Source organism: Paraburkholderia sp. FT54 (assembly GCF_031585635.1).
In the GTDB taxonomy this organism is placed as follows: domain Bacteria; phylum Pseudomonadota; class Gammaproteobacteria; order Burkholderiales; family Burkholderiaceae; genus Paraburkholderia.
The window spans coordinates 342498-398692 of record NZ_CP134195.1 but is presented as its reverse complement, the minus strand read 5'-3'; the positions used below and the strand labels follow the sequence as shown (position 1 = coordinate 398692).

Here is a 56195-nt window from a genome sequence, read left to right as displayed (position 1 = left end):
AGGCAAGGAATACGTCGTGCATGATGGCGACGTGATGAACTTCCTGTTCAACGTCTGAGTTTCAGCTTCTGCTTCGGCGTGAGGTGGCCACGGGTGAAAACCTGAGCGTTGCCACCCGCAGCAAGTGACTTCAAAAGAGCCTGCTCCTCAAAGCGGGCTCTTTTGCTTTACTGGCCGCCAGTTGTTCCGGAGCGCGTGCAACGCAGCGGCAACGCGATTCCGTTACGGATAGCAGCCATCTTGGCCGGCGAATCCGCGAGTACCGCATCGATACCGAGGCACGCAGCCGTGCGGTAATCATCCGCATCGTTCACGGCAATCGCGACGATTTGCACGTCCGGCTTCTGCCGGAAGCACGCGACGGCTGCGGGCGTCCACAGCGTAGCCTGCACATCCGACCGCCCTTCTCCCAGCGTGAACTTCTCGACCACCGTCAGCGCACGATGCAACTCGAACGCGGCCATGGCATGTTCAGCCGGCGCGTCCACGCAGCCCTGATTCAACAAGACCCGCACTAACCGCCCGCGCGTCGCATCGCGCGATTCGAACAGCCTGGCTTGCGGATAGGCGGCAAAGCTCCGCTGATAATCCGCTTCGGTCGAATAGATCGACACGCGCTGCCACGCGTTTTCGTCATCGAGCACGCGCGCGACGGCATGCGTCTGTGGCCCGGCAGGCAACGCCTTCATGTCGAGGATGACCGGCATCCCCGCAGGCATGGCGCGCAGCGCTTCGCGCAGTGTCGGAATGGCCGCCGGGTGCTCTCGATACGGATACGTCTCTGCGCGGCGGAAATTCCACCCGGCATTCACGCGTGCGAGTTCCGCCGCGGTAAAAGCGGACACCGGCCCTTTCGCGTCGGTCAATGCCGACAGATCCGCCGGCCGATACAAGACCGGCACGCCGTCCTGGCTCAACTGCACGGTGAGCCAGATCGCGTCGGCGTGATGTTCGATCGACAGGCGGATCGCTTCGAGCGTGTTTTCGGGCGCATCGCCAGTACCGCCGCGATGCGCGATGATCGCTGGCAACGAGCTCACCTGTGTGACGGCATCGTCCGTCTTTACGGTTGCGAGCGAACACCCTGCCAACGCAAGCGCCGCGATCAAACTGCTCGCCGCCAATCGTACTGAACCCAGCATCTGCAATCCTGATTAATGTGCACCGTGACGTAACGTACAGGAGTCGACCAGCACAACTCAAACCGGCATTCATCATGCCCTTCTACAAACAGCCGCGTCTAGCCGGCGAGCTTCGGCTTTGCCTTCGCGCAAACGTTTGCCCTCCGACCCCGACTGTTTCCGTTTTATAACGCCAGTGTTAAATTGCGGCATTCGGCGCCCGTCAAAAATAATGCACGCCGGGCGGCCACCGTCGCCGGACTGTCATCGAACACAAATAGAATCGCGCGATTCGCTTCCACGCCCATTCCAATCAGGAGAAAAATCGATGAGTTTGAAGCCGCTAGTCCGTTCGCTTTCCGTTGCCGCCGTATTGAGCGTCGGCCTCAGCCAGGCGGCCCACGCCGCGACTGAAATCCAGTTCTGGCATGGCATGGAAGCCGCGCTGGGCGAACGGCTGAACGACATCGCCAACGCGTTCAACGCGTCGCAAAGCGACTACAAGATCGTGCCGGTCTTCAAAGGCACCTACGACCAGACTCTCGCTGCCGGCATCGCCGCGTATCGCAGCGGCAACGCGCCGGCCATCCTGCAAGTCTACGAAGTCGGCACCGCCACGATGATGCAGGCGAAGAAGGCCGTCATCCCGGTCTCGGAAGTGTTCAAGCAAGCCGGCGTGCCGCTCGATGAAAAGGCATTCGTGCCGACCATCGCCAGCTATTACAGCGACGCCAAGACCGGCGAGCTGATTTCGATGCCGTTCAATAGCTCGACGCCGGTGCTCTACTACAACAAGGACGCCTTCAAGAAAGCCGGCCTCGACCCGAACCAGCCGCCGAAAACCTGGGCTGAACTGCAGACCGACGCGCAGAAGCTGAAGGCGTCGGGCATGGCGTGCGGCTATTCGTCGGGCTGGCAAAGCTGGATTCAACTCGAGAACTACAGCGCCTGGCACGGCGCGCCGTTCGCGTCGAAGAACAATGGCTTCGACGGCCCGGATGCGCAACTGGAATTCAGCAAGCCGCTGCAGGTCGCGCATATCCAGTTCCTGCAGAACATGCAGAAGGATGGCACCTTCACGTACGTCGGCCGCAAGGACGAACCGGTGTCGAAGTTTTATAGCGGCGACTGCGGGATCATCACCAACTCGTCGGGCTCGCTTGCCACGATCAAGAAGTACGCGAAGTTCAACTTCGGCACCGGCATGATGCCGTACGACGCGAGCGTAAAGGGCGCGCCGCAGAACGCGATCATCGGCGGCGCGAGCCTGTGGGTGCTGTCGGGCAAGGATCCGGCGGTCTACAAGGGTGTGGCGAAATTCCTCTCGTATCTGTCGTCGGCGCCGGTCGCCGCCAAGTGGCATCAGGACACCGGCTATCTGCCGGTCACTACCGCCGCGTATCAACTGACGCAGCAGCAAGGCTTCTACGAAAAGAATCCGGGCAGCGACACCGCCATCAAGCAGATGCTCAACAAGCCGCCGCTGCCTTACACCAAGGGCTTGCGTCTGGGCAACATGCCGCAGATCCGCACCGTCATCGACGAAGAACTCGAACAGGTCTGGGCACAGAAGAAAACGCCGCAACAGGCGCTCGACGCCTCCGTGTCGCGTGGCGATGAACTGCTGCGCCGCTTCGAGAAAGCCGGCAACTAAGCGGGCAACTGCGCTGGCAGGGTTTCGGTGCGCCCGCACCGAAACCCGTGCTTGCAGCAGAACCTTGGGAATCGTCAATGGAAAAGCGCTCCAGCTTCGGCACCAGCCTGCTGCCCTACCTGCTCGTCGCGCCGCAACTCGCGATCACGCTGCTGTTCTTTCTGTGGCCGGCCGGTGAGGCGCTCTGGCAATCCACGCAAAGTCAGGATGCGTTCGGCACCTCGAGCGAGTTCGTCGGGCTCGCCAACTTCAAGCAGCTTTTCATCGACCCGCTGTACCTGTCGTCGTTCTATACGACGCTGATCTTCTGCGCGCTGGTCACGGTGTCGGGGCTCGTGATCTCGCTGCTGCTCGCGGTCTGCGCGGATCGCGTGACGCGCGGCGCCAAGACTTATCAAACGTTGCTGATCTGGCCGTACGCGGTCGCGCCCGCGATCGCCGCCGTGTTGTGGTCGTTCCTGTTCAACCCGAGCATCGGCCTCGTCACCTATGCCCTGGCCAAGTACGGCATTGTGTGGAATCACGCGCTGAACGCGGGCCAGGCAATGTTCCTCGTGGTGCTCGCGTCCGTCTGGAAGCAGGTCAGCTATAACTTCCTGTTCTTCTATGCGGGTCTGCAGGCGATTCCGCGCTCGCTCATCGAAGCGGCGGCTATCGACGGCGCCGGTCCGGTGCGGCGCTTTTTCGGCATCGCCCTGCCGCTGCTGTCGCCGACCAGTTTCTTCCTGCTGGTAATCAACATCACCTACGCATTCTTCGACACCTTCCCGGTGATCGACGCTGCCACCGGCGGCGGTCCCGCGCAAGCCACCCGCACGCTGATCTACAAAATCTTCGCCGAAGGGTTCCAGGGGCTCGACATCGGCAGCTCGGGTGCGCAGTCGGTGATCCTGATGGTGATCGTCGTCGCGTTGACGGTCGTGCAATTCCGCTTCATCGAACGCAGGGTTCAATACTCATGATCGAGAACCGCCGCGGTTTCGACCTCTTCTGCCATGCGGTGCTGATTCTCGGCGTCGTGCTGGTGGTGTTTCCGGTGTACGTCGCGTTCTGCGCGGCGACCATGAGCGAGCACGAAGTGTTCAGCGTGCCGCTCTCGCTGGTGCCGAGCACGCATCTATTCGAGAACATCGCGACCGTCTGGTCGCAAGGCAGCGGCAACGCGGCGGCGCCGTTCGGCCGCATGCTGTTCAACAGCCTCGTGATGGCGCTGGTGATTTCGATCGGCAAGATCGCGGTCTCGATGATCTCCGCGTACGCGATCGTGTTCTTCCGTTTTCCGTTTCGCAACCTCGCGTTCTGGCTGATCTTCATCACGTTGATGCTGCCGGTCGAAGTGCGGATCTTTCCGACTGTGCAGGTCGTGTCGTCGATGCATTTGAGCAATACGTACAGCGGTTTGACGTTGCCGCTGATCGCCTCGGCCACCGCGACGTTCCTGTTCCGCCAGTTCTTCATGACGCTGCCGGACGAATTGATGGAAGCGGCGCGCATCGACGGCGCCGGCGCTATGCGCTTCTTCTGGGACGTGGTCCTGCCGCTGTCGAAGACGAACATGGCCGCGCTCTTCGTGATCACTTTCATCTACGGCTGGAATCAGTACCTGTGGCCGATTCTGATCACGAGCCAGCAGTCGCTGACCACCGCCGTGGTCGGCATCAAAAGCATGATCGCGTCGGGCGATACCGCGACCGAATGGCATCTGGTGATGACCGCGACACTGCTCGCGATGCTCCCGCCGCTCGCGGTCGTGCTGACGATGCAGCGCTGGTTCGTGCGCGGACTGGTGGATGCGGAGAAGTAAGCTGCACCGCTTGAGCGAGCTCTTTCCCGGTATCGAAAAATAGACAACACCGCGCGATCCGCGGCACGCAACGAAAGGCTAAAACGGCATGGCTGCACTGACTCTGCAAGGCGTTAAAAAAACCTACGACGGCAAACAGTTCGTGTTGCATGGCATCGACGTGGACGTCGCGGACGGCGAGTTCGTCGTGATGGTCGGCCCGTCCGGATGCGGCAAATCGACCTTGCTGCGGATGGTGGCGGGGCTCGAGCGCATCTCCGAAGGCAACATTTCGATTGCCGGCAAAGTGGTCAATCAACTGGAGCCGAAGGATCGCAACATCGCGATGGTGTTCCAGAACTACGCGCTCTATCCGCACATGAGCGTGGCTGAGAACATGGGCTACGCGCTGAAGATCGCGGGCGTCGAGCGCGCGCAGATCGCGAAGCGCGTGCAGGGCGCCGCGCAGATTCTCGAACTCGAAGCGCTGCTGCAACGCAAGCCGCGCGAGTTGTCCGGCGGCCAACGGCAACGTGTCGCGATGGGCCGCGCGATCGTGCGCGAGCCGGCCGTGTTTCTGTTCGACGAACCGCTGTCGAATCTCGACGCGCGCCTGCGCGTGCAGATGCGGCTGGAAATCCAGCGCCTGCATGCGCGGCTCGCTACGACGAGTCTGTACGTGACGCACGATCAGATCGAAGCGATGACGTTGGCCCAGCGCGTGATCGTGATGAACAAGGGCCACGCCGAACAGATCGGCGCGCCGACCGAGGTTTATGAACGGCCCGCCACGGTGTTCGTCGCGAGCTTCATCGGCTCCCCGGGGATGAATCTGCTGGAAGGCCGCGTGTCGGACGACGGCTCCGCTTTCGAAGTAGCCGGCAACGGTCCGAAACTGCCGCTGACGGGCGTGGCGTCGATCGGCCAGGAAGTCGCCAAAGGACGCGAGTGGACGCTCGGCATTCGTCCGGAACACATGAGTCCCGGCCAAGCGGATGCACCTCACGCAACCCTCACCGTCGATTCCTGCGAACTGCTCGGCGCGGACAATCTCGCGCACGGCCGCTGGGGCAAGCACGACGTGACGGTGCGTTTGCCGCACGCGCATCGGCCCGCAGCAGGCGAAGCGCTGCAAGTGGCGCTGCCCGCGCGGCATCTGCATTTCTTCGATCCGGCGAGCGGACGGCGCGCGAATTAACGCCTGGCAAAACGCCGGCACGGGTTCGCGGCACGGCGGTGTGGCCGATTGGCGCTGAGCATCCAAGCGCTTGCTGGCCGAACGGACACCCACTGCCGTCCCGCGCCTGCGCCGAAGTACAATGCCACCTGAACCACCCGCCCGCGCGCGGGGCGTCGCGCAGTTCGACGCCGCGCTCGAAGCCGCGCCGGCCGGCGCCAGGCGCTCCGCCCGGCCCTAACACCGATTACCCATCCACCCACGACCGCCCGCCCCCACGCGGCCGGCGTCGTCAACGTCTATTGCAAGCAAATGGCCCAATACGTCTTCACCATGAACCGGGTCGGCAAGATCGTGCCGCCCAAGCGTCAAATCCTGAAAGACATCTCGCTGTCGTTTTTCCCCGGCGCGAAGATCGGCCTGCTCGGCCTGAACGGCTCGGGCAAGTCGACGCTGATCCGCATCATGGCCGGTGTGGACAAGGACATCGAGGGCGAAGCCACGCCGATGCCGAACCTGAACATTGGCTATCTGCCGCAGGAACCGCAGCTCGATCCGAACAAGACGGTGCGTGAAGCGGTCGAGGAAGGTCTCGGCGACGTGTTCAACGCGCAAAAGAAGCTCGACGAAATCTACGCGGCCTACGCCGAGCCGGACGCCGACTTCGACGCGCTCGCCGCCGAACAGGCAAAGTACGAAGCGATCCTCGCCACGTCCGATGGCGGCAACGCGGAACAGCAGATCGAAATCGCCGCCGACGCGCTGCGCCTGCCGGCCTGGGACGCGAAGATCGAACATCTGTCGGGCGGCGAAAAGCGCCGCGTCGCGCTGTGCAAGCTGTTGCTCGAAAAGCCGGACATGCTGCTGCTCGACGAGCCGACCAACCACCTGGACGCGGAATCGGTCGACTGGCTCGAACAGTTCCTGACGCGTTTCCCGGGCACCGTCGTCGCCGTGACCCACGATCGCTACTTCCTCGATAACGCCGCCGAATGGATTCTCGAACTCGACCGCGGCCACGGCATTCCGTGGAAGGGCAACTACAGCAGCTGGCTCGATCAGAAGGAAGAGCGCCTGAAGCAGGAAGAATCGTCGGAGTCGGCGCGTCAGAAGGCCATCAAGAAGGAACTGGAGTGGGTGCGCCAGAATCCGAAGGGCCGCCAGGCGAAGTCGAAGGCGCGTATCGCGCGCTTCGAGGAACTAAACAGCCAGGACTACCAGAAGCGCAACGAAACGCAGGAAATCTTCATTCCGGTCGGCGACCGCCTCGGCAATGAAGTGATCGAGTTCAAGAACGTCAGCAAGTCGTATGGCGACCGTCTGCTGCTCGACAACGTCAGCTTCAAGATTCCGGCGGGCGCGATCGTCGGCATCATCGGGCCGAACGGCGCGGGTAAGTCGACGCTGTTCCGTATGCTGACCGGCCGCGAACAACCGGATTCGGGTGAAATCGTGCAAGGCCCGACCGTCAAGCTCGCTTATGTGGACCAGAGCCGCGACGCGCTGGACGGCTCGAAGAGCGTGTTCGAGGAGATCTCCGGCGGCGCCGACGTGCTGACGGTCGGCAAGTACGAAACGCCGTCGCGCGCGTATATCGGCCGCTTCAACTTCAAAGGCGGCGACCAGCAAAAGGTGGTCGGCAACCTGTCGGGCGGTGAACGCGGCCGGCTGCATCTGGCCAAGACGCTGATCGCGGGCGGCAACGTGCTGCTGCTGGACGAACCGTCGAACGACCTCGACGTCGAAACGCTGCGCGCGCTCGAAGACGCCTTGCTCGAGTTCGCCGGCTCGGTGCTGGTGATCTCGCACGATCGCTGGTTCCTCGACCGCATCGCCACGCACATCCTCGCGTTCGAAGGCGATTCGCAAATCACGTTCTTCGACGGCAACTACCAGGAATACGAAGCGGACAAGCGCGCGCGTCTGGGTGAAGAAGGTGCACGTCCGAAGCGTCTGCGTTACAAGCCGATCACGCGATAAGCCTGGGCCGGGCGGCCTGCGCATCGGCTGGGATGACGCGCGGGCTGGCTCGACAGGGCGCTTTTCGGAGGGGGCGAGCGAGGTGTGTGCCGCGAACGGCTCGCGTCGGCGCTATGAGCGGTAGGGCACACGCATTGCGTGCCACGGCGTGATACACGTCATCGCGGCGAGACGCGTACGCTCCGCGTTCCGCCCGGACGAACACCTCTAAGCGCGCCCACCCGGTGAGCGCACTAGTCGATCACTGCCACACCGCGCGCCACGCGGTGGCGAGGAGGCAAGCATGGCGATGTCGAAGGGCAAGCACTGGGCCCTCGCCGTGGGCGGCGTGCTGCTGGTGCTGATCGTCGTCGTGGTCGGCGCCTTGCAGTACGTGCAACGCGAGGTCAAGGAGCGCGTAATCGCGGCACTTGGTCCCTTGGGGAGCGCCCAAACCATCGACGTCGGCCTCACCTCGGTTCATCTCACCAACGTTCTTCTCAAAGCGCCGCCCGGCTGGCCGGCCGGCGATCCGCTCCGAGCGGACGAAATCACACTCACACCCGACATTCGCGATCTGATCGCACGGCGCATGCATATCCGCAACGTGGTGGTGCGCGGCTTCGACATCGCCGTGCTGCGCACGAAGGACGGCGCGATTCGTTTGATGCCGAATCTGCGCGAAGCGGTGAACCGGTCCGACAACGAAGGCAGCGGCGCGGCGCTGTCCATTCCCCGCGAAAAACAGGTCGATCACATCAGCTTCCAGCAGGGCAACTTTCACTTCTACGACATGACGGTCGGGCCGCCGCCGTTCAAAGTGACAGTCACCGATGCCAACGCGACCGTCGACAATCTGCACCTGCCCGCCCTCACTGACCCGACCAACGTCAATGTGACGGGCTCGATCAAAGGCCCGGCGCACACGGGCACGGTGTCGTTCGCCGGCTGGATCAAGGTCGCCAGCAAGGATTCGCAGACCACCAGCAAACTGCGCGGCGTCGACATCGTGACGCTCGACCCGTACCTGATCAAGAAGGCTGGCGCCAAGGCGCAAGTGACGGGCGGCACGATCGACCTGACGATCGACTCGACGGTAAGCAACTATCAGCTGCACGCCCCCGGCACGCTGACGGTCCACAATCTGCAACTCGCCGACACCGGCAACCCGCTCGACACCTTCATGTCGATTCCGACCAAGGCAGCCGTCGCCGCGCTCAAGTCGCATAACGGCGACATCACGTTGCATTTCGTGCTGGATGGGAATTTGCGCGACCCGAAATTCTCCGTGCAGGAAGGTCTGATGAAGCGCATCGGCACCGGCTTTGCAAAGGCGCTCGGCGTGAGCGTCGAGGACGTCGCAAAGGGCGCGGGGGAAACAGTGAAAGGCTTGGGTAACGCGTTGAAAAATCTGCTTGGTCAGTAGGTCGGGGCAAACTCGCTATGTCTTTAAAACCGCATCAGCCTTAAACCGGCAGCCCCAACTCGCGCAGTTTCGCTGCGGTTTGCGCGGCGCTGGTGTGGTGCACGCCGTGCCAGCCGAGCGCCGTCGCGGCCTCGGCGTTCTTCACGTTGTCGTCGATGAAGACGAGCTCGCTGGGCTCGATGCCCGGCAATTGAGCCTCGATCCGTTCGCGCATGGCCGCGAAAATGGCCGGATCGGGTTTCACCAGCTTCACCCGCCCCGAGACGACGATGTCGCGAAACCGCCGCAGCACCGGGTAATGCTCCCACGCATACGGAAAGGTTTCCGCCGACCAATTCGTCAACCCGAAGAGCGGCACCTCGGCCGCTTCGAGCTTTTCCATGATTGCCACGCCTTCTTCCAGCACGCCAGCTACCATGTCGTGCCAGCGCTCATAGAACGCGCGGATCAGCGCTTCGTGATCGGGAAACTTCGCAACCAGTTCCTCGGTCGCCTCGACGATTGGCTGGCCGCCGTCTTGACGGATCACCCAGTCCATCGAGCAGACGTGAGTCAGAAACCAGCGGCGCTCGGTCTCGTCAGGAATCAGTTCCCGATACAGATACTCGGGGCTCCAGTCGATCAGCACGCCGCCGAAATCGAACACCACTGCCTTAATGGCCATGCACGCTCCGTAAGCAGATTCCTGATGGCGATCAGATGGGTTGCGTGCGCAACGCCAGCCACGCTTTGGCGTCGCCGGACAGATGCGGCGACAAGCGCGTGCGCACGGTCTCGTGATACGCGTTCAGCCACGCCCGTTCGTCCTCGCGCAGCAGCGACAGATCGAGGCAGCGCGTGTCGATCGGGCACAGCGTCAAGGTCTCGAACTTGAGGAAGTCGCCGAATTCGGTTTGACCAGCGGGCACGTTCAGCACGAGATTCTCGATCCGCACGCCCCATTTGCCCGGACGGTAAATGCCCGGTTCGACCGAGGTAATCATGCCTTCTTCCATCGCGGTCCACGGTTCGGCCGGCGCGTAGTGGGAGATCACCTGCGGACCTTCGTGCACGTTCAGGAAGTAGCCCACGCCGTGACCGGTGCCGTGACCGTAATCGGCGCCGGCTTCCCAGATCGGCGCGCGGGCGATCGCGTCGAGCATGGGCGAACGGATGCCGCGCGGGAACTGCGCGCGCGACAACGCCATGGTGCCCTTCAGCACGATCGTGAAATCGCGCCGCTGCGCTTCGCTGACCGTGCCGATCGGCACCACGCGCGTGATGTCGGTCGTGCCGCTCAGGTACTGCGCGCCCGAATCGATCAGCAGCAGGCCGTTGCCCTCGATCACCGAATGCGAATCTCCGGTGGCGCGGTAGTGCGGCATCGCGCCGTTCGCGTTGAAGCCGGCGATCGTCGCGAAGCTCAGCGACACGAAGCCCGGACGGCGCGCGCGAGCCGCCGTCAGACGTTCGTCGACGGTGAGCTCGGTGATCGTCTCGCGGCCCAGCGCGCCTTCGAACCAGGCGAAAAATTCCGCCAGCGCCGCGCCGTCCTGTTCCATCGTCTCGCGCACGTGTTCGGCTTCCGCCTCGGTCTTGCGCGACTTGAAGAAGGTGGACGGATTGACCGCCTCGACCACATTCACTGTCGACGGCACCGACTGCAGCGAGCCGAACGTGATGCGGCGCGGGTCGATCAGCAGCGTGCTGCCAGCGGGCAGCGCGGCCAGCGCGGCCGCCGCCTTCGCATACGGCTCGACGCTGATGTTGTCCTTGGCCAGCGCATCGGCCAACGCCTGCGGCACCTTGCCGTCGGCGACGAACAGCGACGCGTGGTCGACACCGATCAGCGCGTGCGCCACGAACACGGGGTTGTAGCTGACGTCAGCGCCGCGCAGATTCAGCAGCCACGCGAGGTCGTCGAGTGTGGAGATGAAGTGCCATTGCGCGCCCTTGTCCGCCATCGCGCGGCGAATCTGCGCGAGCTTGTCCGAACGCGCGACGCTCGCATGCGGCGCGGCGTGCTCGAACACGGCGGCCGCCGGCAGTGACGGACGCTGCGGCCAGATCGCGTCGAACAGATCGACGTCGGTGCGCAGCTGCACGCCGCGCGCGGTCAGCGCCTGGCTCAAGGCCCGCGCCGCCGCCACGCCGAGTACCGCGCCGTCCACGCCGACCGTGGCGCCGGCCGGCACGTTCTGAGCGAGCCATTCGAAATGCGGCGCGGTCTGCTGGCCGCCGGTCATCTTCATCAACTGAACGCCGGTGCCGGCCAGTTGCGCGTTGGCCTGTTCCCAATAGCGGCTGTCGGTCCAGACGCCGGCGAAGTCCGCGGTCACGACCAGCGTGCCGGCCGAGCCGGTGAAGCCGGACAGCCACTGCCGGCCTTGCCAGCGCCCCGGCAGATATTCGGACAGATGCGGGTCGGCGGACGGCACCAGGTAGGCGGCGACGCCTTCGCGCGCCATTGCGTCGCGCAAGGTGGCAAGCCGTTCGGGAATGGAGGAAGTTTCGGGGAGTCGGGCATTCATCGGAGTCACCTGCAAATATTCATCGACGGGAAAGCAAGCCGACCGTCACGGCGACGGCAATCAAAGCGACGGCGGTGCAAACCGGCCATTCGAGCGTATCACCGTCATGGAAGAGACCAATCACGTTGCCGGCCATGTGCGCGACGGCCGCGCCCAGCACGCCGGCCAGCAGCGCCACCCACCACCGTGCGCGGCTCGCGCGTCGCAGCGGATGTAACCACCAGCCCGCGAAGCCAATCGCCGCCCCCAACACTACAAGGCCGGGCCACCCCATTAACGGCTGGCCTCGCGCAGTTTCGGATTCGTCTCATAGGCGCAAGGGGCCAACACAGCTAGCATTTTTGTCTCATTAACTATAGAAGTTCAGCACGGCTTTCCGCATAGCGGTTGAGTTTAGGGGTCGGGGTGCTGTTAGGCAAGCTGTGAGCCTTACGGAAAAGCCTGGTCCCCGGTCATTGCCACGCTGAAAGCGCGTCATGCGAATCGCCCTAATCGAGCCGGATTTGCGGCATGCTGAACTGGTCGGCCGGCTGGTCTTCGCCGGCGGTCATCTGTGTCAGCACTTCACCGCGAGCGTGCCGTTTCTGTCGCGCGCCAACGAAGAATTCTTCGACCTTCTCATCACCGAAAGCTGGGCCGGCGACCACTCCGCCGAAGACGTCATCCCGCGCGCCCGCGCCATCCTGCCGGGCTTGCCGGTGATCGTGCTGATGTCGGCGCCGCGCGAAAGCCAGATTGTCGCCGCGCTGCACGCGGGCGCCGACGACTGCCTGACCAAACCGGTCCGCGGCCCGGAGATGCTGGCTCGCGTGGACGCGCTGCTGCGCCGCGCCGGCTTGCGGCGGCCGCCCAACCGGCGGCGCGACATCATCGGCGAATATGCCTTCGATGCGGCGCAATTTGCCGTCACATTCCGTAAGCAAACGGTCACGCTGACGCCGAAGGAGTTCCGCCTCGCGCTACTGCTGTTCAGCAATCTCTCGCGGCCGGTGTCTCGAGCGCATATTCTGGAAAACGTCTGGACGCGCCGCCGCGACGTGCGATCGCGCACGGTCGACACGCACGCATCGCGCGTGCGAAGCAAATTGCAGCTTCATCCTGAACATGGCTATTGCCTGACGCCGCTTTACGGCTACGGCTACCAACTCGACGCAATCCCGCCGGAAGCCGTTGTAAACGCGGAATAAGCTGCGCACAATGTGAAAATCTTGAAAACGCTATAATATTGGGCTGAACCATAGCTCCCCTCAAATGCAACTTCTAACGATCGGAATCAATCATCACACTGCGCCTGTCGCCCTGCGCGAACGCGTGGCGTTTCCGCTCGAACAGATCAAACCTGCATTGGATACCTTCAAGAGCATCTGGCTCGGCCCGTCGGCCCGCACAGCGCCGGAAGCAGCCATTCTCTCCACCTGCAATCGCACCGAACTCTACTGCGCGACCGACGACCAGGCCGCGCGCGAAGCCGCGATCCAGTGGCTGTCCAAGTACCACAACCTGCCCATCGACCAACTCGCGCCGCACGTTTATGCGCTGCCGCAGTCGGAGGCCGTGCGTCACGCGTTCCGCGTCGCGTCCGGGCTGGATTCGATGGTGCTGGGCGAGACGCAAATCGTCGGACAAATGAAGGATGCGGTGCGTACCGCGTCCGAAGCCGGCGCGCTCGGCACCTATTTGAACCAGTTGTTCCAGCGCACCTTCGCCGTGGCGAAGGAAGTGCGCACCACGACCGAAATCGGCGCGCAATCGGTTTCCATGGCGGCCGCCGCCGTGCGCCTCGCCCAGCGGATTTTCGACAAGGTGGCCAACCAGCGCGTGCTGTTCATCGGCGCGGGCGAAATGATCGAGCTGTGCGCCACGCACTTCGCGGCGCAGCAGCCAAAGGAACTCGTCGTCGCGAACCGCACGGCCGAGCGCGGCACGCGCCTCGCCGAGCGCTTCAACGGCCGGGCCATTCCGCTGTCGGAGCTGCCCTCGCGCATGCATGAGTTCGACATCATCGTGTCGTGCACCGCGTCCACCTTGCCGATCATCGGCTTGGGCGCGGTCGAGCGGGCGGTCAAAGCGCGCCGTCACCGGCCGATTTTCATGGTCGATCTGGCCGTGCCGCGCGATATCGAACCCGAAGTCGGCAAGCTCGAAGACGTGTTTTTGTACACCGTCGACGACCTCGGCGCGATCGTCCGCGAAGGCAACGCGTCGCGGCAAGCCGCGGTCGCGCAGGCCGAAGCGATCATCGAAACGCGCGTGCAGAATTTCATGCAGTGGCTGGACGCGCGCAGCATCGTGCCGGTGATCCGCCATATGCACACGCAAGCGGACGTGCTGCGCCGCGCCGAAGTCGAACGCGCGCAGAAAATGCTCGCGCGCGGCGACGATCCGGCTGCCGTGCTCGAAGCACTGTCGCAATCGCTCACCAATAAACTGATTCACGGTCCCACGCACGCGCTCAATCGCGCAAGCAGCGAGAACCGTGACACGCTCATCGAACTCATGAGCGGTTTCTACAAACACTCCGGTTCCTCGGAGCGTTAGCGGCGCAGCCGCCGCCGCGCTGTCCGGGCTATCCATCAGTGGCCCGCGACGTGCTTCTGACCAGGGCATCCGCCCACTCCCCTAGTCGTCGTCCTTGCCGGAGCCCGCTCCGATACCCTTCCGATGAAAACGAGCATGCAACGCAAGCTCGACCAGCTCACTACCCGGCTGGCCGAACTGAATGATCTGTTGAGCCGAGAAGACATCACCTCGAATCTCGACCAATACCGCAAGCTCACGCGGGAACACGCCGAGCTCGGGCCGGTGGTGGACCATTACGCGCTGTGGCGCCAGGCCATGAACGACGCAACCACCGCCCAGGAATTGCTGGCGGATGTGTCAATGCGCGACTTCGCCGAAGACGAAATTCGCGCGGCGCGCGAGCGAATGGAAAAGCTCGGCGGCGAGCTGCAGAAAATGCTGCTGCCGAAAGACCCGAACGACGACCGCAACATTTTCCTGGAAATCCGTGCCGGAACGGGCGGCGACGAATCGGCCCTGTTCGCCGGCGACCTGCTGCGCATGTACTTGCGCTTTGCCGAGCGCAACCGCTGGCAAGTGGAAATGATGTCGGCGAGCGAGTCGGATCTGGGCGGCTACAAGGAAGTGATCGTGAGGATCGCGGGCGAAGCCGCCTATTCGAAGCTCAAGTTCGAGTCCGGCGGCCATCGCGTGCAACGCGTGCCGGCGACCGAAACCCAAGGGCGCATCCACACGTCGGCCTGCACGGTCGCGGTCATGCCGGAAGCGGACGAAATCGGCGAAGTCGAGATCAACCCGGCCGATCTGCGGATCGATACGTTCCGCGCGTCTGGCGCGGGCGGGCAGCACATCAACAAGACCGACTCCGCGGTGCGCGTCACGCACTTGCCGACTGGAATCGTTGTGGAGTGTCAGGATGACCGTTCGCAGCACAAGAACAAGGACCGCGCGCTGAAGGTGTTGGCCGCGCGTATCAAGGACAAGCAATCGCACGAGCAGCAGGCGAAGGAAGCGGCCACGCGCAAGAGCCTGATCGGCTCGGGCGACCGCTCGGAGCGGATTCGCACGTACAACTTCCCGCAAGGGCGTCTGACGGATCACCGAATCAACCTCACGCTCTACCGCCTCGACGCAATCATGGACGGCGATCTAGACGAGTTGATCGCGGCGCTCGTCAGCGAGCATCAGGCCGAGTTGCTGGCGTCGCTGGGCGACGCGGACTAACGCGCGCATGACTTCGGCCACACCCGCCGCGCCCACCACGCCCGCCGCCCTGTTGCGCGCTTCGCCGCTGCCGCCGCTCGAAGCGCGCATCCTGCTCACGCATGTACTCGGCTGGCGGCCCACGCAACTGATCACACGCAGTGACCTAGTGCTCGACGCTGAGTGGGTGGAGCGCTACCAGGCGCTGGAAGCGCGACGCGTATCCGGCGAGCCGGTGGCGCAACTGGTCGGCGCCCGGGAATTTTTCGGGCTGGATTTCGAAGTCACGCCGCACGTGCTGATTCCGCGTCCCGAAACCGAATTGCTGGTCGACACCGCGCTGACGGCGCTGGAAAACCTGCCGCGGCCTCGCGTGCTCGATCTCGGCACCGGCACCGGTGCCATTGCCGTCGCAATTGCGTCGATGCGCCCCGACGCGCAAGTCTGGGCGCTCGACCGTTCCGCGGAAGCGCTGGCGGTGGCCACGCGCAACGCCACCCGCCTGCTCGACGCGAAACGCCCCGGTGGCGCTGTGGTATTGACGCAAAGCGACTGGTACGACGCGCTCGACGCCACGTTGCGGTTTGACGTGATCGTCAGCAATCCGCCATATATCGCGAGCGGCGACCCGCATCTGGAGGAAGGCGATCTGCGCTTCGAACCGCGCGGCGCGCTCACCGATGAAGCCGACGGCCTCAGCGCGATTCGCGCGATCATCGCCGGCGCGCCCACACGACTCGCCGCCAATGGCGTATTGTGGATCGAGCACGGCTACGATCAGGCCGAAGCCGTGCGCGAGTTACTGACGGCGCAAGGTTTCGCGCCGGTCCGCTCGGAGCGTGATCTGGCCGGCATCGAGCGGATCAGCGGCGGGCGTTTGGCCGGTTGACCCGCATCGCCTAATATCCACAAACGCTGCACGGACAAAGCGGCGCTCGGCCGGCCGTATCGAAATCCGCTATCATTTCAGCCTATTCCCTACACATTACGGAACCGCAAGGTCAGTCATGGATACGCAACAACGCATCAAGCAAATCGTCGACGAGAACAACGTCGTCCTCTTCATGAAGGGCACCGCTCAGTTCCCGATGTGCGGCTTTTCGGGCCGCGCCATCCAGATTCTGAAGGCGTGCGGCGTCGGCGAGATCAAGACCGTCAACGTCCTCGAAGACGACGAAGTCCGCCAGGGCATCAAGCAGTTCTCGAACTGGCCGACTATTCCGCAGCTCTACGTGAAGGGCGAATTCGTCGGCGGTTCGGACATCATGATGGAAATGTACGAATCAGGCGAACTGCAGCAGCTGTTTGCCGCGGCCTGAGCGGCCACGGTCCACACACGCTTGTTTGCTTAAGGCGCCGCGAGCCATGGAAACACGTACTGCGGCGCCGCGCCGGCTGGTCGTTGCGATCACCGGCGCGACCGGTGCCATCTACGGCATCCGGCTGCTCGAGACGCTGCGCCGGCTGGGCGGTGTCGAGAGCCATTTGCTGATTTCGAGCGCGGGCTGGCTCAATATCCAGCACGAACTGCAGTTGAGCAAAGAAGACGTGCATCCGCTCGCGGATGTCGTCCATTCGGCGCGAGACGTCGGCGCGAGCATCGCGTCCGGCTCGTTCGCCACCGACGGCATGGTCGTCGCCCCTTGTTCGATGAAGACGCTCGCCAGCGTCGCGCACGGTTTCTCGGACAACCTGATCACGCGCGCCGCCGACGTCACGCTCAAGGAGCGTCGTCGCCTCGTACTGCTGGTGCGCGAGACGCCGCTCAATCTCGCCCATCTGCGCAACATGACGGCTGTCACTGAAATGGGCGGCGTGATCTTCCCGCCCTTGCCTGCCTTCTACAACCAACCCGCTTCCATCGACGAAATGGTCGATCACACCGTGGCGCGCGTGCTGGATCTGTTTGCGCTCGGACCGGCTTTGTCGCCGGCGTGGGCCGGACTGCGTGGCGCACAGGACTAACGCGTCAGCCGCTGCGTGCGATGTCCGTGCAGAGACGCTCGGATTCACAACATCTACGACACAATCAATTCTGTTTTAGCCCGTTTATCAAACGGCGGTGTAACCCTATATTGGTAGCAACCCAATCTCTGCGCCGCGCTCTCGCGGCCGCGCTGCTGCCATGAACCGCTTACCTTCGCTTTTCCTGTCTCACGGCGCGCCTACGCTGCCGATCGACCCGTCGTTGCCATCGGCGGAATTCGCCACGCTGAGCGCCCGGTTGCCGCGTCCGGAAGCCGTGCTGATGCTGTCGGCCCATTGGGGCACGGCGCAGCCGGTGGCGAGCACGTCCACTGCGCCGGAAACCATCCACGATTTCTACGGCTTTCCGCGTCAGTTGTACGAAATTCAGTACCCCGCGCCAGGCGCGCCCGAGGTGGCGCGGCGCGCGGCGGTGCTGCTCGGCGAAAACGGCATCCTCGCGGGCGCCCAGCCGCACGGACTCGACCACGGCGCATGGGTGCCGATGCTGCTCATGTTTCCGGATGCCGACGTGCCTGTCGCGCAACTGTCGATCCAGCCGCACATGGACGCGGCGCATCACTTCCGAGTCGGCCGGGCGCTGCGGTCGTTGAAAGACGACGGTGTGATGGTGATCGGGTCCGGCCAGATCACGCATAATCTGCGCGCCGCCGACTTCTCCGCGCGCCCTGAGGATGCCGATCCGCGCGTCGCCGAATTCACCGGCTGGTTCGAGGAAAAGCTCGCCGCGCACGATATCGACTCCCTGCTCGACTACCGCCGCCAGGCGCCGCACGCGGTGCTGATGCATCCCACCGACGAGCATCTGCTGCCCGTATTCGCCGCATTGGGCGCGGCGGACGACGATTACTCGCTGGCCATCCAGTCGCTTGGGACCTACCAGCGCTCGCTCGCCATGACGAACTACGTGTTCGGCACCGCCTGACGCGGCGTCGTAAGCGCGACCGACGGCACGGCAGAAAACAAAAACCCCCACCTGAGCAACCCAAGGTGGGGGTCTTCCAGACTTCAGCGCAACAACTTAGTGAGCGCCCATGCCTTCGAGCACTTCGTCGTGCTCGCTGCGTTCGTCCAGATATTCAGAGCGATAACCGCTCGTCACACCCCAGTAGTAGAACACCAGCGAGAACACGATAACCACCACCATGTCCCAGCCGTAAGGGATGAGGTCGTGACCGCCAAACTGCTTGCTGCCGATCAGCGACAGAATTGCCATCACCGGCAGATAAGCGACCAGCCACCACGCGGCCTTCAGATCACGCCCCCAGCCGGCAAAGCCGGACTTGGCCTGGAAGTAGAAGTACACCGGCAGCGCGACGACCATCAGCAGAATGATTTCGCCGGTCAGCGGCCACTTCGCCCAGTACAGGATCAGCGACGCGCAGACGAACGCAAACGGCGCAATGATCTTCATGCCCGGAATATGCAGCGGACGCTCGAGATCCGTCGCCGCGCGGCGCAAGGCCATCAGGCTGATCGGGCCGGTCAGGTACGAGATCACGGTCGCGACCGAGATCACCGCCGCCAGCGAACTCCAGCCGCGGAAGAAGAACAGGAAAATGAACGACACCAGCAGGTTGAACCACATCGCCTGACGCGGCACGCCGTAGAACGGGTGCACGTTGCCGAACATCTTCGGCATCGTGTTGTTGCGTTCCATCGCGTAGATCATGCGGCTGGTGGTCGCCATGTAGGTCGTGCCGGTGCCGCTCGGGCTGACGAATGCGTCGACGTACAGCAGGATCGCCAGCCAGTTCAGGTTCAGCGCGATGGCGAGTTCCGCGAACGGCGAAGCGAAGTTGAAGTGGCTCCAGCCCTTCATCACGTCGCTCGGGTTCACCGCGCCGATATACGCGACCTGCAGCAGCACGTAGATCACAAGCGCGAGGAGGATCGAGCCGATCACCGCGAACGGCACGCTCCTGGCCGGATTGCGCGCTTCACCCGCGAGATTGATCGGGCTCTGGAAACCGTTGAACGCGAACACAATGCCGCTGGTCGACACTGCCGTCAGCACCGCCGACCAGCCGTACGGCGCGAAGGTGCTCGCTTCGCCGAAGTTTTCCTTGTGGAAGCCCGTCAGCATCAAGCCGAGGATCGTCGCGCCGGGAATCAGGAACTTGAAGATCGTGATTGCCGAATTGGCGCGCGCGAACAGTTTCACCCCCCAGTAGTTCAGCATGAAGTAAATAATCACGAGCGCCGCGGACAGTAATAACCCATTAGTCGTTAATGACCCGTCCACGAATAGCGCATGCGCCCAGGGATAGGGCCACGTACTCATATATTGAATGGACGCTTCAGCCTCGATGGGAATCACGGAGACAATGGCGATCCAGTTGGCCCATGCGCTAATGAAACCAACCAGCGCACCGTGCGAATAGCGCGCATAACGCACCATGCCGCCGGACTCCGGGAACATCGCGCCGAGTTCCGCGTACGTCAATGCAATCGCGAGAATCACGACCGCGCCGATCACCCATGCACAAATGGCAGCCGGGCCGGCAATTTTTGCGGCCTTCCACGCGCCGAACAGCCAGCCAGACCCGATGATAGAACCCAGGCCCGTCAGCATCAGCGCGAACGGCCCGATGTTCCGTTGTATAGAACTTTTCACATCTTCTCCTGTGTCGGCGGGAGTGAGCGCTTCGGCACTTACCCGCCCCATGCAAGTTGCAGCAGATCCATGTCGGCACCGCGTGCAATCGCCTTGGGGCATTGGAGACGGGGTGACGCGCATGCGTACGCGACGGCCCATTCCAGACAGGTGCAACCGACGCGAGGCGCGTAGTTTAACGGTTGCACCCGGTCCCTGCAGCGAAACTAAGGGTTCTCCCTAACAAAAAGATCGGGCGAATAGCAAGCTTTGTAAGCAACTTTTACGCCAAGTTAGTGAAAGTTCGTAAAGTTGTGGGGAGACTGTTGACCTTCTCTCAAAATCGCCGTATAACGTTCGGGCAGGATTTCAAGCGGCGAGTGAATTGGTCTTTCGTAGTTCGCCCATCAACGGTACTCCGGTTGGTCCCATTACCCCCTTCCTTGATTTTCATGCACCCTCTGGGCTTCGGCCTTATTTACCATCTTTAGGAACAAGTAATATGGAAACCGGTACCGTCAAGTGGTTCAATGACGCAAAGGGCTTTGGCTTCATCACGCCGGACGGCGGTGGCGAAGATCTGTTCGCGCATTTCTCGGAAATCCGCACGGAAGGCTTCAAGACGCTGCAAGAAAACCAAAAGGTTACGTTTGAAGTGAAGACGGGCCCGAAGGGCAAGCAAGCTGCTAACATCAAGCCGGTGTAAGCAACACGCTTCCTTCTGGACGCAAAAAAACCCCGCCTCGGCGGGGTTTTTTTATATTCGTCGCCATTTGCGAATGGTGATTATCTTCGCAGTATGCGATTGATGATTTCGGTTATCCGAATAGACGTCGCGCGTGAATACCGAGTCCAGTCGCGACACTCGCAAGTCGGTCGCCGAATACTGCTTTGGCATCCGGAAATGCCGCCGCCAATGCGCCGGATAGAAACGCCAATCCGGTCGAACCGCCCGTGAAGTAAATCGCGTTGACGTCGCGTGTCGCGACGCCGGCCGCCTGCACTGTGTCGCGCGCCGCCTGCACGATGCGCAGCGTTTCGTCCTGGCCGGCCTTGATAAGTTGCACCTCGTCGAACGCGAGGCGCAGGTCGTCTTCCACTTCGTCGAGATCGATCACGGTCTCTCCGCCCGCCGCCACGCCGATCTTCGCCTCTTCGGCATGCGCAGCCAGTGCATGGCCCAAACGGCGGTCCACGACGCGCATCAGGCGGTCGTGGTGCTTGACCTCGGTGAACAGGTGCCGCATCAGCGCCAGTTCGCTGACGCGCTTCGGGGCGTAGACGGTGTTGATCAGATGCCAGGTCGCCAGATCGAAATAGATCCGGTTCGGAATCTCGCGGCCTTCCGGATCCAGCGCCTGATAACCCAATTGGCGCAAAATCGTCGCCAGTTCCACGCGACGGTCGAAATCCGTACCGGCGACGTGCACGCCGTGGTGCGCCAGCACGTCGTCCTTGCGCTCGACGCGCTTCATCCGCTCCGGCCCGACCCGCACCAGCGAAAAGTCCGAAGTACCGCCGCCGATGTCGGCCACCAGCACGAGCCCTTCTTCCGCCAGGTGCGATTCATAGTCGAACGCGGCAGCGATCGGCTCATACTGAAAGTGGATTTCCCGCAAACCGACCGAGCGCGCGGCGGCTTCCAGCTGCTGCTGCGCCATCTGATCGGCGCGCGGATCGTCGTCGACAAAAAACACCGGGCGGCCCAGCACGGCGCGATTGATTGGCCCGCCGACGCTTTTCTCGGCCGAGCGCTTGAGGTGATCGACGAAAATCGCGATCACCTCCGTGTACTTGATCGCGGAACCGTCGCCCAGATCGGTGGAGTTCTCGGCGAGCGGCGAGCCGAGAATGCTCTTCATCGAGCGCATCAGGCGGCCGTCGAAGCCGTCGATGTAGGCTGCCAGCGCCGCCCGTCCGAATTCGCGGGTGTTTTCGTCGGTATTGAAAAAGACCGAGGTGGGCAGCGTCGTGTAGGCGCCTTCGACAGGCGCAAGCTTGAGCGCGCCGCCGTCGGGAACGGCCACGGCCGAATTGGAAGTACCGAAGTCAATCGCGCAATAGTTCATGGCAGGAATCGCCGCTCACGGCTGGCGCGGACAGAAGGGGGGAGCGGCTTTGTAACACGAAAGCCCAATCAGCATCAACTGACGTTTCGGGCGCGCTCGCGATCACACAAAAGCCCATCTCGACGGAACGAATATTGCTCATTTTCACAGGATACGCCGCCAATTTTCGGAATCGAGGAGACTTCAAGCAATGAGCGCGCCGCCTACTGCCGCTGTCCACGAAAAAAACGCCACGGTCGTCGAAACGGATCTGCCCTCGCGGCTCGACCGTCTGCCGTGGGGCCGGTTTCACTCGCTGATCGTGGTGGCGCTTGGCGTGACGTGGCTGCTGGACGGTCTGGAAGTCACGCTGGCCGGCGCAGTCGCAAGTGCGTTGAAGTCTAGTCCATCGTTGCACTTTACCAACGCCGACGTCGGTCTGGCCGGTAGCGCCTACATCGCCGGCGCTGTTCTGGGTGCGTTGGCGTTCGGCTGGCTGACCGATCGGCTCGGCCGCCGCAAGCTGTTTTTCATCACCCTCGCCCTTTATCTGGCGGCGACGGCGGCAACCGCGTTGTCGTGGAATCTGGCCAGTTTTCTCCTGTTTCGCTTCCTGACCGGCGCGGGGATTGGCGGTGAATACACGGCGATCAACTCGACGATTCAGGAATTCACGCCGGCACGCGTGCGCGGCTGGACCGATCTGGGCATCAACGGCACGTTCTGGGTCGGCGCGGGGCTAGGCGCGGCCGGTTCGCTGGTGCTGCTCGATCCGCATCTGTTGCCGGCCGACTGGGGCTGGCGGGCCTGCTTCTTCATCGGCGCGGTGCTCGCGCTGGGAATTTTGCCGATGCGCATCTGGGTGCCCGAAAGCCCACGTTGGCTGCTCACGCACGGCGACGAGCGCGACGCTCGCGCGATCGTCGAAGGCATCGAAACGCGCTTGCGCAACGAAGGCCACACGCTTTCCGACCACGACCTCACGCGCCTGCGCTTGCGCGCTCGCGGACATACGCCATTGCGCGAGGTATTCCATACGCTTTTCAACGTGCATCGACGGCGCGCGCTGGTCGGCCTGTCGCTGATGACCGCGCAGGCGTTCTTCTACAACGCGATCTTTTTCACCTACGCGCTGGTGCTCACCGACTTTTACCATGTGCCGGGCGACCACATCGGCTGGTATCTGCTGCCCTTCGCGCTCGGCAATTTCCTCGGACCGCTGCTGCTTGGCCGACTCTTCGACGTCATCGGGCGGCGCAAGATGATCGCGGCGACTTACGCGATCTCCGGCATTCTGCTGACGCTGAGCGGTTACCTCTTCGAGCAGCAGATGCTCACCGTCGTCACGCAGACGATCGCGTGGATGGTGATTTTCTTCTTCGCCTCGGCGGCCGCGAGTTCGGCTTATCTGACGGTCAGCGAGTCGTTCCCGCTGGAGATCCGCGCGCTGGCCATCGCGATTTTCTACGCGTTCGGCACGGCGCTCGGCGGCATCGCCGGGCCGGCGTTTTTCGGACGGCTGATCGACACGCATCAGCGCAGCGAAGTGTTTTCGGGCTATCTGGTCGGCTCGGGCCTGATGCTCGCGGCGGCGGTGATCGCTGCCATCTGGGGCGTGGATGCGGAGCGCAAGTCGCTCGAGAGCGTGGCGGCGCCGCTGTCGAGCGTCGCGGGTGGCGGGGAATAAAAAACGCGCGGTTGTCGCCGCGCGTTTTGCCTCGCTTCACGAGACGACGGAAAAGCACTCAGAACGCCTTTTTCCAGCCGCCACTATAGGCGATCTCCGCCAGCGGCAGACGCTGACGCACCGACTTCTCACGCTCGCGCAAGACCGGATCCAGCTTGTCGACGTCGCCATAATGACCGAGCGAAATCATCGCGATCACTTCGACGTCGCTCGGCAGCTTGAATGCCGTGCGGAACGCGTTCGGGTCGAAACCGCTCATCTGATGCGCGGCCAGTCCGAGCGCGTGCGCCTGCAAGACCAGCGCCATCGCGGCGGCGCCCGCATCGTATGGCGCGCAGCGATTCACTTCGCCCTTGTTGGTGAGGGTGTGCGTGGTCACCGCGATCAGCACCGGTGCCGGCGCATTCCAGCCCTGGTTGAACGGCACCAGCGTGGCGAACGCCTGCTTGAACGAGACTTCATCGACGCTGCGGTCGAATACGAGAAAACGCCACGGCTGCGCGTTATACGAAGACGGCGCCCAGCGTGCCGCCTCGAGCACGGATTGCAGATGCTCGCGGCTCACCGGCTCGCTCGAATACGCGCGCGGGCTCCAGCGGCCTGCAATCAGCTCGTGAATGGCAATTGCGGTAGGGGCGGGTTTGTTGGTCATGCGCTTCTCTCGGTCGAAATTCATGATCGACGGGCAACTGCCCGGGGTCACATAGCATAACCGGGGTTCGGGGCGCGTGCGCCTACAAGCGAGCAGTTTGTTTAGCGCTGGCTGCGACAGCAAAACGGCCCCTTACGGGGCCGTGGTTCTCGCGATACTCGGGTCGCCGCGTGCCGTGTTATGCCGCCTGCGGTTCCGGTACCTTGGCGGGCCGATTGATCCGCAACACGATCACCGCCGCCACGAGACACAAGCCGCCGGAAATCATCGACGCCACCGTGTAGGTACCGAGGCTCGCGCGCAGCATGCCCGCGCCGAGCGCCGCGAACGCCGCGCCGAGTTGATGGCCGGCGACCACCCAGCCGAACACCACGGGCGCCGACTCCTTGCCGTAGACGTCGGTGGCCAGACGCACGGTTGGCGGCACGGTCGCGATCCAGTCGAGGCCGTAGAACACGGCGAACAGCGGCAGACCGAAGAAATCGATACCGAACGCGTGCGGCAGAAACATCAGCGACAGACCGCGCAGACCGTAGTACCAGAACAGCAGCACGCGGCTGTTGAAGCGGTCCGACAACCAGCCCGAGAGGGTCGTGCCGAACAGATCGAAGATGCCCATCGCGGCGAGCAGCGAGGCGCCCTGCACTTCCGTCATGCCGTAGTCGCCGCACATCGCGATCAGATGAGTGCCGACGTAACCGTTGGTGCTCGCGCCGCAGATAAAGAAGCTGAAAAACAGCAGCCAGAAGTCGCGCGTCTTGCTGGCCATGGCGAGCGTGCCGAAGGCGATGGCCAGCGGATTCTGTTTGGTGACGGTGCTGTTAAGAGGCGTGTCGTGCGGTTCGCCGTACGGACGCAGTTTCATGTCGGCCGGACGCTCGGGCAACAGAAACGCAACCAGCGGAATCACGATCGCGGCCGCAATGGCGACGACCCACACCACTTGCCGCCAGCCGTAATGCTCCGCGATGGCGGCGAGCATCGGCAGGAAAACCAGTTGGCCAGTCGCCGAACTGGCCGTGAGAATGCCCATGACGAGGCCACGCCGCGTGGTGAACCAGCGCGTCACCACCGTCGCCGACAAAGACAGCGCCGCGACGCCCGTCGAGCCACCGACCATCACGCCCCAGATCAGCACCATCTGCCACGGGTGCGTCATCAGGGAGGAAAGCGCCACGCCAGCCGCCATCGTACCGAGCGCGGCCAGCAGCGTGGGACGCACGCCGAAACGTTGCATCGCCGCCGCCGCGAACGGTCCCATCAGACCGTACAGCGCGATGTTCACGGAGATCGCCAGCGAGATCGTCGCGCGGCTCCAGCCGAATTGATGTTCGAGCGGCACCATCATCACGCTCGGCGTGGCGCGCGTGCCGGCCGCCGCCAGCAGTACCAGAAACACCACCGCGACGGTCAACCAGCCGTAGTGGAAACGTCCGCCAATCAGTCTCGCTGCCCAGTTCATCGGTTCTCCAATCGACACCCGCCCCGCAGGCGACGCCGCTCATATTGTTACGCGTTCGGTAAAGGACTTGTGACAGATCAGTCACAATAGGTGTTGCGATACTAGTTACTGATCGGTAACATGTCAAGGCGTTAATTGATTCAGGTGGTCATCCATGTCCGAAAGTCGAATCCTCAAGCCGGCCGCTGCCCGGCGCACACGCGGCGCGCAGACCGCCGGACCGCAGGCGCAGGAGCACCTGCTGCGCGCCGCGGACGAGCTGTTCTATCGCGAAGGGGTGCGAGCGGTCGGCGTCGACGCGGTGGTCGAGCGCGCCGGCGTGAACAAGATGAGCCTGTATCGCCAGTTTTCGTCGAAGGACGAACTCGTCATGGCTTATCTGGAACGTCAGGACGAGCAGTTTTTCGGCTACGTGGAGGGGAGCTTCGCCAAACACCCGGGCGAGCCGGCCCGGCAGCTTCAGCAATATTTCGACGACCTCGCGGTGCGCGCGTCCATCGACGATTATCGCGGCTGTCCTTTCGTCAACGTGTCGGTGGAGTTTTCGGATGCGGCGCACCCGGCGCGGCAATTCGTGTTTCGCAACAAGGCACGGCTGATGGCGCGGCTCACGGAACTGGCCACGGCGGCGGCCGCCGATGATCCGGAAGCGTTGGCGAATGCGCTCGGTTTGATGATCGAAGGCGTGTATGCGGCCAGCCAGACCTACGGCCCAGGATGCGGACCCATTCTGGCCGCGCCGAAAGTCGCCGCACAGTTGATCGCCGCGGCGTGCGGCGCGGCAACGGCGGCGTCGGCCGGTTGAGATTTCTGCTTTGTGGTTCTGTTTGCGCGAGGCGCGAACCGATGTCGATCCGCCCCGTTAAAATGGCGGTTTATTTCCGGCGCCGCCCGCCATGTCGTTGTCCGCCGAATCCCACGATGCCGTCGTTGCCGCTACTCGTCACTGGTTGACCGAGGCTGTGATCGGCCTGAACCTGTGTCCGTTTGCAAAGGCGGTGCATGTGAAGGGGCAGATTCGCTATGCCGTCAGCGATGCCGTGGACATGGAAGGTGTGCTGACCGATCTCGAAACCGAACTACAGACGCTGATCGCCGCCGACCCAGACGCCGTGGACACCACGCTGTTAATCCTGCCGCGGGCACTCGGCGATTTTCTCGACTACAACGACTGCCTGTTTTTCGCCGAACGCATGCTCAAGCAGCTTCGGCTCGAAGGCGTCGTTCAGATCGCCAGCTTCCATCCGCTTTACCAGTTTGAAGACAGCGAGCCTGGCGATATCGAGAACTACACGAATCGCGCGCCGTATCCGATTTTGCATCTCCTGCGGGAGGAGAGTATCGAACGCGCGGTTCAGGCTTTTCCCGATGCGGGAGAGATTTACGAGCGGAATCAGGAAACGCTTCGGCGAATCGGCCTCGCCGGCTGGAACGCGTTGATGAAGCGGTAATGATTCAGTGGCCCGCAACAAGCCCCTGCGAAATGCGCCCCATCACGCCGAAACAAAAAACCGTTCTTTCAGCTCCTCGATTCCGAGCGTTTCCATCACCTCATTCAGGCGCTCAGCCGGCCGGCGCCTCGGCAAATCCTTGTATTGGGCGATGATGAGTTCATTCTTCATGGAATGTTCCCAGCCCACCAGCTCGGTCACGCTGACCTGATATCCATGCGCTTCGAGCTGCAAACACCGCAACACGTTCGTGATCTGGCTTCCGAATTCGCGAGTGTGCAACGGATGACGCCAGATCTCCGTCAAGGCGTTCCCCAGCGATTTGCCCTTGTTCTGCCGCAACACGCCCGCCACCTCGGCCTGACAGCACGGCACGACCACGATGTACTTCGCCTTCTTTTCCAGCGCGAAGCGCAACGCGTCGTCGGTCGCGGTATTGCAGGCGTGCAGCGCCGTCACGATGTCGATCGCGGCCGGCAAGCGGTCCGACGTAATCGAATCCGCCACCGACAGATTCAGAAACGACATACCCGTAAAGCCCAGCCGGCCCGCCAATTCCTCCGACTTCGCGACGAGCTCCTCGCGCGTTTCAATGCCGTATATGTGCGACGCACCGCCCTCGTTCTCCTGAAACTCCTTGAAGAAAAGGTCATACAGGATAAAACCTAGATAGGACTTGCCCGCGCCGTGGTCGACGAGGGTCAGGGTGCCCTGCTTGTCCTTGAGGTCTTTGAGCAGCGGCTCGATGAACTGGAACAGGTGGTAGACCTGTTTTAGCTTACGGCGGCTATCCTGGTTCATCTTGCCGTCACGCGTGAGGATGTGAAGCTCCTTCAACAACTCGACGGACTGGTTCGGACGGATTTCGTGCGTTTTGCTGGACATCGGGGGGAACCGCCAATAATTGCAACGCGAACGTGCGACAGGTGACGGAAAAAGGGAAAAGTTGCTGCCAGTTTACCCAAAGTGCGGCTTGCTGACCGAAGGAGCCGTGCAAAGCCAGCAAGAATGGCATCAACATGGAACACTTCCTGCTTGAACGCGTCGCGCGGAAGGTTCCGGAAAAGACTGAAAAGTAGTTGCGTAACGGCCGGCCGGAATGGCGTCGGCCGTGCCGCCTATAACAACGGGCTGCGCCGTGGCTTTGACCACGCGAGCCGAATGCAGGTGGGGAGGACGGTCCCGGAACAGGGGCCGAACGTTACGTAACCAGCAGCGCGCCGGGACTTCTACAGGATGCGCGCTCGGAAAATAGCAGAGGCGGCAATGGATACGATACCCAACGGAAATGTCGAACAGAAATTCCAGGAAATGCTGGCGAAGCTCATCGCCACCCCGGCCTGGTCTGAAAAGCAGCAACTCGAACTGGAAATGGCCCGCGACATCTCCACGGAAATGCTTCGGCTGGCCGAAGTCATGCGCGACGGCAGCGTGGACATGGAAACCTGCCTGACCATGCTGAAGTACGCCAAGGTGCTCGACTTCGTCATGACCACGCTCGCTTCGCGGCGCGATATCAAGCCGCAAACGCTGCGGGTCATCTTCAAGCTCGCCGGGCTGAAGGTGGACGAGGCGTACCCAGGTTAGGACAGTTCAAAGATGCTGCGACCCACAACGGGCGGCGAGGCGCCGTTCGTGCGGGTCGCGCAGCCTATATCCTCCCCGAAAGACGACAACTCACGCGCGCGGCGCTTCGACCGGCGGCGTGCCGTCGTGAAACAGCGTCTTGAGTTGCGAGCGCAATTCCGGCGAATCCGTATGTTTGTGCACCGCGACCGCATGCTGCACGGCTGCGTCAAGCAATTCGCTCTCGCTGTCGGCAGACAGGGCGACGGTGCAATTCATTTCGCTCGGAAACTCGCGGCAATCGATGTATTTGCGGGACATGACAGTCTCCTTTATCCAGACGACGTTCAGACACCCATGCAGGCAGCAGATGCGCGAATCACATCGCCGACCGTGACACGGCGGCTCCGATTGCGCGGAAAGCGCCGGGTGCAGGGAAGGCGGTGAATTGGTTTGACGCGGGAAGACGCGCGCTGCGTCCGATGGAAGGTGTGTGAAAAGTATAGGTCGCGCCCGTTGATAACACAGCCGCCGACGCAAGCCAGGCGTATTCAAGAGCGCCTGAACCCAGCCTTTTTCGGCCCACCGATGCGCCCGCCCGTTTGCCCTGCGCCGCCCGCGGTGTGAAAATAGCGCCCTTTGCGCCGCCCGATCGTCCGCTGCGGTCGGCGCGCCGCCTCTTCCGCTCATCCGCAGGCCCGCATGTCATCCTCATTCGATTCCGCCCGCGTCGCCGTGATCGGCGGCGGTCCCGCCGGCTTGATGGCCGCCGAGGCGCTCGCCCAGCAAGGCGTGCAGGTCGACGTCTATGACGCCATGCCGTCGGTCGGCCGCAAATTCCTGATGGCGGGCAAGGGCGGCATGAACATCACGCATTCGGAGCCGCTCGAACCGTTCCTCGGCCGTTACGGCGCGCGCCGCGAGCAGATCGCGCCGCTCGTGCACGTTTTCGATCCCGACGCCTTACGCGCGTGGTTGCATGGGCTGGGCGTGGAGACTTTCGTCGGCACTTCGGGGCGTGTTTTTCCGACCGACATGAAAGCCGCGCCCATGCTGCGCGCGTGGCTGCATCGACTGCGCGAGGCGGGCGTGCGGCTTCATATGCGCCACAAGTGGAGCGGTTGGGACCCCGAAGCGGGCGACGCCGCCACGCATACGCTCCGTTTCGCGACGCCCGGCGGCGAACAAAGCCTGACCTTCGACGCCGTCGTGTTCGCGCTCGGCGGCGCCAGCTGGCCGCGGCTCGGGTCGGACGCCGCCTGGGTCCCGCTGATGACATCACGCGACGTGCCGGTGACGCCCTTGCTGCCCGCGAACTGTGGCTTCGACGCTCACTGGAGCCCCTATCTGCGCGAGCGTTTCGCCGGTCAGCCGGTCAAGCCAGTGGCTATCACGCTCACCGATGTGGACAATAAAGTCCACAATCGACAAGGTGAAATACTTTTGACCGAAACGGGCCTGGAAGGGAGCCTGATTTATGCCTTCTCGGCCGTTATCCGGGAGCGAATTCTCGTTGACGGCAACGTGACGATCGCGCTGGATCTGGCGCCTGGCTTGCCTTTGGACCGCGTCATCGCCGAAGTCACACGGCCGCGCGGCTCACGCTCGATCTCGAGTCACCTGCACGGTCGCATCGGCATTGGCGGGGTGAAACTGGCTCTGTTGCACGAGATTTTGTCGAAAGAAGCGTTCGCCGACGCGAACGGCCTCGCGCACGCCATCAAGGCGCTGCCGGTGCGACTCACGCGCGCCCGGCCGATCGCCGAAGCGATCAGCACCGCCGGCGGCATCCCCTTCGAGGCGCTCGACGAGCATTTGATGATCGAGCGCCTGCCGGGCGCATTCTGCGCGGGCGAGATGCTCGACTGGGAAGCGCCGACGGGCGGCTACCTGCTCACCGCCTGCTTTGCCAGCGGCCTCGTGGCAGGGCGTGGCGCGGCGGCGTATGTCGGCAAGATCAAAACACGCGGCGCATCGGTTTGAGGCGCCGCCGCGCGTCTTATGACCGCGGCAACGTAGCTTCAGCTTACCGCGCCTTCAGACGCCACAGCGACGTCAATTCGGCCATACGCGCCGTATGCAGCGCATCGGTTTCATCGGTCGACTTGGTGTGTCGCGGACGAATGTCCTCACGACCCACCACGGTCAATCCCGCCTTGTCGATGGCGGCAAGCAGCCAGTCGCGAGTGCGCAAGCCGAGATGCTCGGCGAAATCCGACATGATCAGCCAGCCTTCCCCACCCGGCGACAAGTGCTCCGCCAGACCGTTCAGGAAACCGAGCAGCATGCGGCTTTCCGGATCGTAGATCGCGTACTCGATCGGCGAAGCGGGCCTCGCCGGCACCCAAGGCGGATTGCACACCACGAGCGGCGCGCGGCCTTCCGGAAACAGATCGGCTTGCACGACCTCGACCTGCTGGTCGTAGCCGAGACGCGCCAGGTTCTCGCGCGCACAAGCGAGCGCACGGGGATCCTGATCCGTAGCGATGATCTTCTTCACGCCGCGTTTGGCGAGCAACGCCGACAACACGCCGGTGCCCGTGCCGATATCGAACGCCTTGTTCAGCGAAGGCAGCGGCGTGCGCGCGACGAGATCCACATACTCGCCGCGCACCGGCGAAAACACGCCGTAGTGCGGGTGAATTCGGTCGCCGAGCGCAGGAATCTCGACGCCCTTCTTGCGCCACTCGTGCGCGCCGATCATGCCGAGCAGGTCGCGCAGCGACACGACGGACGCCTCGTCGGTAGACGCTCCGTATGTCTCGATGCAGGCCTGCTGGACATCCGGCGCGCGGCGCAGCGGAATAGCGTACGCGGCGTCGAGCGGAATCAGGATCATGCCGAGCGTGCGCGCGCGCTGCGACTGCGCCTGCCGGTGCAGATTGAACGCGTCGAGCGGCGTTTCGCCCTGCTTGCGAGGCTTGCGCTCGAGCCGGCGCGTGACAGCCTGCAGCAGTTGGCGAGCGTTCTGGAAGTCGCCGTTCCACAACAGCGCCGTACCTTCGCACGCGAGGCGGTAAGCGGAATCGGCGGTGGTGCGGTCGTCCGCGACGATGACGCGTTTGGGCGGCGGCACGGCCGCTTCGGAGCGCCAACGCGCGGAGCGGGGGCCGTCGGCTTCGGGCCAGGTGATGGTTGCAGGGCTGGTCATATGAGGTGGGATCGGTGTTGCGGGAACGACGCGCTGGGAAGCCGCGTCATCGGGGGCGTTGCCCGCCGGAGTACTGGATAGCGTTACCGACTGACGCCCGAATAGTACCTCTGTCATCCGGGTTCGCGGTGCGCTATTCGTCGGCGGGAACGGGTGAGGCGCGCTGTCTGCCGCGCCTGAATGACAAATCGTGGATTCAAAAGTCCACAATCGACAAGGTGAAAGAGATAAGGTGATTTTGGACCGTTTCGCGGATCACCGATGCTTCACTAAGACGGTCCTTTCTGCAGGCCGAAGGCCCGCGCAACAGCGCGGACACGGCGCTTATCGATATGCGCGCACCAATGAAAACGGGGTTTCTGACTGAACAGAAACCCCGTTTAGTACAACTGGTGCCGGCTGCAGGACTCGAACCCGCCACCTCATGATTACAAGTCAAGCGCTCTACCTGATGAGCTAAGCCGGCATGAGGCCGTGATTCTACTTCATTTTACGATCTTGAGGCGAGCCCTTCCGCCACCTTTCGAGCCGTCGTCGTCAGGCTGCGGACCGTCCGTGTCGCTATCCGCTTTCGTGGTGGCGGCGTCCGTAGCCGGCGCCGTTTCGACCGCGCGCGGCGCGGGCGCTTCGGTCTCGTCCGACATTTCCGCATCGGCGCCCGAATCCTGCGCTTCACCGCCCGCCGACTCGACCGGGAACGCCATGCCCTGACCATTTTCGCGCGCGTAAATCGCGAGAATATTGGCGATCGGCACCTCGATCTTGTGCGACTTGCCGGAGAAACGCGCGCTGAACTCGATCCACTCGTTGCCCATCTGCAACTGGCTGGTCGCCTCGAAGCTGATGTTCAACACGATTTCGTTGTCGCGCACAAACTGACGCGGCACGCGCGTCTGATTGTCGACCCGGACCGCGATGTGCGGCGTATAGCCGTTATCCGTGCACCACTCGTAGAGCGCGCGCAGCAGGTAGGGCTTGGTGGAAATTTCTTGCATCAACAGTCCTCTTACCGGGCGCGGGCCCGCGCCCGGTCAGCCGCGCGGAGCCCTCACCCCAAAGCCAAACTCAACGACGCATCACCTTTTCCGAAGGCGTCAGCGCTTCGATATAAGCCGGGCGGCTGAAAATGCGCTCAGCGTACTTCATCAGCGGTGCGGCGTTCTTCGAGAGCTCGATGCCGTAGTGATCCAGACGCCACAGCAACGGCGCGATCGCAACGTCGAGCATCGAGAACTCTTCGCCGAGCATGTACTTGTTCTTCAGGAAGATCGGCGCGAGCTGCGTCAGACGATCGCGGATCGCCAGACGGGCTTTCTCGTGATTCTTCTCGGCAGCCTTGCCCTTTTCGTTTTCGAGCGTGCCGACGTGCACGAACAGCTCCTTCTCGAAGTTCAGCAGGAACAGGCGGGCGCGGGCGCGCTGAACCGGATCGGCCGGCATCAGTTGCGGATGCGGGAAGCGCTCGTCGATGTACTCGTTGATGATGTTCGATTCGTACAGAATCAGATCCCGTTCGACGAGAATCGGCACTTGACCGTACGGATTCATCACGGCGATGTCTTCCGGCTTGTTAAACAGGTCGACGTCGCGGATCTCGAAGTCCATGCCCTTTTCGAACAACACCAGCCGGCAGCGCTGGGAGAACGGGCAGGTTGTGCCGGAATACAGAACCATCATGTTTACGTTTCCTCAAAAAGCTGAAAGGCCAGCGCGCGGAAAAACCGTTCAACAGGTTTTTCCTGGCGCCGGCCCCACGCCGGTGACGGCGTGATTATTTGATATGTTTCCAGTACGCGGCGTTCAATCGCCAGGCGAAAAAGCTCAGGATACCGAGGAACAACAGCACCCACACGCCGAGCTGCTTGCGGGTTTTCTGGGTCGGTTCGGACATCCATGACAGGTACGACACGAGGTCGGCCACAGCAGAATCATAATCTACCGGCGACATCGTTCCCGGAGTGACCTGCTGGAAGCCGACAAATTTGTGTACCGTCTCGCCAGTTTTTTCGTCGGTTTCGTCACCGAACTTCGCAGTACGTTGCCCCTGAAGCTGCCACAGCACGTGAGGCATGCTCACGTTTTCATACACCAGATTATTCCAGCCGGTCGGCCGCGTATTGTCGCGGTAAAAGCTGCGCAAATACGTGTACAGCCAGTCTTTGCCACGCGCTCGCGCTTCCACCGACAAATCCGGCGGACTCGCGCCGAACCACGCTTGCGCGTCTTCCGGGCGCATTGCCACGGTCATGGTGTTGCCGACTTTATCCGTGGTGAACAGCAGATTCGCCTGAATTTCGTTCGGCGTGATGCCGATGTCGGTCAGGCGGTTGTAGCGCATCAGGTTCGCGCTGTGGCAATTCAGGCAGTAGTTTACAAACAATTGCGCGCCGTGCTGCAAAGAAGCGAAATTCTCCGCGTTATCCGGCGCGCGGTCGAGAGGGAAATTCTCGTCCGCGTAAGCCGGGGCGGCCAGCACCGCGAGCAGTGTCGCGCCGATCAGCGCGCACTTCGTAAGCAGTTTTTTCATTCGTGTTCTCCTGGCTCGCGATTAGTGAGGCTTGAACCGCACCCGTTCGGGCGGCTGCTTGAACGTGCCAAGCCGCGTCCAGAACGGCATACCGAGGAAAAACGCGAAGTAGATCAGGGCGCAGATCTGGGCGATCAGCGTGGCGGCCGGCGACGGCGGTTTCGTGCCGAGGAAAGCCAGCGTCAGGAACGCGGCCACGAAAATGCCGTAGAACACCTTGTGAAAAAACGGCCGGTAACGGATCGACTTGACCGGCGAGCGGTCGAGCCACGGCAGGAAGAACAGCGAAACCACCGCGCTGCCCATCACGACCACACCCCAGAACTTCGACTCGGTGAACGCCATGGCCAGAATCACCAGCACGGCGAGCACCGGCAAGCCGAGCTTCCACTTGCCGCGCGCGCGCACCAGCGCGAGCAGGCCGAGCAGTCCGATCACGACCATCAGCACGATCTTGAACGGATCGGTGGTGGCGCGCAGCATCGCGTAGAAGGCGGTGAAGTACCACACCGGCGCGATTTCCGGCGGCGTCTGCAGCGGATTGGCCGGCACGAAGTTGTTCGCCTCGAGGAAGTAGCCGCCCATCTCCGGCGCGAAGAAAATGATCGCCGCGAAGATCAGCAGGAACACCGTCACGCCCATGAAATCGTGCACCGAGTAGTACGGATGGAACGGGATGCCGTCGAGCGGAATGCCGTCCGGGCCCTTCTTCGCCTTGATCTCGATGCCGTCCGGATTGTTCGATCCCACTTCGTGCAGCGCGACCAGGTGGGCGACCACCAGGCCGATCAGCACCAGCGGAATCGCGATCACATGAAACGCGAAGAAGCGGTTCAGCGTGACGTCCGAGACCACATAGTCGCCGCGAATCCACAGCGACAGATCCGGCCCGATGAACGGAATCGCCGAAAACAGGTTCACGATCACCTGTGCGCCCCAGAACGACATTTGCCCCCATGGCAGCAGATAGCCGAAAAACGCCTCGGCCATCAGGCACAGGAAAATCGCGCAGCCGAAAATCCACACCAGTTCGCGCGGCTTGCGGTACGAGCCGTACATCAGCCCGCGGAACATATGCAGATAGACGACGACGAAAAACATCGACGCGCCCGTGGAGTGCATATAGCGGATCAGCCAGCCCCACGGCACCTCGCGCATGATGTACTCGACCGACGAGAACGCGAGCGTCGCGTCGGGCTTGTAGTTCATGGTGAGGAAGATGCCGGTGACGATCTGGTTGACCAGCACCAGCAGCGCAAGCGAGCCGAAGAAGTACCAGAAGTTGAAGTTCTTCGGCGCGTAGTACTCGGAAACGTGCTTCTTCCAGGTGGAAGTCATCGGAAAGCGCCGGTCGATCCAGCCGACCAGCCCGGTCGTCTCTACTTCGTGCTCGATCGCCATTACGCTTCTCCTTTCTCGTCCTTGCCGATCACGAGGCCGGTGGCCGAGGTGAACATGTAAGGCGGGATGTCGAGGTTCTGCGGCGCTGGTTTGTTCTTGAAGACGCGGCCGGCCATGTCATAGGTCGAGCCGTGGCAAGGGCACAGGAAGCCGCCTGGCCAGTCGTCTGGAAGATTGGGCTGCGCGCCCTCCTGGAAGCGCGGCGTCGGCGTACAGCCCAGATGGGTGCACACGGCGACGGCGACGAAAAGGTTCTTGTGGTCGGTGCGTGAACGGAACTCGTTGTTGCAGTACTCCGGCAACGGTATTGAAAAAGGATTCTTGGTGTGGGGATCCGCTACTTCGTTATCGGCTTTCTGGACATCGGCGAGCATCCTGTCGGTGCGGTTGATGATCCACACCGGCTTACCACGCCAGGCAACGGTCTTCATGTCGCCGGGCTTGAGATCACTAATATCGACTTCGACCGGGGCGCCTGCTGCCTTGGCCTTTTCAGATGGTGCAAACGAACTAACAAAGGGTATAACGGTGGCCACGCCTCCCAAGCCACCTGCTGCGGTCGTCGCAATCAGCCAGGTACGGCGGCTGCCGTCGACGCGTTCATCTTCCTTGTCTCGCATCACTCGCCCCACTTCTGAGTTGGATTTTTCCTTCACGTCGCTTCTACCGCCGCTAGTTTGCGCGAATGGAGTCGCCATTTACAAGGGCCGATTGCCAAAAACCGTGCGAAGCCCTTGATAAATCAGGGTTTCTCCGTACGAATCGCAAACTTTTGCGCGCCTCCTTTTAAGTGCCCTCTCCGTTATTCGCGCCTTTTTCTTCGCTAATGCGTTTTACGTAAATTTTGCGATTCAGACGGGATTAGGGATATCGATAAAGAGGTGCTCGATATCGAACGACTCGGACAGATGCTTACCCACCGCCTGCACGCCGAAACGCTCGGTTGCATGGTGGCCGGCCGCGAGAAAAGCGACGCCGCTTTCCGCCGACGTGTGCATCACCGACTCCGATACTTCGCCGGTCAGATAGACGTCGGCGCCCGCGTTGATGGCCGCGTCGAACATGCCTTGCGCGGCACCCGTGCACCAGCCCACCCGGCGCAGTTCGCGGTCCGCGTCGCCGAACACGAGCGGCGTGCGGCCGAGCGTCTGCTCGACTTGCGCGGTGAAGTGCGCGAGCGTGATCGGCATCGGAAACGTGGCGAGCCAGCCGAGGTCGTTCTCGCCGAAGCGCGCGTCGCTGATCCAGCCCATCTTCTGGCCGATCTGCGCGTTGTTGCCGAACTCGGGATGGTCGTCGAGCGGCAGGTGATAGGCGAACAGGTTCAGGTCGTTGGCGATCAGCAGCTTCAGCCGCGCGTGTTTGCGGCCGGTGATCTGCGGCGCTTCGTTGCGCCAGAAGTAGCCGTGATGGACCAGCACGGCGTCCGCGCCCCAGTCGAGCGCGGCCTCCAGGAAGGCCGCCGAAGCGGTCACGCCGGTCGCGAGCTTATTGATCTTGCGACGCCCTTCGACCTGCAGTCCATTGGGGCAATAGTCCTTGAAGCGCGCGGTTTCAAGAAGATTGTTCAAGTACAATTCAAGTTCGATCCGATCCATATAAACCTCTAGTCTTCAGATGCTTAGACGCTTTTGGCTGTTCTTTGCTCAAGCGGTGACCGTGCTGTTGGCGCTCATGTTCATCATTGCGACTCTCAAACCGCAGTGGCTCCAGCGTCAAGGGCAATTCGGCAAGCAACTCGCCGAACCGATCGTCGCCCTGCGAGAAGTAGCGCCAGGCATCGGCAGCGGCCCAGCTCAGGCGTCGTATGCGGACGCCGCGCAAAAGGCCATGCCCGCGGTCGTCAATGTGTTCTCCAGCAAGGATGGCTCACTGCCACCCGACCCACGCGCGAAAGATCCGCTGTTCCGCTACTTCTTCGGCGACAAGAACCGCAAGCAGCAGGAACAACCCGCGTCCAATCTGGGCTCCGGCGTGATAGTGAGTTCGGAAGGGTACATTCTAACGAACCAGCACGTCGTAGACGGCGCTGATCAGATCGAAATCGCGCTGGCCGACGGCCGCACCACGAATGCGAAGGTGATCGGCGTCGACCCGGAAACGGATCTGGCCGTGCTCAAGGTCAACATGACCAACCTGCCCACCATCACGCTCGGCCGCATGGACCAGACGCGCGTGGGCGACGTGGTGCTCGCCATCGGCAATCCGTTCGGCGTCGGACAGACGGTGACCATGGGCATCGTCAGCGCGCTCGGACGTAATCACCTCGGCATCAACACGTTCGAAAACTTCATTCAGACCGACGCGGCCATCAACCCCGGCAACTCGGGCGGCGCGCTGGTCGACGTGAACGGTAACCTGCTCGGCATCAACACCGCCATCTATTCGCGCTCGGGTGGCTCGCTCGGCATCGGCTTCGCGATTCCCGTCTCGACGGCGCGCAGCGTGCTGGAGAGCATCATCACCACGGGTTCGGTCACGCGCGGCTGGATCGGCGTCGAGCCGCAGGACGTCACGCCGGAGATCGCCGAATCGTTCGGGCTGGATCAGAAGTCGGGCGCGATTGTCGCGGGCGTGCTGAAGAACGGGCCCGCGGACCGCGCGGGCATCAAGCCGGGTGACATTCTCATGAGCGTGAACGGCCAGGAAATCACCGACACCACGCGCCTGCTGAACGTGATCGCGCAGATCAAGCCGGGCACGGCCGCGAAGGTGCATCTGGTGCGCAAGAGCCGGGAGATGGATCTGGAGGTCACTATCGGCAAACGCCCGCCTCCGCCGAAGCAACCGGCCGAGGACAACGGCGGCGGCAGTGGTGATCAGGACGACGACGGCGGTTGATTTGGCGACGCAACGGCGGCGACCGTGGCCGCCTTGAATATTCAGCGAGCTGAGATTCCGCGCATGCGCGCCAACTCCCCCCGCGTTGCCCCTCAGCCGACACAAGGCATGCGCGTCTCCGAATGTCCGGGCCACGCATGTCAGTTCAAAGCGTTGCGTTGTTCATGTGCGTGTCATTTATTCAGACGCCGATTCCGCGCCTGAATTGCTTGCCATTCCCCGCGTGCATCTCTGACTGGGCCCCCAGAAAATTCTGGTTCGCCCCAGTGATAAATGTCGTCTGGCGCGATAGCTGATTCGGCCACAATTTCGGAAGGCCAGACTGGTTCCCTGCAGCTTTTCATTACGACCCAACGCATGCCGGTGATCAATGCGGCGAACACCCATTTGATCAACGGTATCGGCAAGAAAATATTGCAATAGGAAGTCGCACAGATAAATTGATTCTTCAGGCTCACATTCGGCGACTTGACGATGTGGATGTCTTTGGGCAAAGCCTGCGGACCTTGCTCCATGTACACGACAATGAACTTCCAGATCTGCTGGATGGGCTCCCTGGTGCTGAAGAAATTGCCTACTGCGAAAGTATCGATGACTTTATCGCCATCCATGACATGTCCGCGCAGATCGAGCAGGCTCCGGGCCAACGTGCCTTTGCCGATGTGGAAATAGGCCTGATCCCACGGTACCGAAAGGACGCCACCGGATCCTTTGTGCCGGAACACGTGAATCATCCGCGTTTTGCGGTTGAAGCGAATGGGAAAATGGGTATAGGTGAAAAATTCCTGGCCTATGGTTCGTTTGGCGATAAAGAGGACACACGTGACTACCGTGAACAGAACACAAATCATGATCCACACGATCCACGGCGACTCAATTTTTCCCGCCAGTAGGTCAGGCATCACCATGCGGAGCGCAAACCCGCCGCCACCCAAGCCAAACAGCGTGCAAACGAGTGCCAGAATGTTGCTCATTCCCCCTCGTATCGTGAACGAGCGATCGATCATATCAAGGCAGGTCGAGTTGAAATGGATCAGGCTCGCGCGGTCATCAACCTCCACGCCGCCAAGCTGTTTGAGGTCCCTCACTAGTCCGTCCTGACGCCGCTCGGCAGCGGTGATCTGGTCGGGCGTGTCGAAGGGATAGAAAAAACCGCTTTCCATGACCTAACCTGTGAACTGACCCCGCAAAGTTGGACAGTTTGAGTTCAGGTTTGAGCGGGCTGGGTTCTGTACATCACAGGACTCAGCCCGTTCAGTTTGAGCTTGATGCGTTTGTGGTTGTAGTAGTGAATGTATTGTCTGATGCCAGCCTTCAACTCGTCGATACTTTCAAACCTGCTCAGCCGGAAGAACTCCGCCTTGAGCGTGCCAAAGAAGCTTTCCATTGCCGCATTGTCGTAGCAGTTTGCCTTGCGCGACATGCTCTGCGTCAGGCCGTGTTGATCCAGCAGCCTCCGGTAAGCAGGCATCTGGTACTGCCAGCCCTGGTCTGAATGCAGCAGCGGGGTCTCCTGGGGACCAAGCTTTGCCAGCGCTTTTTTTAGCATGCTGCTGACCAGATCGAAGACCGGTCGGGTGTTCATCTGATAAGCCACGATCTCGCCGTTATACAGATCCATGATCGGCGAGAGATACAGCTTCTGACCCAGCACGTTGAACTCCGTCACGTCCGTCACCCACTTCTGATTGGGCTGCTGTGCGCTGAACTCGCGGTTTAACAGGTTCGGCGCAATACGGCCGACTTCGCCGCGCCATGAGCGGTATTTCTTCGCGCGCACCAGCGATTTCAGTTTCAGTTCTCCCATCAGACGTTGCACCGTCTTGTGGTTCACGCTCGGGCCTGCCTGCCGGATCGCCGCCGTGATGCGCCGGTAGCCATAACGGCCCTTGTGGCGTTCATACACAGTCTTGATGCGGGTTTTGAGGTCCTTGTGCCGCTCACCGGCATCCGGCACGCTCAACTGGTAATAGAACGTGCTGCGCGCCAGACCCGCTGCCTTCAGCAAAGCGGGCATCGGGTGGTGCTGCCGGAGCTCCTGCACTATTTGCGCTTTTTCTTCTGCACGCCCTGCTTCTTTGCCTGAAGCAGGGCATCGAGCTTTTTTAGATAGGCCACCTCCGCGCGCAGGTACTCGTTTTCCTTGAGCAACTGCTCACGCGTGCGCTTATCTGGCGCACTGTCTTCGGTCGGCTTTTCAGGAACTGGCTGGGTCATGGTTTTGCGGCGCCATCGTGGACGAGGCGCCAGTGCGTCGATACCGCCTTCATGATACCGGCGTTCCCATTGCGCTATGCAGCCCGGACTGCGGATGTCGAACACCGCAGCCACCTGCCGGTATGGCAAATCCTTCTGCCACATGTGCATGAGTACCGACATCCTGAACTGCGCGTCATAGTGACTGAATTTCTTGCGCAGTCCGTCCCGTCCATGTTGCTCGTAGGCCGAAATCCACAGCTGTAAAACCGAGCGACTCACTCCATACCGCTTTGCAAGTACCTCGACACCAGCCGAACCGGCCACGTACTGCTTCACCAGCTTCAGCTTTAACTGCTCACTGTACTTCGTCATGAAAAACACCCCAAAAGGTTGGATCGGTGTCCAACTTTTGGGGTGCAGTTCACTGCCGCCAGTTTTGCCAAGGCGGCCTGTTGTTCCATCAGACTATGAAATCGGTCCCGTCCGTTTTCCAGTGAGCCAAATTTTGATTTCGCCAGCCACTTCTGGATGTCGTCCGTCTTGAACTGCCCGACTGCCCAGATGGCAGCCATCACCAACAAGCCAATCACCAGGCCCACCCCCGTCCACGCACTCAGAACCATGAATGCAGCCGCTATTTCAGCAACGCCCAGTACCAACATCGTGAATCCGAGGCTGTGGTTGTACTCGTATTCCTCCGTCCCTTCCCACATCTGAAGCGCCGCCGCCAGGACGCCGCCAATAATTCCCACCCACTGCCCTGTGCCGACGAGCCATTTGGCGTTGAACTCCTGAACGAGGCCTAGATTGCGCATTGCAAGACTGATTGGCGACTCCGCCCACGGCATCTTTTCAACCATCCGACCGGTCGTCTCCATTGAGCTACCGATCAGCGAAGCCACCCCCGACGCAAAATTCAGCGACCCCGGCCCCTTCCCATCAGACCTGATCAACTCCCGGTACGACGCGCCAAGCGTGGCTGCATTCAGGATCGCGCCGATTACGCCTGCCTTCACTTCTGCATTGAACAGCCCGCGACTGCTTGTTTCCAATAATCGCTCGAAGGTTTCCGGTTTCACAGTGGTCAGCCGCGCGGCGTTATTGGCACCCTGCATCGTCTTGAGTCGAGCCCTGTCGATTAAAAACAGCCCTCTGAATAAAGCGCTCTCTTTCCCTTTTGCCTCGATTATTAACGCCTCGACGCTGCCATACAGGTTCTGCGCGCCCCCTCCAGATCTCGCGGCAATCGCTCGCGCCAATGCCTTTGCCGCCTGCCGGGGTGACTGCACGCCGCGCACGTCCACCAATTCCAGATTCGGATTTTCTGCCTGCAGCACACCCAACATGAGCGTCATTAACCGGCGCTCCGGCAACTTCGCAAGACCGATTTCGGCGACCTCATTCAATGCGGTGCCTAATCGCTCCGTGATAGGCCCAGCGAGCTGATACAGATATTTCGAGAGATTGGCAAACGGCCCCTTGATGCCCCGCCCTAAGCTGCTCACCACAAACGTATCCTTGACCGCCTCATAAAACTTGCCGATCCCTTCGTCAAAGGTCATGTCGTGGGCGCCGCCTCTCCGGACCGCAGCTTCGGCCCACGCCGCCGCCAGACGCTGCTGGTTGAAGATCAAGGCACGCAGTACCACGTTGCTGGAAGTGACCGGGTCCTCGGTCAAGCAGTCCTTAAAATACCGCGCCGATCCCGTGCGCCCGCTGGCTTGCTCGATGCAGCCATGCACCACCTGCTGGTAGATCGCTCCGTTATTGGCATCGGCCTGATCGAAGTTGTGCTCGAAGTGCTGTGCGAGCGCCTTACTCTTCATCCACGCAATATAGGCATGGTCCAACGGCGCAATGACGTCACGATCCAGCTTGAGCAGATCGTCGCGGTACTGAGCTAATTCTTTTCCCAGTGAATCCTGATCGAGCATGCTCGCGTAGCGGGGCCACGTGTCGGCGTCCAGCCGCATCTTGTCAGCGGAACGCACCACACCGGCCTGATCAAGATTCCGGTTCATCGCCGAGAGGTTGCCACTATTGCGAATCAGCACCGACGGCACGAACGGCAACGCGACGGCCGCCGCTGTCTGCTGCTTCGCAGCCTGTCCTACCATCGCGCCATTCAGCACCGCCTTGTGAATCGCCTCTATGGCGCTTGTCGTAGCCACGTGCCATTTCCGCTCGGCATGTTCTGTAAATTCGACACACCGCTGAATAGCCAGCCCGTTCAACTCCATCGTGATGCCGACCGGGTCTTGCACCCCTGCTAGCGCGGCGGGCCATGGCTTGCAAGCGCTCTCCCCCCACACGGTCAGGGCGTCTTTTTCCTGGCTTGCCAGAGAGAACGGCTGCGGCGAAAAATCCCACGCTGCACTATTCACCGTTCCACTCGTTACTGCCGTGTTGAGCGCGCTGACGAGCCACTGTTGCATCTTCGGCGCCATTGTCGCCAAAACCTGCTGGCACCGCGGGTTGGCTTCGATCAGATCTTCAGGGCGCTGATACGGCAACGGCAGAAACTGCTGAAGATGCGCGCGCGTCTCCTTCCGCAAAGCAGTGGCATCAACTGCGAATTCGGCCACGTGATCAAGCGCGTCGAATCCTGCCATATGAACCGGATGGCCACCCTCCCGCCAACTCTTCACATCGATGCACTGCATGTGCGCCTCCCGATACTCGGGCGACGCGTGTCGGCGAAGCACCGTAGCCGTCCAGGGTACGCTGCTGAAACCGAGCCATACCCGCGTGGCATAGACAGCGTCTTTGATTGCGATGCATCGGGCCTTGTAGGGGTCGCTTTTTGCCTTGCAAGCTTTGCTGAATGTCTTTGTGGCGACAATTGGAGGCGGTGATTTGGCGAACACATCGAAAGAAAACAAATAACTCTGTTCATTCACGACATAGGCCGACCATTCGTTGCGGTGCTCATCGAATACGTAAAGGTAACCAGCACGCAACAACCGCAGCGTGTAGCGCGCCAAGTCCGCCGGCAGTCCTACAGACGCAACGTCGGCGTCGAAGGGCGCCGGAAGCGGCGGAGCGCTTCCCAAATCGGCACGTGCGATCGCAAATCGTACTGGGAGGATCGGCAGACCAACCCTGTCGCAGAACGAGCAAACGTCGGGTGGCGTGGAAGATGGGGACATCGCCATATGCTAGTTTGTGTCGGTCCGTTTAAGCTTTGGCAATGGAGCGATATGACTATCGGGCGACACAGGGGCGCCAAAAGACCGAATACAAATCGCACCAAGCCAGGAGGTAGTCTGAATGATCGACCAGGCGTCTCCAATTGTTAGAAGCCTAGCGTCGACAAATTAGACTCCATAAATTTTCAAATTTCCAAGTCAAAATAGCATTAATGATTTATCGACTCTCAACTTGCGAATATTCATCAGCCGCGAAGGAATTTTCCGATCGATCGGATTAATTCCAACAAGATTTCATTAAACATTGGCGGGAGAATGGATCATAAAATACCCAGATCATCCCAATAACTGGCGTTTATTTTTAAGAATTGACGTGATTTTTTCAAATCAGCGAAGTACACCGAATATTCACATAGCCTTGTGTTTATGCGGAAGACCTTCAATTTCGAGTTTGAACAGAAACCCTCCGGATCAGCCACTCGTCAGTCTGTGTTTCAAGCAAAACAAAAAGGGCAGTCCATCACGGACTGCCCTTTTTGTTTGCGTTGAACTCGCCGAAGCGCTAGACCATTATTCCGACGCGCTCGCGTCTTCGATCACCACCGGCTGCTTACCCACGATCAACCGCGCCGCGATAATCCCCGCCTCGTAAAGCACGATCAGTGGAATCGCCAGAATCAGTTGCGAGAACACGTCCGGCGGCGTGACCACGGCCGAAATAACAAACGCACCGACAATCACATACGGACGAATCTCCTTGAGTTTCTTGAGCGTCACCACGTTCATGCGCACCAGCAGCACCACGACAATCGGCACTTCGAACGTCACGCCGAACGCGATGAACATGGTCAGCACGAAACTCAGGTAATTGTCGATGTCCGTGGTCATCTCCGCGCCGAGCGGCGCGTTGTAGTGCGCCATCACGCGGAAGATGGTCGGAAACACCACGAAATACGCGAAGGCCATGCCGCACAGGAACAGCGTGTAGCTGCTGCCCACCAGCGGCCCGACCAGCTTCTTCTCGTGCTGGTAAAGACCCGGCGCGACAAACGCCCAGATCTGATACAGCACGATTGGCAGCGCGATCACGAAGGCCACCAGCATGGTCACCTTCATCGGCACGAAGAACGAGCCGGTGACGTCGGTGACGATCATCTTGCCGTCCTTCGGCAGGTTCTGCATCAGGGGGCGCGCCAGTAGCCGGAAAATATCCGGCGCCCAGTACACGAGTCCGACGAACACCACGACGACGGCTAGGCCGGCGCGAATAATACGGTCGCGCAATTCAACGAGGTGGGAAATGAAGGTCTCTTCAGTGCCTTCGTCCTGGCTATGCTGGGGGTCGCTCACACCGGCCCTCGGTTAGAGATTGTCGTTCTGATCATCAGAGGAACCGCGTCGGACGACGCATGGTGGATGGCGTATGTCGCGCTACGCGCGCCGCACCTGATTGCACACGCGTGCGCCGCGTGGTCGCGCGCTTGTACCAGGTGGGCATGGCCGTCTGCTTGACGCGCCAGTTCTTGCGTTTGGGCGCCGTAGCCGGCGTGCTGCTCGGCCACGACGTATTGCCGACGTCTTCGAGCGCGCCACCGGCAATGCTCGGCGACACCGACGTGCCGCTGTTCCACGCATCGTTCAGTTCGGTCTCATGCTTGCGCAGATTGTCCTGAACGGAGGTTTCGACGTTGGTCGCGGCCGCTTCGAACTCGCTTTTCATACGACGCAGCTCGTCGAGTTCGATTTCGCGCGTGACTTCGGCCTTCACGTCGTTGATATACCGCTGCGCGCGGCCGAACAACGCGCCGGCCGTGCGGGCAACGCGTGGCAGGCGCTCAGGGCCGAGTACGACCAGCGCGACGACGCCGATCAGCGCCATCTTGGTTAGACCGAGGTCCAGCATGAAGTGGAATGTCCGTCAGTAACGCGGTTGAGCCGCGGCTTAGCGGTAATCGCCCGAACGCGGCGCCTTTTCCTTCGCTTCCACATCCACGGCGCCGTTGCGCGGCAGTTCGCGCTGCTGCGCTTCGCCTGCCGGCGTTTCGGCTTCCTTCATGCCTTCCTTGAAGCCCTTCACCGCGCCACCCAGATCGGTGCCGATATTGCGCAGCTTCTTCGTGCCGAACACGAGCGCCACGATCAACAACACGATCAGCCAATGCCAAATACTCAACGAACCCATGACAACTCTCCTTAACCCCGACACCGCACCGTGATGCGGCGAAACTCGTACGCCTTGCGGCATGAATCGAAGCGCGTACGCTTCATCTATACGTTACCGCGAGCCCTTCCGGTTCAACCCGCGACACGGTATGTCATTGTGCCCAGCCGATCGCGTCGGCTCCGTTACAGTGCGGCAAAAAAAACAACGACCGCTCTATTGTCCACGACCAAAACTCATTGCGCAGCCACGTCAGCCCATGCGCTGCCAGGGGCGCGGTCCCGCGAGAATGTGGGCGTGCAGGTGGTACACCTCTTGCCCGCCACCGGGCCCGGTATTGATTACCGTGCGAAAACCCGTTTCACCGCCCGTGTATGCCACGCCCAACTGATCGGCCAGACGCGCCGCCAAGACAATCATTCTACCAAGCAGCGGCGCATCGCTTTCGGTGCAATTCGACAGCGTGGCAATGTGCTTCCGCGGGATCACCAGCACATGCGTTTCGGCGGCCGGACGAATGTCGCGGAAGGCGACGAACTCGTCGTCTTCGTGGACTCTGGTCGACGGGATTTCGCCGGCGGCGATCTTGCAGAAAAGGCAGTTCGGGTCGTGGCTCATCGTATTCCTGACACAGTATGGCTGGGGCGCGAAGCGTATGCGGCGCGATTCATGTCAGGCCCGGCAAACGTCGGACGAAACTCAGAACCAGCCGCGCGGATTCGCAAGCGGCTTGCTATCGTACAGATACAGCCAGCCTTTGATAATACGGTACAACATCCAGATGCTCACGGCCCACAGAACCGGAATGCCGATCACCACGAACAGGAGCACGCCGCCGATCGCATAACCGAGCAAGGCCATCCAGAAGGAACGGATCTGCCACTCGAAATGGGCTTCGTACGGCGTGCCCAACACGTCGGCCCGCTTCACGTAGTTGATGATAATCGCGACCAAGATCGTCAGGCCGCCCGTCAGCCAGTGGACCGCATATAGCGCGTACAGCACGTGTGTGAGCGTACGCAGGCTGCGCTCGCGCTCAGGCTCGATAGCATTGCGATAGACCGGCGGCGGATAGCTCTCGTGCGACTGTTCCATGCTTGCGTCCTCCCAAGGATGCGTCAGATGCGTTCAGTGCAATATGGGCGCCGGTGCTCTTCACTTCAAGCCTGGAGCGGACCAACCACGCTCAGTCGCCGTTCTGCTCGCGGTCGCGGCTTTTGCGCAGCGCCTTTTCCTCGATACCCGACATGCCTTCGCGGCGCTCGAGTTCGGCGAGTACGTCCGCCGGGCTCAGATCGAAGTGCGACAGCATCACGAGGCAGTGGAACCACAGGTCCGCGACTTCGCCGACCAGCGCCTTCGGCGCCCCACCGTGGCGCGCGTCTTTGGCGGCCAGCACGACTTCGGTGGCTTCTTCGCCGATCTTCTTCAGCACCGCGTCGTCGCCCTTGTGGAACAGGCGCGACACGTAGGAAACGTCCGGATCGCCGCCCTTGCGGCTGTCGATGATCGCCGCGAGGCGCATCAGCGTGTCATTCGTGGACGCGGGGTCGGACGACGTGATTTGCGTGGATTGCGTCATTTGTAGATGTGTTCGGGGTCTTTCAGCACGGGATCGACGGCGACCCAGTCGCCATCCTCCACCGAGCCTTCGAATTTCTGGAAAAAGCACGAGTGGCGGCCGGTGTGGCAGGCAATGCCCGACACCTGCTCCACTTTGAGCAAGACGACGTCTTCGTCGCAATCGAGCCGCACTTCGTGCACATGCTGCACGTGGCCGGACTCTTCGCCCTTGAACCACAGGCGCTGGCGCGAACGCGAGAAATACACCGCGCGGTTGGTTTCGATGGTCTTCGCCAGTGCCTCGCGGTTCATCCACGCGAACATCAGCACGTCGTTCGTCGACGCTTCCTGCGCGATCACCGGCACGAGGCCGTTCGCGTCCCACTTGACCTTGTCGAGCCAATTGACTGCCGAGGGATTCACCACGTCACAACCTCACCGAAATGCCCTGATCGGCCATGAAGCGCTTGGCCTCGCCCACGGTGTGTTCGCCGTAATGGAAGATGCTCGCGGCGAGCACCGCGTCCGCATGGCCGCTTTTGATGCCGTCGGCCAGATGCTGCAGGTTGCCCACGCCGCCCGAAGCGATCACCGGAATCGGCACCGCGTCGGACACCGCGCGCGTGAGCGCGAGGTCGAAGCCGCTCTTGGTGCCGTCGCGGTCCATGCTGGTGAGCAGGATTTCGCCGGCACCGAGTTCGGCCATCTTGCGCGCCCATTCGACGGCTTCGAGGCCGGTGGCCTTGCGTCCGCCGTGCGTGAAGACTTCCCAGCGCGGCGCTTCGCCGTCCGCGGAGACGCGCTTCGCGTCGATCGCGACGACGATGCATTGCGAGCCGTATTTGTCCGTCGCGTCTTTCACGAGCTGCGGATTCGCCACCGCCGACGAGTTCATGCTGATCTTGTCCGCGCCCGCGTTGAGCAAGCGCCGCACGTCTTCGACGGCGCGCACGCCGCCGCCAACCGTCAGCGGAATGAACACTTGCGAGGCGACCGCCTCGATGATCGGCAGGATCAGATCGCGCTGATCGGAAGTCGCGGTGATGTCGAGGAAGGTGAGTTCGTCGGCGCCCTGATCGTCGTAACGGCGGGCGATTTCGACCGGGTCGCCCGCATCGCGCAGTTCGACGAAGTTGACGCCCTTGACCACGCGGCCAGCCGCGACGTCGAGACAGGGGATGATGCGTTTAGCTAGAGCCATGATCTTGCAATTCTGCCATTACCGCTGATTAGGCCGCTCGCCTGGGGCAAGCGGCGCAAGGTCGGCGCGGCCAGTCGCGCCGGGGCGCCGCCGAGTCGCTCAGTCGCGCTCGTTCGGCTTGAGGCGTCCGACCGCGTGTGGCCGCGCTGTTCGACGCCGGCGAATCCTCCAGCACGGCGCCGACTCACGAGGAAGCATGAGATGACACGCGCGGCGCTGGTCTGCGAGCCCGCGATGCCGCAGGGCCTGCATTCGCCGCCTTAAGCGTCGTCCGATTCGCGCAGCCGGTCCGCGAGGGTTTGCGCGGCCGCGAAGTCGAGATCGCCCGAGTAAATCGCCCGGCCGCAGATCACACCCTCGATGCCTTCGTCCTCGACTTCGCACAGCGATTCGATGTCCGCCAGGTTCGACAAGCCACCGCTCGCGATCACCGGAATTTTCACCGCGCGCGCGAGGCGCACCGTCGCTTCGATGTTGATGCCCTGGAGCATGCCGTCACGGCCGATGTCGGTGTAGATGATCGACTCACAGCCGTAGTCCTCGAACTTGCGCGCGAGATCGGCCACTTCGTGACCGGTCAGCTTGCTCCAGCCGTCGGTGGCGACCTTGCCGTCTTTCGCATCCAGCCCGACGATGATATGGCCGCCGAACGCCGTGCACGCGTCCTGCAAAAAGCCGGGATTCTTCACCGCCGCCGTGCCGATGATCACGTACGACAAACCGTCGTCCAGATAACGCTCGATCGTATTCAGGTCGCGGATGCCGCCGCCCAGTTGCACGGGAATCTCGCCGCCCACTTCCTCGATGATCGCGCGAATCGCGTCTTCATTCTTCGGCTTGCCGGCGAACGCGCCATTCAGGTCGACGAGGTGCAGACGCCGGGCACCGCGATCGACCCAGTGTCGGGCCATCGCCGCCGGTTCCTCGGAAAATATCGTCGCCTGGTCCATATCGCCCTGTTTGAGGCGTACACACTGACCGTCTTTCAGGTCGATGGCGGGAATCAGCAGCATAGCAATCGGGTGTTGTCTGGGAAGGGGTTGAAGGTCGGCGGCGGCGGCTGATGGTCCAGCCCGCCGGGACGCCGTTTCGCTAGTTTAGTACAACTCTTTCGACGCCCTTGCGCGGCGTCATGGGGGAGCGAAATCGTGGTGGTGCAATTGCGGCGCGCTGCACACGTTCCGCTCGTGGCGAAACGGCGCACGGCAACAGAATGAAGAAAGGCGCTCACGGGTTCCAGTGCACGAAGTTGCGATACACGCGCAGGCCCGCTTCGGCGCTCTTTTCCGGGTGGAATTGAGTCGCGAAGATGTTATCCCGCGCCACCGCCGAGGTAAAGGGCACACCGTACACCGTTTCGCCCGATGTATGAGCGGCATTGTCCGGCACCACGTAATAACTGTGCACGAAGTAGAAGAACGCGTTGTCCGCGACGCCGTCCCACAGTGGGTGCGGCTGCGCCTGACGCACGCGGTTCCAGCCCATTTGCGGGACCTTGAAGCGCGAGCCGTCGTCCTGCACCTGGCCTTCCAGGTCGAAGCGCAGCACTTTGCCGGGCAACAGGCCCAAGCCCCGCGTGCCGCCCTCCGCGCTCCAGTCGAACAGCATCTGCTCACCGATGCATACGCCCATCAGCGGCTTGCTGCGCGACGCTTCAACCACCGCTTCCTGCAGGCCGGACTCGGCCAGACTGCGCATGCAGTCGGGCATCGCGCCCTGGCCGGGCAGCACGACGCGGTCGGCCGCGCGAATCGCTTCCGGCCGGTCGACGATCGCCACGTCCGCTTCCGGCGCGGCTTTGCGCAGTGCCTGGGCCACCGAACGCAGGTTGCCCATTCCGTAATCCACAATCGCTATCGAAGTTTTCATTTCAAGTTAGGCAGCAATGCCTTCAATCCATCGACGATGAATTCCACCGCCAGCGCCGATAACATCAAACCCATGAGCCGCGTGCCGATGTTGATACCCGTGCGACCGACCCAACGGGCAATCGGTTCGGCGAGACGCAGCGAAAAAAAGCAGATCGCCGCCAACACCGCGCCGATCGCGACGAGGCTGATCCGGTCGTACCAATGCGCCGAGCCGGCCGCGTAAATGATCGTTGTGCTGATCGCGCCCGGTCCGGTCAGCAGCGGAATCGCCAGCGGCACGACCGCGATGTTGTCCTTCTGCTCGGCTTCATGGCGCTCTTCCGGCGTCGAGCGGCTGTTGCCGATCTGCGCGTTCAGCATGTTGATTGCCATCAGCAGCATGATGATCCCGCCGCCCACTTCGAGCGACCCGACAGAAATGCCGAAGAAGCTGATGATCTGCTGCCCGAGCAGCGCGGTGATCGTGATCACGCAGAACACCGAAATAGCCGCGATCCGGATGGTTCTACGCCGCTCGGCATCGCTCTGATTCGCCGTCAGGCTCATGAAGAACGGGATGGCGCCGACCGGATTGATCAGTGCCAGCAGCGAAATAAACGACTTCAGAATGTCCATCGCACACCGGGCGCGAGCGTAGTGGGCGCTGGTCCCGGTCCAGGTAAATAAGCCGGCTAATGAGCGCTTAAAGGCTGCCCTTGGTCGACGGAATCTGCCCCGCCGCGCGTTCGTCCAGTTCGGTGGCCATGCGCAACGCACGCCCGAACGCCTTGAACACCGTTTCCATCTGATGATGGGCGTTCAGGCCGCGCAGGTTGTCGATATGCAGCGTGACGCCCGCATGATTCACGAAGCCGCGGAAAAACTCGATCGACAGATCGACGTCGAACGTGCCGATGCGCGCGCGCGTGAACGGCACGTGGAATTCGAGGCCCGGACGGCCGGAAAAATCGATCACGACACGCGACAGCGCCTCGTCGAGCGGCACGTAGGAATGCCCATAGCGGACGATGCCCTTGCGGTCGCCGATTGCTTTCGCGACGGCTTGGCCGAGCGTGATGCCGGTGTCTTCGACCGTGTGATGGTCGTCGATATGCAGGTCGCCATGCGCTTCGATTTCGAGGTCGAACAATCCATGCCGCGCGATCTGATCGAGCATATGGTCCAGAAACGGCACGCCGGTGGCCAGCTTTTGCTGACCGGTGCCGTCCAGATTGATCTTCACACGGATCTGCGTTTCGCTGGTGTTGCGAACGACTTCCGCAAGGCGCATGGTAATTCCTCGAATCTAGCTAGAAAGCGATAGGTAGGTGGGATGGGAAACGGCGGGCCACGCGCGCTTTTCCGCAATATGGGAAAACGCCTGCGCGGCCGTTCGGCACGCCGTTCAGTTCAGCACGAGTTTCAGTGCAGCGAGCAATTGGGCGTTTTCTTCCGGCGAACCGACAGTCAAACGCACGCAATTGGCCAGCAATGCATGCATTTTACTCACGTTTTTGATCAGAACCCGCGCCGCGAGGAGCGTTTCGAACAGAACCGACGCATCGGGCACGCGTACGAGCAGAAAGTTGCCGGCGCTCGGAAACACTTCGGCGCCCGGTAATTGGGACACCGCGTGCGCGAGTTTCGTGCGTTCGTCGCGCAATTGCGCCGCTTGCGAGTCGAGCACGTCGACGTGGTCGAGCAGGAAATCGGCGGCGGCTTGCGTGAGTACGTTGGTGTTGTACGGCGGCCGCACTTTGTCGAATTCGGTCAGCCAGGCCGGTTTGCCGACCAGATAGCCGAGACGGATGCCGGCAAGGCCGAGCTTGGACACCGTGCGCATCACGACGACATTGTCGAACGCGTCGGCGCGCGGCAGCCAGCTTTTCTGCGCGAACGGCTGGTAAGCCTCGTCGATCACCACGAGGCTCTTATTAGCCGCGGCGATGATGCGCTCCATGTCGGCGTCGTCGTATAGCGTGCCGGTCGGGTTGTTCGGGTAGGCAAGATAGATGATCGCCGGCTGATGCTCGGCGATCGCGGCCAGCATCGCTTCGGTATCGAGCGTGAAATCCGCTTTCAGCGGCACGCCGACGAACTCGAGATTCGCCAGCTTCGCCGACATCTGATACATCACGAAACCCGGCACCGGCGCGAGCACCTTGGCGCCCGGCTGCGCGCACGCGATCGACACCATGCTGATGATTTCATCCGAGCCGTTGCCGAGCAGCACGTCGCAGCCGGCCGGCACGCCCATCACGCGCTTGATCTTCTCGATCAGCGCGTCCGGACGCGGCGCCGGATAGCGGTTCAGCGCGACGCCGGCCAGATGCTCGCCCAGATGCGCGGCCAGCACCGGCGGCAGCGTAAACGGATTCTCCATCGCGTCGAGCTTGATGTAGCCCGTGGCGTCTGGAACCGGATAGCTCGTCATCGCGAGCACGTCGCGGCGGATGATGTCTTGAGGTGTCGTCATAGATTGGTGGAGCGGTCGCAAGGGAACGCCGGCCCGGCGTCGGCGGCATGCGGGCCGCCACTGGTTGGTTTGTGTTGTCTTTATTGAACGCGGAGGCGCGCGCAATCCGTCACAGGTGTTCGCGGGCATCGGTCAGATGCCCGCTCGGCCTCAGTTCTGGATCAAGCGCGCTCAGCCAGTTTGCCGCATCCGGTATTCGGCGCTGCGGGCATGCGCCTGCAGGCCTTCGCCGTACGCGAGCTCGGCGGCAATCTCGCCGAGCGTCTGCGCGCCCTCCGCGCTGACCTCGATCACACTCGAACGCTTGAAGAAATCATAGACGCCCAAAGGAGACGAGAACCGTGCGGTACGAGACGTAGGCAAAACGTGATTCGGCCCCGCGCAGTAGTCGCCGAGGCTCTCGCTGGTGTAGCGGCCGAGGAAGATCGCACCGGCATGGCGGATCAATTGGCCCCACTGATGCGGCTCCAGCGCGGAGATTTCGAGGTGTTCCGGGGCGATGTCGTTGGTGATCGCGCAGGCTTCCGCCATGTCGCGCACCTTGACCAGCGCGCCGCGGCCCTCCAGCGATGCCTGGATCACGTCGCGGCGCGGCATGGTGGGCAGCAGTTCGTCGATCGCGTCTTTCACGCGGCTGATGAACGCGGCGTCCGGACACAGCAGGATGGACTGCGCGAGCTCGTCGTGCTCGGCTTGCGAGAACAGGTCCATGGCGACCCAGCGCGGGTCCGTGGTGCCGTCGCACAACACGAGGATTTCCGACGGCCCGGCAATCATGTCGATGCCGACCGTGCCGAACACGCGGCGCTTGGCGGACGCGACATACGCGTTACCGGGACCGCAGATCTTGTCGACCGCGGGAATGGTTGCCGTGCCGTACGCCAGCGCGCCTACCGCCTGCGCGCCGCCGATGGTGAACACGCGGTCCACGCCGCCCAGCAGCGCGGCCGCGAGCACCAGCGGATTCTTCACGCCGTCCGGCGTCGGCACGACCATGACGATTTCGCGCACGCCGGCCACTCGCGCCGGAATCGCGTTCATCAGCACCGAGGACGGATACGCCGCCTTGCCGCCCGGCACGTAGATACCCGCGCGATCCAGCGGCGTGACCTTCTGGCCGAGCACGGTGCCGTCGGCTTCCGTGTACTGCCAGCTATGGCTGCCGCATTCGATCTTCTGCTTCTCGTGGTAACCGCGCACCCGCGCCGCCGCCGCTTCGAGCGCCGCACGGCGCTTCGGCTCGAGGCCTTCGAGCGCGGCTTCCAGTTCCGACATCGGCAACTCGAGCGCGGCGACGCTCTGCGCCTCGACACGGTCGAAGCGGCTCGTGTACTCGAGCACCGCGGCGTCGCCGCGCGCCTTCACGTCGTTCAGAATCTGCGCGACCGAGCGCTCGATTGCTTCGTCTTCGCTCGCCTCGAACGCGAGCACCGCGTGCAACGACTTCTGGAAGTCGGGAGCAGTGGAATCGAGTTTGCGAATCTTGATAGACATACGGGTATCCGTTTCGGTAAGGCGCGCTTTAGAACATGTCACACAAAGACTATCAGTATCAGGCCGTCGTCGCGCCGGCTTTCGACGCGCGTTCGAACGCGTCGAGAATCGGCCGCAACGCGGCGCGCTTGAGCTTCAGCGCCGCCTGGTTCACAACGAGGCGCGACGAAATCTGCATGATCTCCTCCACCTCGACCAGATTGTTGGCGCGCAAGGTATTGCCCGAGCTCACCAGGTCGACGATCGCATCGGCGAGGCCGACCAGCGGCGCCAGTTCCATTGAACCGTACAGCTTGATTAGATCGACGTGCACGCCCTTGGCGGCGAAATGCTCACGGGCGGTTTCAACGTACTTGGTCGCCACGCGCAAGCGGGCGCCCTGGCGCACCGCGTTCGCATAATCGAAACCCGCGGCGACCGCGACCGACATGCGGCAACGCGCGATATCCAGATCGACCGGCTGATACAGGCCGCTGCCGCCGTGTTCGAGCAGCACATCTTTGCCCGCCACGCCGAAGTCGGCCGCGCCGTATTCGACATAGGTCGGCACGTCGGTGGCGCGCACGATGATCACGCGCAGGTTCGCGTCGGTAGTCGGCAGGATCAGCTTGCGCGAGGTTTCCGGGTCTTCGGCCACTTCGATGCCGGCCGCGGCGAGCAGCGGCAACGTCTCCTCGAAGATACGCCCTTTCGACAACGCCAGCGTGAGCGGTGCGCTCACCGCCAGCGACGACGAAGTTTGCGGCATGGCGCTCATGCCTGGCTCCCCGAGACCCTGCGTACCTTCGCGCCGATAGCGGTGAGCTTGGTTTCCATGCGGTCGTAACCGCGGTCCAGATGGTAGATCCGGTCGATCAGCGTTTCACCGTCGGCGCGCAGGGCGGCGATCACGAGACTCGCGGACGCGCGCAGGTCGGTGGCCATGACCTTCGCGCCGGACAGCTGTTCGACGCCGGTCACGAGCGCGGTGTTGCCGTCGATCGTGATGTTCGCGCCCAGGCGGTTCAATTCCTGCACGTGCATGAAGCGGTTTTCGAAGATCGTCTCGACGACCTGCGAAGTGCCCGTCGCGATTGTGTTCAGCGCCATGAACTGTGCCTGCATGTCGGTCGGGAACGCCGGGTATTCGGAAGTGCGGAACGTGACCGCGCTCGGACGCTTGTCCATGCGCACGCGCATCCAGTCGTCGCCCTCTTCAATCGTGACGCCGGCTTCGCGCAGCTTTTCGGTGACCGCTTCGAGGATCAGCGGACGCACCTTGCGCAACGTGACGTCGCCGCCGGCTGCCGCCACCGCGCACAGGAACGTGCCGGCTTCGATCCGATCAGGAATCACCGTGTGCTTCGCGCCATGCAGCTTGTCGACGCCCTGAATGACGAGA

57 protein-coding genes and 1 tRNA gene (2 of these 58 cut by a window edge) are annotated in these 56195 nt (G+C 62.1%); 21 read left to right on the top strand and 37 right to left on the bottom strand.

Translation table 11 applies throughout. From position 1 onward, the window contains the following. A protein-coding gene (ychF, locus tag RI103_RS01920) for a redox-regulated ATPase YchF (protein WP_310813763.1) crosses the window boundary here: on the top strand, positions 1 to 58 show its final stretch. It extends 1037 nt beyond the left edge of the window; 58 of the gene's 1095 nt are visible here — the last part of the coding sequence; the start codon falls outside the window, past its left edge; the stop codon is at positions 56 to 58. A gap of 109 nt (positions 59 to 167) precedes the next feature. On the opposite strand, the gene RI103_RS01915 is transcribed toward ychF, so the two are convergent. After that, complete coding sequence (locus RI103_RS01915; RefSeq protein WP_310813762.1) at positions 168 to 1142, bottom strand: glycerophosphodiester phosphodiesterase family protein; 975 nt, start codon at positions 1140 to 1142, stop codon at positions 168 to 170. Between the two features lie 307 nt (positions 1143 to 1449). Between RI103_RS01915 and ugpB the strand changes: the two genes are divergently transcribed. From ugpB to RI103_RS01885, 6 genes are all read left to right on the top strand, one after another. Then, positions 1450 to 2775: a sn-glycerol-3-phosphate ABC transporter substrate-binding protein UgpB gene (gene ugpB / locus RI103_RS01910; protein WP_310813761.1), complete on the top strand. Its 1326-nt coding sequence runs from the start codon at positions 1450 to 1452 to the stop codon at positions 2773 to 2775. Positions 2776 to 2852: 77 nt separating this feature from the next. Then, positions 2853 to 3737: a sn-glycerol-3-phosphate ABC transporter permease UgpA gene (gene ugpA, locus RI103_RS01905; RefSeq protein WP_310813760.1), complete on the top strand. Its 885-nt coding sequence runs from the start codon at positions 2853 to 2855 to the stop codon at positions 3735 to 3737. Then, a complete protein-coding gene (gene ugpE, locus RI103_RS01900) occupies positions 3734 to 4579 on the top strand; it encodes a sn-glycerol-3-phosphate ABC transporter permease UgpE (protein WP_007180267.1) in 846 nt (281 codons plus the stop codon). The genes ugpA and ugpE overlap by 4 nt, the downstream gene beginning before the upstream one ends. A gap of 88 nt (positions 4580 to 4667) precedes the next feature. Beyond that, the gene (locus tag RI103_RS01895) at positions 4668 to 5756 is read left to right on the top strand and encodes a sn-glycerol-3-phosphate import ATP-binding protein UgpC (protein ID WP_310813759.1); all 1089 of its coding nucleotides are present in this window, start codon (positions 4668 to 4670) and stop codon (positions 5754 to 5756) included. Between the two features lie 291 nt (positions 5757 to 6047). Continuing rightward, on the top strand, positions 6048 to 7715 hold the full coding sequence (gene ettA / locus RI103_RS01890) for an energy-dependent translational throttle protein EttA (RefSeq protein WP_310813758.1): 1668 nt from the start codon (positions 6048 to 6050) through the stop codon (positions 7713 to 7715). Between the two features lie 283 nt (positions 7716 to 7998). Continuing rightward, positions 7999 to 9120 (top strand): DUF748 domain-containing protein, encoded by a 1122-nt coding sequence (locus RI103_RS01885; protein WP_310813757.1) that lies wholly within the window; start codon positions 7999 to 8001, stop codon positions 9118 to 9120. Between the two features lie 40 nt (positions 9121 to 9160). Here the strand turns inward: RI103_RS01885 and RI103_RS01880 are convergent, their stop codons facing one another. The 3 genes from RI103_RS01880 to RI103_RS01870 are packed head-to-tail and all read right to left on the bottom strand — an operon-like array spanning position 9161 to position 11904. Next, positions 9161 to 9784, bottom strand: coding sequence for an HAD family phosphatase (locus tag RI103_RS01880; protein ID WP_310813756.1), 624 nt, complete (start codon positions 9782 to 9784; stop codon positions 9161 to 9163). A gap of 31 nt (positions 9785 to 9815) precedes the next feature. Beyond that, complete coding sequence (locus RI103_RS01875) at positions 9816 to 11630, bottom strand: aminopeptidase P family protein (protein ID WP_310813755.1); 1815 nt, start codon at positions 11628 to 11630, stop codon at positions 9816 to 9818. 19 nt (positions 11631 to 11649) lie between these two features. Continuing rightward, the gene (locus RI103_RS01870; RefSeq protein ID WP_310813754.1) at positions 11650 to 11904 is read right to left on the bottom strand and encodes a hypothetical protein; all 255 of its coding nucleotides are present in this window, start codon (positions 11902 to 11904) and stop codon (positions 11650 to 11652) included. 202 nt (positions 11905 to 12106) lie between these two features. Here RI103_RS01870 and RI103_RS01865 point away from each other — a divergent pair, with 202 nt between their 5' ends. The 7 genes from RI103_RS01865 to RI103_RS01835 all read left to right on the top strand — a co-directional run bounded on the left by RI103_RS01865 (position 12107) and on the right by RI103_RS01835 (position 18264). Beyond that, a complete protein-coding gene (locus tag RI103_RS01865; protein WP_310813753.1) occupies positions 12107 to 12817 on the top strand; it encodes a response regulator transcription factor in 711 nt (236 codons plus the stop codon). A 64-nt stretch (positions 12818 to 12881) separates the two neighbouring features. Next, positions 12882 to 14168: a glutamyl-tRNA reductase gene (gene hemA / locus RI103_RS01860; RefSeq protein ID WP_310813752.1), complete on the top strand. Its 1287-nt coding sequence runs from the start codon at positions 12882 to 12884 to the stop codon at positions 14166 to 14168. A gap of 123 nt (positions 14169 to 14291) precedes the next feature. Then, the gene (gene prfA, locus RI103_RS01855; RefSeq protein WP_310813751.1) at positions 14292 to 15374 is read left to right on the top strand and encodes a peptide chain release factor 1; all 1083 of its coding nucleotides are present in this window, start codon (positions 14292 to 14294) and stop codon (positions 15372 to 15374) included. A gap of 7 nt (positions 15375 to 15381) precedes the next feature. Then, entirely contained in the window at positions 15382 to 16242 is an 861-nt protein-coding gene (gene prmC, locus RI103_RS01850; protein WP_310813750.1) for a peptide chain release factor N(5)-glutamine methyltransferase, read from the top strand. Positions 16243 to 16360: 118 nt separating this feature from the next. Then, complete coding sequence (gene grxD / locus RI103_RS01845) at positions 16361 to 16672, top strand: Grx4 family monothiol glutaredoxin (RefSeq protein WP_012434475.1); 312 nt, start codon at positions 16361 to 16363, stop codon at positions 16670 to 16672. Positions 16673 to 16718: 46 nt separating this feature from the next. Continuing rightward, positions 16719 to 17318 carry a UbiX family flavin prenyltransferase gene (locus RI103_RS01840; RefSeq protein ID WP_310813749.1) on the top strand — a complete coding sequence of 200 codons (600 nt, stop codon included), beginning with the start codon at positions 16719 to 16721 and terminating at the stop codon, positions 17316 to 17318. Between the two features lie 160 nt (positions 17319 to 17478). Beyond that, positions 17479 to 18264: a class III extradiol ring-cleavage dioxygenase gene (locus RI103_RS01835; protein ID WP_310813748.1), complete on the top strand. Its 786-nt coding sequence runs from the start codon at positions 17479 to 17481 to the stop codon at positions 18262 to 18264. 96 nt (positions 18265 to 18360) lie between these two features. Here RI103_RS01835 and RI103_RS01830 read toward each other — a convergent pair whose 3' ends face one another. Then, positions 18361 to 19956, bottom strand: a complete 1596-nt coding sequence (locus tag RI103_RS01830) for an APC family permease (protein ID WP_310813747.1) — start codon at positions 19954 to 19956, stop codon at positions 18361 to 18363. 481 nt (positions 19957 to 20437) lie between these two features. Between RI103_RS01830 and RI103_RS01825 the strand changes: the two genes are divergently transcribed. Further along, positions 20438 to 20641 (top strand): cold-shock protein, encoded by a 204-nt coding sequence (locus tag RI103_RS01825; RefSeq protein ID WP_007180251.1) that lies wholly within the window; start codon positions 20438 to 20440, stop codon positions 20639 to 20641. A gap of 112 nt (positions 20642 to 20753) precedes the next feature. Here RI103_RS01825 and RI103_RS01820 read toward each other — a convergent pair whose 3' ends face one another. Further along, positions 20754 to 22004, bottom strand: a complete 1251-nt coding sequence (locus RI103_RS01820; protein ID WP_310813746.1) for an Hsp70 family protein — start codon at positions 22002 to 22004, stop codon at positions 20754 to 20756. A gap of 190 nt (positions 22005 to 22194) precedes the next feature. Between RI103_RS01820 and RI103_RS01815 the strand changes: the two genes are divergently transcribed. Further along, complete coding sequence (locus tag RI103_RS01815) at positions 22195 to 23670, top strand: MFS transporter (RefSeq protein ID WP_310813745.1); 1476 nt, start codon at positions 22195 to 22197, stop codon at positions 23668 to 23670. Positions 23671 to 23728: 58 nt separating this feature from the next. Here the strand turns inward: RI103_RS01815 and RI103_RS01810 are convergent, their stop codons facing one another. Next, positions 23729 to 24322, bottom strand: a complete 594-nt coding sequence (locus RI103_RS01810; protein ID WP_310813744.1) for a nitroreductase family protein — start codon at positions 24320 to 24322, stop codon at positions 23729 to 23731. A 178-nt stretch (positions 24323 to 24500) separates the two neighbouring features. Next, a complete protein-coding gene (locus RI103_RS01805) occupies positions 24501 to 25784 on the bottom strand; it encodes an MFS transporter (RefSeq protein WP_310813743.1) in 1284 nt (427 codons plus the stop codon). A 154-nt stretch (positions 25785 to 25938) separates the two neighbouring features. On the opposite strand from RI103_RS01805, the gene RI103_RS01800 reads away from it, so the two are divergent. After that, entirely contained in the window at positions 25939 to 26589 is a 651-nt protein-coding gene (locus tag RI103_RS01800) for a TetR/AcrR family transcriptional regulator (protein WP_310813742.1), read from the top strand. 91 nt (positions 26590 to 26680) lie between these two features. Beyond that, positions 26681 to 27235: a DUF1415 domain-containing protein gene (locus RI103_RS01795; RefSeq protein ID WP_310813741.1), complete on the top strand. Its 555-nt coding sequence runs from the start codon at positions 26681 to 26683 to the stop codon at positions 27233 to 27235. Between the two features lie 42 nt (positions 27236 to 27277). On the opposite strand, the gene RI103_RS01790 is transcribed toward RI103_RS01795, so the two are convergent. Further along, on the bottom strand, positions 27278 to 28120 hold the full coding sequence (locus RI103_RS01790) for an SAM-dependent methyltransferase (protein ID WP_310813740.1): 843 nt from the start codon (positions 28118 to 28120) through the stop codon (positions 27278 to 27280). A gap of 381 nt (positions 28121 to 28501) precedes the next feature. On the opposite strand from RI103_RS01790, the gene RI103_RS01785 reads away from it, so the two are divergent. Further along, on the top strand, positions 28502 to 28822 hold the full coding sequence (locus tag RI103_RS01785; protein ID WP_310813739.1) for a DNA-binding protein: 321 nt from the start codon (positions 28502 to 28504) through the stop codon (positions 28820 to 28822). Positions 28823 to 28912: 90 nt separating this feature from the next. On the opposite strand, the gene RI103_RS01780 is transcribed toward RI103_RS01785, so the two are convergent. Beyond that, the gene (locus RI103_RS01780; RefSeq protein ID WP_310813738.1) at positions 28913 to 29122 is read right to left on the bottom strand and encodes a DUF1059 domain-containing protein; all 210 of its coding nucleotides are present in this window, start codon (positions 29120 to 29122) and stop codon (positions 28913 to 28915) included. A 381-nt stretch (positions 29123 to 29503) separates the two neighbouring features. On the opposite strand from RI103_RS01780, the gene RI103_RS01775 reads away from it, so the two are divergent. Next, positions 29504 to 30784, top strand: a complete 1281-nt coding sequence (locus tag RI103_RS01775; RefSeq protein WP_310813737.1) for a TIGR03862 family flavoprotein — start codon at positions 29504 to 29506, stop codon at positions 30782 to 30784. Between the two features lie 43 nt (positions 30785 to 30827). Here RI103_RS01775 and RI103_RS01770 read toward each other — a convergent pair whose 3' ends face one another. From RI103_RS01770 to RI103_RS01735, 8 genes are all read right to left on the bottom strand, one after another. Next, positions 30828 to 31952, bottom strand: a complete 1125-nt coding sequence (locus RI103_RS01770) for a class I SAM-dependent methyltransferase (RefSeq protein ID WP_310813736.1) — start codon at positions 31950 to 31952, stop codon at positions 30828 to 30830. 390 nt (positions 31953 to 32342) lie between these two features. After that, positions 32343 to 32418 (bottom strand) — tRNA-Thr (locus RI103_RS01765). Between the two features lie 19 nt (positions 32419 to 32437). After that, positions 32438 to 32947 (bottom strand): ClpXP protease specificity-enhancing factor, encoded by a 510-nt coding sequence (locus tag RI103_RS01760; RefSeq protein ID WP_310813735.1) that lies wholly within the window; start codon positions 32945 to 32947, stop codon positions 32438 to 32440. A gap of 70 nt (positions 32948 to 33017) precedes the next feature. Further along, positions 33018 to 33629: a glutathione S-transferase N-terminal domain-containing protein gene (locus RI103_RS01755; RefSeq protein ID WP_006052302.1), complete on the bottom strand. Its 612-nt coding sequence runs from the start codon at positions 33627 to 33629 to the stop codon at positions 33018 to 33020. A 94-nt stretch (positions 33630 to 33723) separates the two neighbouring features. After that, positions 33724 to 34479, bottom strand: coding sequence for a cytochrome c1 (locus RI103_RS01750; RefSeq protein ID WP_310813734.1), 756 nt, complete (start codon positions 34477 to 34479; stop codon positions 33724 to 33726). Between the two features lie 21 nt (positions 34480 to 34500). Next, positions 34501 to 35880, bottom strand: a complete 1380-nt coding sequence (locus tag RI103_RS01745; protein WP_132376756.1) for a cytochrome bc complex cytochrome b subunit — start codon at positions 35878 to 35880, stop codon at positions 34501 to 34503. After that, a complete protein-coding gene (gene petA, locus RI103_RS01740; protein ID WP_310815153.1) occupies positions 35880 to 36500 on the bottom strand; it encodes a ubiquinol-cytochrome c reductase iron-sulfur subunit in 621 nt (206 codons plus the stop codon). Before petA ends, RI103_RS01745 begins: the two co-directional genes overlap by 1 nt. A 231-nt stretch (positions 36501 to 36731) precedes the next feature. Then, on the bottom strand, positions 36732 to 37478 hold the full coding sequence (locus RI103_RS01735; protein ID WP_310813733.1) for a Nif3-like dinuclear metal center hexameric protein: 747 nt from the start codon (positions 37476 to 37478) through the stop codon (positions 36732 to 36734). Positions 37479 to 37497: 19 nt separating this feature from the next. On the opposite strand from RI103_RS01735, the gene RI103_RS01730 reads away from it, so the two are divergent. Continuing rightward, positions 37498 to 38721 carry a Do family serine endopeptidase gene (locus RI103_RS01730; protein WP_310813732.1) on the top strand — a complete coding sequence of 408 codons (1224 nt, stop codon included), beginning with the start codon at positions 37498 to 37500 and terminating at the stop codon, positions 38719 to 38721. Between the two features lie 173 nt (positions 38722 to 38894). Here the strand turns inward: RI103_RS01730 and RI103_RS01725 are convergent, their stop codons facing one another. The 19 genes from RI103_RS01725 to murA form a co-directional block, all read right to left on the bottom strand. Continuing rightward, positions 38895 to 39884: a DUF6708 domain-containing protein gene (locus RI103_RS01725; protein ID WP_310813731.1), complete on the bottom strand. Its 990-nt coding sequence runs from the start codon at positions 39882 to 39884 to the stop codon at positions 38895 to 38897. 44 nt (positions 39885 to 39928) lie between these two features. Then, positions 39929 to 41292, bottom strand: a protein-coding gene (locus RI103_RS01720; RefSeq protein WP_310812641.1) for an IS3 family transposase whose coding sequence is annotated in 2 segments (ribosomal slippage) — positions 39929 to 40830 and positions 40830 to 41292 — 1365 coding nt in all. Because the reading frame shifts where the segments join, the coding sequence is not laid out codon by codon here. Continuing rightward, on the bottom strand, positions 41289 to 44069 hold the full coding sequence (locus RI103_RS01715; RefSeq protein ID WP_310813730.1) for a T6SS effector BTH_I2691 family protein: 2781 nt from the start codon (positions 44067 to 44069) through the stop codon (positions 41289 to 41291). Before RI103_RS01715 ends, RI103_RS01720 begins: the two co-directional genes overlap by 4 nt. A gap of 570 nt (positions 44070 to 44639) precedes the next feature. Then, a complete protein-coding gene (tatC, locus tag RI103_RS01710) occupies positions 44640 to 45419 on the bottom strand; it encodes a twin-arginine translocase subunit TatC (RefSeq protein ID WP_310813729.1) in 780 nt (259 codons plus the stop codon). Positions 45420 to 45453: 34 nt separating this feature from the next. Further along, positions 45454 to 45972, bottom strand: coding sequence for a Sec-independent protein translocase protein TatB (tatB, locus tag RI103_RS01705; protein ID WP_310813728.1), 519 nt, complete (start codon positions 45970 to 45972; stop codon positions 45454 to 45456). A 39-nt stretch (positions 45973 to 46011) separates the two neighbouring features. Continuing rightward, a complete protein-coding gene (tatA, locus tag RI103_RS01700) occupies positions 46012 to 46251 on the bottom strand; it encodes a Sec-independent protein translocase subunit TatA (RefSeq protein ID WP_095418099.1) in 240 nt (79 codons plus the stop codon). A 231-nt stretch (positions 46252 to 46482) separates the two neighbouring features. Further along, positions 46483 to 46848, bottom strand: a complete 366-nt coding sequence (locus tag RI103_RS01695; RefSeq protein ID WP_310813727.1) for a histidine triad nucleotide-binding protein — start codon at positions 46846 to 46848, stop codon at positions 46483 to 46485. Between the two features lie 81 nt (positions 46849 to 46929). Continuing rightward, the gene (locus tag RI103_RS01690; protein WP_310813726.1) at positions 46930 to 47325 is read right to left on the bottom strand and encodes a hypothetical protein; all 396 of its coding nucleotides are present in this window, start codon (positions 47323 to 47325) and stop codon (positions 46930 to 46932) included. 91 nt (positions 47326 to 47416) lie between these two features. Continuing rightward, positions 47417 to 47812 carry a phosphoribosyl-ATP diphosphatase gene (locus RI103_RS01685; RefSeq protein ID WP_310813725.1) on the bottom strand — a complete coding sequence of 132 codons (396 nt, stop codon included), beginning with the start codon at positions 47810 to 47812 and terminating at the stop codon, positions 47417 to 47419. After that, entirely contained in the window at positions 47809 to 48219 is a 411-nt protein-coding gene (hisI, locus tag RI103_RS01680; RefSeq protein WP_181309404.1) for a phosphoribosyl-AMP cyclohydrolase, read from the bottom strand. Before hisI ends, RI103_RS01685 begins: the two co-directional genes overlap by 4 nt. A 1-nt stretch (position 48220) precedes the next feature. Beyond that, the gene (gene hisF, locus RI103_RS01675) at positions 48221 to 48994 is read right to left on the bottom strand and encodes an imidazole glycerol phosphate synthase subunit HisF (RefSeq protein WP_310813724.1); all 774 of its coding nucleotides are present in this window, start codon (positions 48992 to 48994) and stop codon (positions 48221 to 48223) included. A 260-nt stretch (positions 48995 to 49254) separates the two neighbouring features. Beyond that, entirely contained in the window at positions 49255 to 50007 is a 753-nt protein-coding gene (hisA, locus tag RI103_RS01670; RefSeq protein ID WP_042329166.1) for a 1-(5-phosphoribosyl)-5-[(5-phosphoribosylamino)methylideneamino]imidazole-4-carboxamide isomerase, read from the bottom strand. Between the two features lie 214 nt (positions 50008 to 50221). After that, complete coding sequence (gene hisH, locus RI103_RS01665) at positions 50222 to 50863, bottom strand: imidazole glycerol phosphate synthase subunit HisH (RefSeq protein WP_310813723.1); 642 nt, start codon at positions 50861 to 50863, stop codon at positions 50222 to 50224. Continuing rightward, the gene (locus RI103_RS01660) at positions 50860 to 51480 is read right to left on the bottom strand and encodes a MarC family protein (RefSeq protein ID WP_310813722.1); all 621 of its coding nucleotides are present in this window, start codon (positions 51478 to 51480) and stop codon (positions 50860 to 50862) included. The genes hisH and RI103_RS01660 overlap by 4 nt, the downstream gene beginning before the upstream one ends. 67 nt (positions 51481 to 51547) lie before the next feature. Continuing rightward, the gene (gene hisB, locus RI103_RS01655) at positions 51548 to 52135 is read right to left on the bottom strand and encodes an imidazoleglycerol-phosphate dehydratase HisB (RefSeq protein WP_012434507.1); all 588 of its coding nucleotides are present in this window, start codon (positions 52133 to 52135) and stop codon (positions 51548 to 51550) included. Positions 52136 to 52249: 114 nt separating this feature from the next. Continuing rightward, positions 52250 to 53320 carry a histidinol-phosphate transaminase gene (hisC, locus tag RI103_RS01650; RefSeq protein WP_310813721.1) on the bottom strand — a complete coding sequence of 357 codons (1071 nt, stop codon included), beginning with the start codon at positions 53318 to 53320 and terminating at the stop codon, positions 52250 to 52252. Positions 53321 to 53491: 171 nt separating this feature from the next. Further along, complete coding sequence (gene hisD / locus RI103_RS01645) at positions 53492 to 54814, bottom strand: histidinol dehydrogenase (RefSeq protein WP_310813720.1); 1323 nt, start codon at positions 54812 to 54814, stop codon at positions 53492 to 53494. Positions 54815 to 54872: 58 nt separating this feature from the next. Continuing rightward, positions 54873 to 55571: an ATP phosphoribosyltransferase gene (hisG, locus tag RI103_RS01640; protein WP_310813719.1), complete on the bottom strand. Its 699-nt coding sequence runs from the start codon at positions 55569 to 55571 to the stop codon at positions 54873 to 54875. After that, positions 55568 to 56195 carry the 3' portion of a UDP-N-acetylglucosamine 1-carboxyvinyltransferase gene (murA, locus tag RI103_RS01635; RefSeq protein WP_409076971.1) on the bottom strand. Its footprint extends 728 nt past the window's final position, so 628 of the gene's 1356 nt are visible here — the last part of the coding sequence; its start codon lies beyond the right edge, outside the window — the gene reads right to left on this strand; its stop codon occupies positions 55568 to 55570. Before murA ends, hisG begins: the two co-directional genes overlap by 4 nt.

Bases quoted from the DNA above. Each gene is read 5' to 3' on its own strand.
- RI103_RS01915 (WP_310813762.1), bottom strand. From the start codon at position 1,142: ATGCTGGGTTCAGTACGATTGGCGGCGAGCAGTTTGATCGCGGCGCTT.
- ugpB (WP_310813761.1), top strand. From the start codon at position 1,450: ATGAGTTTGAAGCCGCTAGTCCGTTCGCTTTCCGTTGCCGCCGTATTG.
- ugpA (WP_310813760.1), top strand. From the start codon at position 2,853: ATGGAAAAGCGCTCCAGCTTCGGCACCAGCCTGCTGCCCTACCTGCTC.
- ugpE (WP_007180267.1), top strand. From the start codon at position 3,734: ATGATCGAGAACCGCCGCGGTTTCGACCTCTTCTGCCATGCGGTGCTG.
- RI103_RS01895 (WP_310813759.1), top strand. From the start codon at position 4,668: ATGGCTGCACTGACTCTGCAAGGCGTTAAAAAAACCTACGACGGCAAA.
- ettA (WP_310813758.1), top strand. From the start codon at position 6,048: ATGGCCCAATACGTCTTCACCATGAACCGGGTCGGCAAGATCGTGCCG.
- RI103_RS01885 (WP_310813757.1), top strand. From the start codon at position 7,999: ATGGCGATGTCGAAGGGCAAGCACTGGGCCCTCGCCGTGGGCGGCGTG.
- RI103_RS01880 (WP_310813756.1), bottom strand. From the start codon at position 9,784: ATGGCCATTAAGGCAGTGGTGTTCGATTTCGGCGGCGTGCTGATCGAC.
- RI103_RS01875 (WP_310813755.1), bottom strand. From the start codon at position 11,630: ATGAATGCCCGACTCCCCGAAACTTCCTCCATTCCCGAACGGCTTGCC.
- RI103_RS01870 (WP_310813754.1), bottom strand. From the start codon at position 11,904: ATGGGGTGGCCCGGCCTTGTAGTGTTGGGGGCGGCGATTGGCTTCGCG.
- RI103_RS01865 (WP_310813753.1), top strand. From the start codon at position 12,107: ATGCGAATCGCCCTAATCGAGCCGGATTTGCGGCATGCTGAACTGGTC.
- hemA (WP_310813752.1), top strand. From the start codon at position 12,882: ATGCAACTTCTAACGATCGGAATCAATCATCACACTGCGCCTGTCGCC.
- prfA (WP_310813751.1), top strand. From the start codon at position 14,292: ATGAAAACGAGCATGCAACGCAAGCTCGACCAGCTCACTACCCGGCTG.
- prmC (WP_310813750.1), top strand. From the start codon at position 15,382: ATGACTTCGGCCACACCCGCCGCGCCCACCACGCCCGCCGCCCTGTTG.
- grxD (WP_012434475.1), top strand. From the start codon at position 16,361: ATGGATACGCAACAACGCATCAAGCAAATCGTCGACGAGAACAACGTC.
- RI103_RS01840 (WP_310813749.1), top strand. From the start codon at position 16,719: ATGGAAACACGTACTGCGGCGCCGCGCCGGCTGGTCGTTGCGATCACC.
- RI103_RS01835 (WP_310813748.1), top strand. From the start codon at position 17,479: ATGAACCGCTTACCTTCGCTTTTCCTGTCTCACGGCGCGCCTACGCTG.
- RI103_RS01825 (WP_007180251.1), top strand. From the start codon at position 20,438: ATGGAAACCGGTACCGTCAAGTGGTTCAATGACGCAAAGGGCTTTGGC.
- RI103_RS01820 (WP_310813746.1), bottom strand. From the start codon at position 22,004: ATGAACTATTGCGCGATTGACTTCGGTACTTCCAATTCGGCCGTGGCC.
- RI103_RS01815 (WP_310813745.1), top strand. From the start codon at position 22,195: ATGAGCGCGCCGCCTACTGCCGCTGTCCACGAAAAAAACGCCACGGTC.
- RI103_RS01810 (WP_310813744.1), bottom strand. From the start codon at position 24,322: ATGACCAACAAACCCGCCCCTACCGCAATTGCCATTCACGAGCTGATT.
- RI103_RS01805 (WP_310813743.1), bottom strand. From the start codon at position 25,784: ATGAACTGGGCAGCGAGACTGATTGGCGGACGTTTCCACTACGGCTGG.
- RI103_RS01800 (WP_310813742.1), top strand. From the start codon at position 25,939: ATGTCCGAAAGTCGAATCCTCAAGCCGGCCGCTGCCCGGCGCACACGC.
- RI103_RS01795 (WP_310813741.1), top strand. From the start codon at position 26,681: ATGTCGTTGTCCGCCGAATCCCACGATGCCGTCGTTGCCGCTACTCGT.
- RI103_RS01790 (WP_310813740.1), bottom strand. From the start codon at position 28,120: ATGTCCAGCAAAACGCACGAAATCCGTCCGAACCAGTCCGTCGAGTTG.
- RI103_RS01785 (WP_310813739.1), top strand. From the start codon at position 28,502: ATGGATACGATACCCAACGGAAATGTCGAACAGAAATTCCAGGAAATG.
- RI103_RS01780 (WP_310813738.1), bottom strand. From the start codon at position 29,122: ATGTCCCGCAAATACATCGATTGCCGCGAGTTTCCGAGCGAAATGAAT.
- RI103_RS01775 (WP_310813737.1), top strand. From the start codon at position 29,504: ATGTCATCCTCATTCGATTCCGCCCGCGTCGCCGTGATCGGCGGCGGT.
- RI103_RS01770 (WP_310813736.1), bottom strand. From the start codon at position 31,952: ATGACCAGCCCTGCAACCATCACCTGGCCCGAAGCCGACGGCCCCCGC.
- RI103_RS01760 (WP_310813735.1), bottom strand. From the start codon at position 32,947: ATGCAAGAAATTTCCACCAAGCCCTACCTGCTGCGCGCGCTCTACGAG.
- RI103_RS01755 (WP_006052302.1), bottom strand. From the start codon at position 33,629: ATGATGGTTCTGTATTCCGGCACAACCTGCCCGTTCTCCCAGCGCTGC.
- RI103_RS01750 (WP_310813734.1), bottom strand. From the start codon at position 34,479: ATGAAAAAACTGCTTACGAAGTGCGCGCTGATCGGCGCGACACTGCTC.
- RI103_RS01745 (WP_132376756.1), bottom strand. From the start codon at position 35,880: ATGGCGATCGAGCACGAAGTAGAGACGACCGGGCTGGTCGGCTGGATC.
- petA (WP_310815153.1), bottom strand. From the start codon at position 36,500: ATGCGAGACAAGGAAGATGAACGCGTCGACGGCAGCCGCCGTACCTGG.
- RI103_RS01735 (WP_310813733.1), bottom strand. From the start codon at position 37,478: ATGGATCGGATCGAACTTGAATTGTACTTGAACAATCTTCTTGAAACC.
- RI103_RS01730 (WP_310813732.1), top strand. From the start codon at position 37,498: ATGCTTAGACGCTTTTGGCTGTTCTTTGCTCAAGCGGTGACCGTGCTG.
- RI103_RS01725 (WP_310813731.1), bottom strand. From the start codon at position 39,884: ATGGAAAGCGGTTTTTTCTATCCCTTCGACACGCCCGACCAGATCACC.
- RI103_RS01715 (WP_310813730.1), bottom strand. From the start codon at position 44,069: ATGTCCCCATCTTCCACGCCACCCGACGTTTGCTCGTTCTGCGACAGG.
- tatB (WP_310813728.1), bottom strand. From the start codon at position 45,972: ATGCTGGACCTCGGTCTAACCAAGATGGCGCTGATCGGCGTCGTCGCG.
- tatA (WP_095418099.1), bottom strand. From the start codon at position 46,251: ATGGGTTCGTTGAGTATTTGGCATTGGCTGATCGTGTTGTTGATCGTG.
- RI103_RS01695 (WP_310813727.1), bottom strand. From the start codon at position 46,848: ATGAGCCACGACCCGAACTGCCTTTTCTGCAAGATCGCCGCCGGCGAA.
- RI103_RS01690 (WP_310813726.1), bottom strand. From the start codon at position 47,325: ATGGAACAGTCGCACGAGAGCTATCCGCCGCCGGTCTATCGCAATGCT.
- RI103_RS01685 (WP_310813725.1), bottom strand. From the start codon at position 47,812: ATGACGCAATCCACGCAAATCACGTCGTCCGACCCCGCGTCCACGAAT.
- hisF (WP_310813724.1), bottom strand. From the start codon at position 48,994: ATGGCTCTAGCTAAACGCATCATCCCCTGTCTCGACGTCGCGGCTGGC.
- hisA (WP_042329166.1), bottom strand. From the start codon at position 50,007: ATGCTGCTGATTCCCGCCATCGACCTGAAAGACGGTCAGTGTGTACGC.
- hisH (WP_310813723.1), bottom strand. From the start codon at position 50,863: ATGAAAACTTCGATAGCGATTGTGGATTACGGAATGGGCAACCTGCGT.
- RI103_RS01660 (WP_310813722.1), bottom strand. From the start codon at position 51,480: ATGGACATTCTGAAGTCGTTTATTTCGCTGCTGGCACTGATCAATCCG.
- hisB (WP_012434507.1), bottom strand. From the start codon at position 52,135: ATGCGCCTTGCGGAAGTCGTTCGCAACACCAGCGAAACGCAGATCCGT.
- hisC (WP_310813721.1), bottom strand. From the start codon at position 53,320: ATGACGACACCTCAAGACATCATCCGCCGCGACGTGCTCGCGATGACG.
- hisD (WP_310813720.1), bottom strand. From the start codon at position 54,814: ATGTCTATCAAGATTCGCAAACTCGATTCCACTGCTCCCGACTTCCAG.
- hisG (WP_310813719.1), bottom strand. From the start codon at position 55,571: ATGAGCGCCATGCCGCAAACTTCGTCGTCGCTGGCGGTGAGCGCACCG.